The organism is Salinicola endophyticus (genome assembly GCF_040536835.1).
GTDB lineage: Bacteria > Pseudomonadota > Gammaproteobacteria > Pseudomonadales > Halomonadaceae > Salinicola > Salinicola endophyticus_A.
The window spans coordinates 281,811-339,481 of sequence record NZ_CP159578.1 but is presented as its reverse complement, the minus strand read 5'-3'; the positions used below and the strand labels follow the sequence as shown (position 1 = coordinate 339,481).

Annotated in this window: 47 protein-coding genes, 4 tRNA genes and 2 rRNA genes (2 of these 53 cut by a window edge); 23 read left to right on the top strand and 30 right to left on the bottom strand. The window is 65.6% G+C overall.

What is annotated here, in order from left to right:
- The 7 genes from ABV408_RS01550 to ABV408_RS01520 form a co-directional block, all read right to left on the bottom strand.
- Window positions 1–1,470: ribosomal RNA gene (locus ABV408_RS01550) — 23S ribosomal RNA — on the bottom strand (it extends 1,419 nt beyond the left edge of the window).
- A gap of 229 nt (window positions 1,471–1,699) precedes the next feature.
- Window positions 1,700–1,775, bottom strand: a tRNA-Ala gene (locus ABV408_RS01545).
- 103 nt (window positions 1,776–1,878) lie between these two features.
- Window positions 1,879–1,955 (bottom strand) — tRNA-Ile (locus ABV408_RS01540).
- A 69-nt stretch (window positions 1,956–2,024) separates the two neighbouring features.
- A 16S ribosomal RNA gene (locus ABV408_RS01535) occupies window positions 2,025–3,564 on the bottom strand.
- The 16S and 23S rRNA genes sit together here with 2 tRNA genes alongside, the layout of an rRNA operon.
- A 621-nt stretch (window positions 3,565–4,185) precedes the next feature.
- Window positions 4,186–5,385 carry a tyrosine--tRNA ligase gene (tyrS, locus tag ABV408_RS01530; protein WP_353980789.1) on the bottom strand — a complete coding sequence of 400 codons (1,200 nt, stop codon included), beginning with the start codon at window positions 5,383–5,385 and terminating at the stop codon, window positions 4,186–4,188.
- A gap of 92 nt (window positions 5,386–5,477) precedes the next feature.
- A complete protein-coding gene (locus ABV408_RS01525; RefSeq protein ID WP_353980788.1) occupies window positions 5,478–6,617 on the bottom strand; it encodes a PilT/PilU family type 4a pilus ATPase in 1,140 nt (379 codons plus the stop codon).
- 93 nt (window positions 6,618–6,710) lie between these two features.
- On the bottom strand, window positions 6,711–7,751 hold the full coding sequence (locus tag ABV408_RS01520; RefSeq protein ID WP_353980787.1) for a type IV pilus twitching motility protein PilT: 1,041 nt from the start codon (window positions 7,749–7,751) through the stop codon (window positions 6,711–6,713).
- A 40-nt stretch (window positions 7,752–7,791) separates the two neighbouring features.
- On the opposite strand from ABV408_RS01520, the gene ABV408_RS01515 reads away from it, so the two are divergent.
- From ABV408_RS01515 to metW, 5 genes are all read left to right on the top strand, one after another.
- A complete protein-coding gene (locus ABV408_RS01515) occupies window positions 7,792–8,508 on the top strand; it encodes a YggS family pyridoxal phosphate-dependent enzyme (protein ID WP_353980786.1) in 717 nt (238 codons plus the stop codon).
- Window positions 8,509–8,545: 37 nt separating this feature from the next.
- Complete coding sequence (gene proC / locus ABV408_RS01510; RefSeq protein WP_353980785.1) at window positions 8,546–9,385, top strand: pyrroline-5-carboxylate reductase; 840 nt, start codon at window positions 8,546–8,548, stop codon at window positions 9,383–9,385.
- 28 nt (window positions 9,386–9,413) lie between these two features.
- Entirely contained in the window at window positions 9,414–10,004 is a 591-nt protein-coding gene (locus ABV408_RS01505) for a YggT family protein (protein WP_207036164.1), read from the top strand.
- A gap of 80 nt (window positions 10,005–10,084) precedes the next feature.
- Window positions 10,085–11,242, top strand: a complete 1,158-nt coding sequence (locus ABV408_RS01500; protein ID WP_353980784.1) for a homoserine O-acetyltransferase — start codon at window positions 10,085–10,087, stop codon at window positions 11,240–11,242.
- Window positions 11,242–11,838 carry a methionine biosynthesis protein MetW gene (metW, locus tag ABV408_RS01495; RefSeq protein WP_353980783.1) on the top strand — a complete coding sequence of 199 codons (597 nt, stop codon included), beginning with the start codon at window positions 11,242–11,244 and terminating at the stop codon, window positions 11,836–11,838. The genes ABV408_RS01500 and metW overlap by 1 nt, the downstream gene beginning before the upstream one ends.
- A gap of 7 nt (window positions 11,839–11,845) precedes the next feature.
- Here metW and sfsA read toward each other — a convergent pair whose 3' ends face one another.
- Together sfsA and ABV408_RS01485 are read right to left on the bottom strand one after the other, a co-directional pair.
- The gene (gene sfsA, locus ABV408_RS01490; RefSeq protein ID WP_353980782.1) at window positions 11,846–12,616 is read right to left on the bottom strand and encodes a DNA/RNA nuclease SfsA; all 771 of its coding nucleotides are present in this window, start codon (window positions 12,614–12,616) and stop codon (window positions 11,846–11,848) included.
- A complete protein-coding gene (locus ABV408_RS01485; RefSeq protein WP_353980781.1) occupies window positions 12,613–13,782 on the bottom strand; it encodes an aminotransferase class I/II-fold pyridoxal phosphate-dependent enzyme in 1,170 nt (389 codons plus the stop codon). The genes sfsA and ABV408_RS01485 overlap by 4 nt, the downstream gene beginning before the upstream one ends.
- 274 nt (window positions 13,783–14,056) lie before the next feature.
- On the opposite strand from ABV408_RS01485, the gene dksA reads away from it, so the two are divergent.
- The 9 genes from dksA to ABV408_RS01440 all read left to right on the top strand — a co-directional run bounded on the left by dksA (window position 14,057) and on the right by ABV408_RS01440 (window position 22,894).
- The gene (dksA, locus tag ABV408_RS01480) at window positions 14,057–14,494 is read left to right on the top strand and encodes an RNA polymerase-binding protein DksA (protein ID WP_035476187.1); all 438 of its coding nucleotides are present in this window, start codon (window positions 14,057–14,059) and stop codon (window positions 14,492–14,494) included.
- Between the two features lie 138 nt (window positions 14,495–14,632).
- On the top strand, window positions 14,633–15,511 hold the full coding sequence (gluQRS, locus tag ABV408_RS01475; protein ID WP_353980780.1) for a tRNA glutamyl-Q(34) synthetase GluQRS: 879 nt from the start codon (window positions 14,633–14,635) through the stop codon (window positions 15,509–15,511).
- Window positions 15,512–16,538: 1,027 nt separating this feature from the next.
- The gene (gene pcnB / locus ABV408_RS01470; protein WP_353980779.1) at window positions 16,539–17,972 is read left to right on the top strand and encodes a polynucleotide adenylyltransferase PcnB; all 1,434 of its coding nucleotides are present in this window, start codon (window positions 16,539–16,541) and stop codon (window positions 17,970–17,972) included.
- Entirely contained in the window at window positions 17,965–18,459 is a 495-nt protein-coding gene (gene folK / locus ABV408_RS01465; protein ID WP_353980778.1) for a 2-amino-4-hydroxy-6-hydroxymethyldihydropteridine diphosphokinase, read from the top strand. The genes pcnB and folK overlap by 8 nt, the downstream gene beginning before the upstream one ends.
- Window positions 18,460–18,570: 111 nt before the next feature.
- Window positions 18,571–19,362, top strand: a complete 792-nt coding sequence (gene panB / locus ABV408_RS01460) for a 3-methyl-2-oxobutanoate hydroxymethyltransferase (protein ID WP_353982190.1) — start codon at window positions 18,571–18,573, stop codon at window positions 19,360–19,362.
- Window positions 19,362–20,225: a pantoate--beta-alanine ligase gene (gene panC, locus ABV408_RS01455; protein WP_353980776.1), complete on the top strand. Its 864-nt coding sequence runs from the start codon at window positions 19,362–19,364 to the stop codon at window positions 20,223–20,225. Before panB ends, panC begins: the two co-directional genes overlap by 1 nt.
- Window positions 20,218–20,724, top strand: a complete 507-nt coding sequence (locus tag ABV408_RS01450) for a GNAT family N-acetyltransferase (RefSeq protein WP_353980774.1) — start codon at window positions 20,218–20,220, stop codon at window positions 20,722–20,724. Before panC ends, ABV408_RS01450 begins: the two co-directional genes overlap by 8 nt.
- Window positions 20,725–20,765: 41 nt before the next feature.
- Window positions 20,766–21,722: a type I pantothenate kinase gene (gene coaA, locus ABV408_RS01445; protein WP_353980773.1), complete on the top strand. Its 957-nt coding sequence runs from the start codon at window positions 20,766–20,768 to the stop codon at window positions 21,720–21,722.
- Between the two features lie 146 nt (window positions 21,723–21,868).
- Window positions 21,869–22,894 (top strand): acyltransferase, encoded by a 1,026-nt coding sequence (locus tag ABV408_RS01440; RefSeq protein WP_353980772.1) that lies wholly within the window; start codon window positions 21,869–21,871, stop codon window positions 22,892–22,894.
- A gap of 174 nt (window positions 22,895–23,068) precedes the next feature.
- On the opposite strand, the gene pnp is transcribed toward ABV408_RS01440, so the two are convergent.
- The 15 genes from pnp to rlmE all read right to left on the bottom strand — a co-directional run bounded on the left by pnp (window position 23,069) and on the right by rlmE (window position 39,223).
- Window positions 23,069–25,198, bottom strand: a complete 2,130-nt coding sequence (gene pnp, locus ABV408_RS01435; RefSeq protein ID WP_353980771.1) for a polyribonucleotide nucleotidyltransferase — start codon at window positions 25,196–25,198, stop codon at window positions 23,069–23,071.
- A 460-nt stretch (window positions 25,199–25,658) separates the two neighbouring features.
- A complete protein-coding gene (gene rpsO / locus ABV408_RS01430; protein ID WP_035476178.1) occupies window positions 25,659–25,928 on the bottom strand; it encodes a 30S ribosomal protein S15 in 270 nt (89 codons plus the stop codon).
- A gap of 141 nt (window positions 25,929–26,069) precedes the next feature.
- A complete protein-coding gene (gene truB, locus ABV408_RS01425; RefSeq protein WP_353980770.1) occupies window positions 26,070–26,996 on the bottom strand; it encodes a tRNA pseudouridine(55) synthase TruB in 927 nt (308 codons plus the stop codon).
- Window positions 26,996–27,448, bottom strand: a complete 453-nt coding sequence (gene rbfA / locus ABV408_RS01420; RefSeq protein ID WP_353980769.1) for a 30S ribosome-binding factor RbfA — start codon at window positions 27,446–27,448, stop codon at window positions 26,996–26,998. The genes truB and rbfA overlap by 1 nt, the downstream gene beginning before the upstream one ends.
- Before the next feature lie 45 nt (window positions 27,449–27,493).
- Window positions 27,494–30,016 carry a translation initiation factor IF-2 gene (gene infB / locus ABV408_RS01415; protein WP_353980768.1) on the bottom strand — a complete coding sequence of 841 codons (2,523 nt, stop codon included), beginning with the start codon at window positions 30,014–30,016 and terminating at the stop codon, window positions 27,494–27,496.
- A gap of 27 nt (window positions 30,017–30,043) precedes the next feature.
- Complete coding sequence (gene nusA, locus ABV408_RS01410; protein WP_353980767.1) at window positions 30,044–31,537, bottom strand: transcription termination factor NusA; 1,494 nt, start codon at window positions 31,535–31,537, stop codon at window positions 30,044–30,046.
- A gap of 142 nt (window positions 31,538–31,679) precedes the next feature.
- Window positions 31,680–32,141: a ribosome maturation factor RimP gene (gene rimP, locus ABV408_RS01405; protein WP_106418827.1), complete on the bottom strand. Its 462-nt coding sequence runs from the start codon at window positions 32,139–32,141 to the stop codon at window positions 31,680–31,682.
- 159 nt (window positions 32,142–32,300) lie between these two features.
- Window positions 32,301–32,377 (bottom strand) — tRNA-Met (locus ABV408_RS01400).
- A 118-nt stretch (window positions 32,378–32,495) separates the two neighbouring features.
- A tRNA-Leu gene (locus ABV408_RS01395) sits at window positions 32,496–32,582 on the bottom strand.
- Between the two features lie 79 nt (window positions 32,583–32,661).
- Window positions 32,662–33,042, bottom strand: coding sequence for a preprotein translocase subunit SecG (secG, locus tag ABV408_RS01390; protein ID WP_353980766.1), 381 nt, complete (start codon window positions 33,040–33,042; stop codon window positions 32,662–32,664).
- A 4-nt stretch (window positions 33,043–33,046) separates the two neighbouring features.
- Window positions 33,047–33,796 (bottom strand): triose-phosphate isomerase, encoded by a 750-nt coding sequence (gene tpiA, locus ABV408_RS01385; protein ID WP_353980765.1) that lies wholly within the window; start codon window positions 33,794–33,796, stop codon window positions 33,047–33,049.
- 85 nt (window positions 33,797–33,881) lie between these two features.
- Window positions 33,882–35,267, bottom strand: coding sequence for a phosphoglucosamine mutase (gene glmM / locus ABV408_RS01380; RefSeq protein ID WP_353980764.1), 1,386 nt, complete (start codon window positions 35,265–35,267; stop codon window positions 33,882–33,884).
- Window positions 35,260–36,129 (bottom strand): dihydropteroate synthase, encoded by an 870-nt coding sequence (gene folP / locus ABV408_RS01375; RefSeq protein WP_353980763.1) that lies wholly within the window; start codon window positions 36,127–36,129, stop codon window positions 35,260–35,262. Before folP ends, glmM begins: the two co-directional genes overlap by 8 nt.
- 202 nt (window positions 36,130–36,331) lie before the next feature.
- Window positions 36,332–38,299: an ATP-dependent zinc metalloprotease FtsH gene (ftsH, locus tag ABV408_RS01370; RefSeq protein ID WP_353980762.1), complete on the bottom strand. Its 1,968-nt coding sequence runs from the start codon at window positions 38,297–38,299 to the stop codon at window positions 36,332–36,334.
- Window positions 38,300–38,563: 264 nt separating this feature from the next.
- Window positions 38,564–39,223, bottom strand: a complete 660-nt coding sequence (rlmE, locus tag ABV408_RS01365; protein WP_353980761.1) for a 23S rRNA (uridine(2552)-2'-O)-methyltransferase RlmE — start codon at window positions 39,221–39,223, stop codon at window positions 38,564–38,566.
- A gap of 277 nt (window positions 39,224–39,500) precedes the next feature.
- Between rlmE and ABV408_RS01360 the strand changes: the two genes are divergently transcribed.
- Window positions 39,501–39,827, top strand: coding sequence for a YhbY family RNA-binding protein (locus ABV408_RS01360; protein ID WP_207036204.1), 327 nt, complete (start codon window positions 39,501–39,503; stop codon window positions 39,825–39,827).
- 119 nt (window positions 39,828–39,946) lie between these two features.
- Here the strand turns inward: ABV408_RS01360 and greA are convergent, their stop codons facing one another.
- The 4 genes from greA to dapB all read right to left on the bottom strand — a co-directional run bounded on the left by greA (window position 39,947) and on the right by dapB (window position 46,075).
- Window positions 39,947–40,423: a transcription elongation factor GreA gene (gene greA / locus ABV408_RS01355; protein ID WP_353980760.1), complete on the bottom strand. Its 477-nt coding sequence runs from the start codon at window positions 40,421–40,423 to the stop codon at window positions 39,947–39,949.
- On the bottom strand, window positions 40,416–43,649 hold the full coding sequence (gene carB / locus ABV408_RS01350; protein WP_353980759.1) for a carbamoyl-phosphate synthase large subunit: 3,234 nt from the start codon (window positions 43,647–43,649) through the stop codon (window positions 40,416–40,418). The genes greA and carB overlap by 8 nt, the downstream gene beginning before the upstream one ends.
- Before the next feature lie 103 nt (window positions 43,650–43,752).
- Window positions 43,753–44,910 (bottom strand): glutamine-hydrolyzing carbamoyl-phosphate synthase small subunit, encoded by a 1,158-nt coding sequence (gene carA / locus ABV408_RS01345; protein WP_353980758.1) that lies wholly within the window; start codon window positions 44,908–44,910, stop codon window positions 43,753–43,755.
- A gap of 343 nt (window positions 44,911–45,253) precedes the next feature.
- Window positions 45,254–46,075: a 4-hydroxy-tetrahydrodipicolinate reductase gene (gene dapB, locus ABV408_RS01340; protein ID WP_353980757.1), complete on the bottom strand. Its 822-nt coding sequence runs from the start codon at window positions 46,073–46,075 to the stop codon at window positions 45,254–45,256.
- Between the two features lie 244 nt (window positions 46,076–46,319).
- Between dapB and ABV408_RS01335 the strand changes: the two genes are divergently transcribed.
- The 3 genes from ABV408_RS01335 to ABV408_RS01325 are packed head-to-tail and all read left to right on the top strand — an operon-like array spanning window position 46,320 to window position 49,253.
- Window positions 46,320–47,417 (top strand): ABC transporter substrate-binding protein, encoded by a 1,098-nt coding sequence (locus ABV408_RS01335; protein WP_405049935.1) that lies wholly within the window; start codon window positions 46,320–46,322, stop codon window positions 47,415–47,417.
- A complete protein-coding gene (locus ABV408_RS01330; RefSeq protein ID WP_353980755.1) occupies window positions 47,407–48,510 on the top strand; it encodes an iron ABC transporter permease in 1,104 nt (367 codons plus the stop codon). Before ABV408_RS01335 ends, ABV408_RS01330 begins: the two co-directional genes overlap by 11 nt.
- Complete coding sequence (locus ABV408_RS01325; RefSeq protein WP_353980754.1) at window positions 48,504–49,253, top strand: ABC transporter ATP-binding protein; 750 nt, start codon at window positions 48,504–48,506, stop codon at window positions 49,251–49,253. The genes ABV408_RS01330 and ABV408_RS01325 overlap by 7 nt, the downstream gene beginning before the upstream one ends.
- 46 nt (window positions 49,254–49,299) lie before the next feature.
- Here the strand turns inward: ABV408_RS01325 and ABV408_RS01320 are convergent, their stop codons facing one another.
- Window positions 49,300–50,229 carry a DMT family transporter gene (locus ABV408_RS01320; RefSeq protein ID WP_353980753.1) on the bottom strand — a complete coding sequence of 310 codons (930 nt, stop codon included), beginning with the start codon at window positions 50,227–50,229 and terminating at the stop codon, window positions 49,300–49,302.
- Between the two features lie 143 nt (window positions 50,230–50,372).
- On the opposite strand from ABV408_RS01320, the gene ABV408_RS01315 reads away from it, so the two are divergent.
- Window positions 50,373–51,407 (top strand): esterase-like activity of phytase family protein, encoded by a 1,035-nt coding sequence (locus tag ABV408_RS01315; RefSeq protein ID WP_353980752.1) that lies wholly within the window; start codon window positions 50,373–50,375, stop codon window positions 51,405–51,407.
- Between the two features lie 246 nt (window positions 51,408–51,653).
- The gene (locus ABV408_RS01310) at window positions 51,654–53,309 is read left to right on the top strand and encodes an OFA family MFS transporter (protein ID WP_353980751.1); all 1,656 of its coding nucleotides are present in this window, start codon (window positions 51,654–51,656) and stop codon (window positions 53,307–53,309) included.
- 287 nt (window positions 53,310–53,596) lie between these two features.
- Here the strand turns inward: ABV408_RS01310 and ABV408_RS01305 are convergent, their stop codons facing one another.
- Window positions 53,597–54,685, bottom strand: coding sequence for a substrate-binding domain-containing protein (locus tag ABV408_RS01305; RefSeq protein ID WP_353980750.1), 1,089 nt, complete (start codon window positions 54,683–54,685; stop codon window positions 53,597–53,599).
- A 338-nt stretch (window positions 54,686–55,023) separates the two neighbouring features.
- On the opposite strand from ABV408_RS01305, the gene ABV408_RS01300 reads away from it, so the two are divergent.
- The 3 genes in view from ABV408_RS01300 to fdhF are tightly spaced (at most 2 nt apart) and all read left to right on the top strand, a layout consistent with a single transcriptional unit that may run on beyond the window.
- A complete protein-coding gene (locus ABV408_RS01300; RefSeq protein WP_353980749.1) occupies window positions 55,024–55,530 on the top strand; it encodes a formate dehydrogenase subunit gamma in 507 nt (168 codons plus the stop codon).
- Window positions 55,530–57,086 carry an NADH-ubiquinone oxidoreductase-F iron-sulfur binding region domain-containing protein gene (locus ABV408_RS01295; protein ID WP_353980748.1) on the top strand — a complete coding sequence of 519 codons (1,557 nt, stop codon included), beginning with the start codon at window positions 55,530–55,532 and terminating at the stop codon, window positions 57,084–57,086. Before ABV408_RS01300 ends, ABV408_RS01295 begins: the two co-directional genes overlap by 1 nt.
- A 2-nt stretch (window positions 57,087–57,088) precedes the next feature.
- Window positions 57,089–57,671, top strand: the 5' end (the start) of a protein-coding gene (gene fdhF, locus ABV408_RS01290; RefSeq protein WP_353980747.1) for a formate dehydrogenase subunit alpha. 2,306 nt of this gene lie beyond the right edge of the window; 583 of the gene's 2,889 nt are visible here — the first part of the coding sequence; the start codon lies at window positions 57,089–57,091; its stop codon lies off the right edge, out of view.

Here is a 57,671-nt window from a genome sequence, read left to right as displayed (position 1 = left end):
CTCAGCCTACTGACTTTCACCAGGACAACCAACGCCTGGCTCACCTAGCCTTCTTCGTCCCCCCATCGCAATCACATCCGGTACGGGAATATTGACCCGTTTCCCATCGACTACGCTTTTCAGCCTCGCCTTAGGGGCCGACTCACTCTGCTCCGATTGACGTAGAACAGAAACCCTTGGTCTTCCGGCGGGGGAGGTTTTCACTCCCCTTGTCGTTACTCATGTCAGCATTCGCACTCGTGATACCTCCAGCATGCTTCTCAACACACCTTCGCAGGCTTACACGACGCTCCTCTACCGCTCATCCTGAGGATGAACCCGTAGCTTCGGCATCTGGTTTGAGCCCCGTTACATCTTCCGCGCAGGCCGACTCGACTAGTGAGCTATTACGCTTTCTTTAAAGGATGGCTGCTTCTAAGCCAACCTCCTAGCTGTCTATGCCTTCCCACATCGTTTCCCACTTAACCAGAATTTGGGGGCCTTAGCTGACGGTCTGGGTTGTTTCCCTTTTCACGACGGACGTTAGCACCCGCCGTGTGTCTCCCACGCTCTACTCACCGGTATTCGGAGTTTGCCTCGGGTTGGTAACCCGGGATGGGCCCCTAGCCGAAACAGTGCTCTACCCCCGGCGGTAATACGTGAGGCGCTACCTAAATAGCTTTCGAGGAGAACCAGCTATCTCCGAGCTTGATTAGCCTTTCACTCCGATCCACAGCTCATCCGAATCTTTTTCAACAGATCCCGGTTCGGGCCTCCAGTCAGTGTTACCTGACCTTCACCCTGGCCATGGATAGATCGCCCGGTTTCGGGTCTATATCCAGCGACTGGTCGCCCAGTTAAGACTCGATTTCTCTACGCCTCCCCTATACGGTTAAGCTCGCCACTGAATATAAGTCGCTGACCCATTATACAAAAGGTACGCGGTCACAGAACGTGTCTGCTCCCACTGCTTGTACGCACACGGTTTCAGGATCTATTTCACTCCCCTCTCCGGGGTTCTTTTCGCCTTTCCCTCACGGTACTGGTTCACTATCGGTCAGCCAGGAGTATTTAGCCTTGGAGGATGGTCCCCCCATGTTCAGTCAAGGTTTCACGTGCCCCGACCTACTCGATTTCACAGGATCAGGTTTTCGACTACGGGGCTATCACCCGCTATGGCCGGACTTTCCAGACCGTTCGTCTAACCAGTCACCTGCTTAAGGGCTACTCCCCGTTCGCTCGCCGCTACTGGGGGAATCTCGGTTGATTTCTTTTCCTCGGGGTACTTAGATGTTTCAGTTCCCCCGGTTCGCTTCCCAACACCTATGGATTCAGTGTGGGATACCCAGCTTATGCTGGGTGGGTTTCCCCATTCGGACATGCCCGGGTCACAGGTTGTTTGCCACCTCACCGAGCCTTTTCGCAGGCTACAACGTCCTTCATCGCCTCTGGCTGCCAAGGCATCCACCGTGTGCGCTTAATCGCTTGACCATATAACCCGAAGGAGTCTGGTCGCGCGATCACAACGACAATTGCCGGATACGCTTGAGACGTATCACTTTTCGTTCCTCTCTTGCGAGAAGAACTGTCAGCATGATCCACATTGTTAAAGAGCGTTTAGAGCAGAAGCTCTAAGCGATCGACTCGGTCGCAGTGTTAGCGACGAAGCGGATGGCTTAGAACTTGGTGACTGTGTGGCGTGTGCCAACGGGGAAAGATTTGGTGGAGCCAAGCGGGATCGAACCGCTGACCTCCTGCGTGCAAGGCAGGCGCTCTCCCAGCTGAGCTATGGCCCCAGATAATCCAGCTATCTGGATAATTTTCGTCATGACAAGGCGTTTCACGGTGACGCATAGCCTGCTATGCGAGCCGGGAAACAACGCGGTCATGGCGTAAATTTGGTGGGTCTGGGCCGATTTGAACGGCCGACCTCACCCTTATCAGGGGTGCGCTCTAACCAACTGAGCTACAGACCCAAACAGTCATTGCTCTTGGTCGATCAGGTAATTGATTGTGAGCGCTTATCTCGCGATCCGCTAATCGTTTAAGGAGGTGATCCAGCCGCAGGTTCCCCTACGGCTACCTTGTTACGACTTCACCCCAGTCATGAACCACACCGTGGTGATCGCTCCCCCGAAGGTTAAGCTAACCACTTCTGGTGCAGTCCACTCCCATGGTGTGACGGGCGGTGTGTACAAGGCCCGGGAACGTATTCACCGTGACATTCTGATTCACGATTACTAGCGATTCCGACTTCACGGAGTCGAGTTGCAGACTCCGATCCGGACTGAGGCCGGCTTTCTGGGATTCGCTCCACCTCGCGGTCTCGCAACCCTTTGTACCGGCCATTGTAGCACGTGTGTAGCCCTACCCGTAAGGGCCATGATGACTTGACGTCGTCCCCACCTTCCTCCGGTTTGTCACCGGCAGTCTCCCTAGAGTTCCCGACCGAATCGCTGGCAAATAGGGACAAGGGTTGCGCTCGTTACGGGACTTAACCCAACATTTCACAACACGAGCTGACGACAGCCATGCAGCACCTGTCTCAGAGTTCCCGAAGGCACCAAGGCATCTCTGCCAAGTTCTCTGGATGTCAAGGGTAGGTAAGGTTCTTCGCGTTGCATCGAATTAAACCACATGCTCCACCGCTTGTGCGGGCCCCCGTCAATTCATTTGAGTTTTAACCTTGCGGCCGTACTCCCCAGGCGGTCGACTTATCGCGTTAACTGCGCCACTAAGTCCTTAAAGGTCCCAACGGCTAGTCGACATCGTTTACGGCGTGGACTACCAGGGTATCTAATCCTGTTTGCTACCCACGCTTTCGCACCTCAGTGTCAGTGTCAGGCCAGAAGGCCGCCTTCGCCACTGGTATTCCTCCCGATCTCTACGCATTTCACCGCTACACCGGGAATTCTACCTTCCTCTCCTGCACTCTAGTCTGGCCGTTCCGGATGCCGTTCCCAGGTTGAGCCCGGGGCTTTCACAACCGGCGTGCCAAACCACCTACGCGCGCTTTACGCCCAGTAATTCCGATTAACGCTCGCACCCTCCGTATTACCGCGGCTGCTGGCACGGAGTTAGCCGGTGCTTCTTCTGCGAGTGATGTCCTTCTTGACGGGTATTAGCCGTCAAGCCTTCTTCCTCGCTGAAAGTGCTTTACAACCCGAGGGCCTTCTTCACACACGCGGCATGGCTGGATCAGGCTTGCGCCCATTGTCCAATATTCCCCACTGCTGCCTCCCGTAGGAGTCTGGGCCGTGTCTCAGTCCCAGTGTGGCTGATCATCCTCTCAGACCAGCTACGGATCGTCGCCTTGGTGAGCCATTACCTCACCAACCAGCTAATCCGACATAGGCTCATCCGATAGCGCAAGGTCCGAAGAGCCCCTGCTTTCTCCCGTAGGACGTATGCGGTATTAGCCTGGGTTTCCCCAGGTTATCCCCCACTACCGGGCAGATTCCTATGCATTACTCACCCGTCCGCCGCTCGCCACCAGGGAGCAAGCTCCCCGTGCTGCCGCTCGACTTGCATGTGTTAGGCCTGCCGCCAGCGTTCAATCTGAGCCATGATCAAACTCTTCAGTTAAAAGTCTGATAGTCCTTACCTCTTCTCTGCCCGAAGACAGAAGAAGCGAAGCGGACCAAACTTGGTTCAAGGTCAAACGAATCTTAGACGAGTCGCTTGCCTTGATATGCTGTGACTGGCGTCACGCAAGACAAGCGCCCACATCAATTACCTGATCGATTGTTAAAGAGCGTCCTTACTTGAAGTCTCGTCTCACGCAGAGTGTCGAGCCTTCTGCCGTGACCCGAAAGTGACTCAAGTGCTTGTCAGCGCTTGCTTTCTGGGTCGCCGTAAGGAGAGGCGTATTTTAAGGATCTTGGCGAAGATGTCAACGTCTTTCTTGTCGACCCTTGCCCGGTTCACGTTGCCGCCTGAGAACCGATCCTGGAAAAGCGAGGCGCGTATTCTGCTACCTCCGCGGCTAAGTGTCAATCGATTTTTTTCAATCTTTTCAACAGCTTAGCTAGCTTTTCCACCAACCCCGAGAACCTGTCTCGGCGTCAGCGGATGCGTACTTTACGGATCTACCCCGGACTTGGCAAGGGGGAATGTCGAAAAAGTTGACCGAGCGGTCCAGCACGCTCCTCCCGAAACGCATAACGCCCGCGCAGGGCGGGCGTTATCGGGATTCAGCGAAGACGCTCAGCCGAGCGTGACGCGGGCGTAGCGCTTCTTGCCGGCCTGAATGATGTAACTCTTGCCGGTGGCCAGCAGGGCACTCGGCGCAACCACCTCGCCATCGACCTTCACCCGACCGTTCTTGAGCATATCCTTGGCCTGGGCGCTGTTGGTGGCCAGGTCGGCGCGGTTGAGCACGGCGGCGATCGGGGCCTCGGCTACGCCGTCGAAGCTCACCTCGACCTCGGGCAGGTCTTCGGGCAGCTCGCCGTCCGCCAGCTGGTTGCCGGCGGACCGGTGGGCATTGGCCGCTGCCTCGTCGCCGTGGTAGCGCGCGATCAGTTCACGCGCCAGGGTCATCTTGATGTCGCGCGGATTGGCCCCCTGCTCGATGTCGCGGCGAATCGCCTCGATCTCGTCGTTGGACTTCAGCGACAGCAGTTCGAAGTAGCGCCACATCAGGCTGTCGGGCATCGACACCAGCTTGTTGAACATCACCCCGGGTGCGTCGTCCACGCCGACATAGTTGTTGAGCGACTTGGACATCTTGTTGACGCCATCCAGCCCTTCGAGCAGCGGCATGGTGATGACCACCTGCGGCTCGCGACCGAAGTGCTTCTGGATCTCGCGTCCCATCAGCAGATTGAACTTCTGATCGGTGCCGCCGAGCTCGACGTCCGCCTCGAGAGCGACCGAATCGTAGCCCTGGACCAGAGGATAGAGAAACTCGTGGATCGAGATCGACTGCCCTGCGCGGTAGCGCTTCTCGAAGTCGTCGCGCTCGAGCATGCGCGCCACGGTGCTCTGGGCGGCGAGTTCGATCATGTCCGCCGCCGACATCTGGCCGAACCACTCGGCGTTGAAGCGCACCTCGGTCTTGGCCGGATCGAGGATCTTGAACACCTGCTCACGGTAGGTCTGAGCGTTGGCCTTGACCTCCTCTTCGGTGAGCGGCTTGCGGGTGACGTTCTTGCCGGTGGGGTCGCCGATACGTCCGGTGAAGTCACCGATGAGGAAGATCACTTCATGACCCAGGTCCTGGAACTGGCGCATCTTGGTCAGCAGCACGCTGTGCCCCAGGTGCAGGTCGGGTGCCGTGGGGTCGAATCCGGCCTTGATACGCAGCTTGCGGCCCGACTCAAGCTTCTTGACCAGCTCCTCCTCGACCAGGATTTCCTGCGTGCCCCGCTTGATCAGTGCCAGCGCCTCGGCGACCTCGCTCATCGTATCCGTCTCCACTCCAAACGCTATCGGTCTTGAAAGGCGGCAATAGTAGCATGACTCCTAGGCGCCGTTGAGCCGCGGCCGGCGGTGGTTCAGTCGTCATCGGCCAGAGTGAACTGGCCTTCTCCAGCCTCGCCGCCGACCTCACCCGATGCGCCGGCCTCGCCATACTTGATCAGCATGCGCAGATCGTTGGCGGAGTCGGCGTGCGACAGCGCAACGTGCTCGCCGATCAGGCCCTGGCTATAGAGAGCGTAGAGCGACTGGTCGAAGGTCTGCATGCCCAGCTCCCGCGAGCGCCGAATCAGCGGCTTGAGTTCACTGATCTCGCCACGCCGGATCAGCTCACTGATCAGCGGCGACTGCAGCATCACTTCGGTGGCCAGACAGCGCCCCTCGCCATCGCGCCGCGGCAGCAGCTGCTGGGCCACGACCGCGCGCAGGTTGAGCGACAGATCCATCCATATCTGGTCATGGCGCTCGGCCGGGAACAGATTGAGGATCCGCTCCACCGCCTGGTCGGCATTGTTGGCGTGGAGCGTGGCGAGACACAGATGCCCGGTCTCGGCGAAGGCGAGCGCCAGCTCCATGGTGTCGCGGCTGCGGATCTCACCGATCACGATCACGTCCGGCGCCTGACGCAGCGCATTCCTGAGTCCGATCTCGTAGGACTCGGTGTCGATGCCCACCTCGCGCTGATTGATAATCCCGCGCTGATGCGGATGCATGTACTCGATCGGGTCTTCGATGCAGATGATATGTCCGCCGCTGGTGCGGTTGCGGTGCTGGATCATCGACGCCAGGGTGGTCGACTTGCCGCTGCCGGTTCCCCCGACCACCAGTACCAAACCGCGTCGGATGGTCGGCAGCGAGGCCACCGCCTCGGGTAGCCCCAGACTCTCGAGTGCCGGGATGTCATAGGCGATGCGGCGCACCACCATCGCCTGCTGGCTGCGCTGGAAGAAGGCGCTGACCCGGAACCGCCCCTTGCCGCTCAGGCTGAGCGCAAAGTTGGCCTCGCGCTCGCGCTCGAAATCCTCGCGCCCTCCCTGGGGCAGCGTGGTCGCCACCAGCTCACGCACCTGTTCGGGTCGCAGCGGCACATCACCCAGCGCGACCAGCTTGCCGTCGAGCTTGAGACAAGGCGGCGCGCCGGTGGAAATCAGCAGGTCAGAGGCCTGCTTGGCAATCATGATATCGAGAAGCTGTTCAAACCATTGGTGCGGCGTCATGACGAGTCCTGAACGAAAAAACGGCTGCGACAGGCCCGGGGCCCCGTCGCGCTCGGCCCGCTCACCGGGCAGCGATAGCGGTGACCTACGGCATTAGCCCTCGAATCCCCCTCGGGATTTGGCCTGTGCCTCCTGACGCGACACCACGCCATCGGCGATCAGTCGGGCGAGCGCCGTATCCAGGGTCTGCATGCCCAGATTGCCGCCGGTCTGCATCGCCGAGTACATCTGTGCCACCTTGCCTTCGCGGATCAGATTGCGGATCGCCGAGTTGGCGACGAGGATCTCGTGCGCCGCGACACGCCCCCCACCCTCACCTGCACGCTTGAGCAGCGTCTGCGAGATCACGCCCTGCAGTGACTCAGACAGCATCGACCGCACCATACCCTTCTCCTCTCCGGGGAAGACATCGATGATGCGATCGATGGTCTTGGCCGCCGAGGTCGTGTGCAGGGTGGCGAAGACCAGATGCCCGGTCTCGGCGGCGGTCAGCGCCAGACGCACCGTCTCCAGGTCACGCAGCTCTCCGACCAGGATCACATCGGGGTCCTCGCGCAGCGCCGAGCGTAGCGCTGGCGCGAAACCCTTGGTGTCACGATGCACCTCACGCTGGTTGATCAGACAGCGCTTGCTCTGGTGGACGAACTCGATCGGGTCCTCGATGGTGAGAATATGCTCCTGGCGGTGACTGTTGATGTAGTCGATCATCGCCGCCAGCGTGGTGCTCTTGCCCGAACCGGTCGGGCCGGTGACCAGCACCAGGCCCCGCGGCAGCATCGCCAGGCGGCGGAACACCTCGCCCAGATCGAGCTCCTCGAGCGAGCGCACGAGGCTGGGAATGACTCGGAACACCGCGCCGGCACCGCGCCCCTGGGTGAAGACATTGACCCGGAAGCGAGCGACCCCGTTCACCTCGAACGAGAAATCGGCTTCCAGATCGGCCTCGAAGTCGCGCCGCTGACGATCGTTCATCACATCGTAGATAAGCCGCCGAACCTGGCTATCGTCGAGCGCTGGCACATTGAGGCGCCGCATGTCGCCATCGACGCGAATCATCGGCGGCAGACCCGCCGAGAGGTGCAGGTCCGAGGCGTCTTGCTTTGCCGAGAACGCCAGCAGTTCGGTAATATCCATGGGCTTTTATACGATCCCCTGCATAAGGTCGCTGTCTAGTATGCCAGAAGCGTCGGTGCCCCAGTCCCTTCACGCGGCCAACCAGCGTCTGCAGACCGCCCTGCAGGCCGCAGGACGCCCCGCGCAGGCGGCCCGTATCCTGGCCGTCAGCAAGACCAAGCCTGCTGTCATGCTGCGTCAGGCATATGACGCCGGTCAACGCGCGTTCGGCGAGAACTACCTGCAGGAGGCGCTGGAGAAGCAGGCCCAACTGGCCGCGCTCGACGATATCGAGTGGCATTTCATCGGCGCCCTGCAGTCGAACAAGACCCGTGACGTCGCCGAGCACTTCGCCTGGGTCCACAGCGTCGAGCGCGAGAAGATCGCGCGCCGGCTGTCGGACCAGCGCCCGCCGACGCTCGCCCCGCTCAATGTCTGTCTGCAGCTCAATGTCAGCGGCGAGGCGAGCAAGGCCGGCGTCGACGTCGAGGCGCTGCCGGCCCTGGCCGAGGCGCTGCTGGCGCTGCCCAATCTGCGCCTGCGTGGATTGATGGCGCTGCCGGCGCCGAGCGACGACCCGGCCCGTCAGCGCGAGGCCTTCCGCGCCGTGCGCGAGGCCTTCGAGGCGCTGCGCAGCCGCTTCCCCGAGGCGCCGCTGGACACCCTGTCGATGGGCATGAGCGGTGACCTCGAGGCTGCCGTCGCCGAAGGCGCCACGCTGGTACGCCTGGGTACCGCCCTCTTCGGCAGCCGCCCTCCCGCCGGCGCCCGGCCGTGAGGCCACCCTTTTCTTCGCTGCGATACAGGATTTCGTCATGACCGACTCATCCCAGGCCAGCCACATCACCTTCATCGGTGCCGGCAACATGGCCAGCGCCATCTTCGGCGGCATGCTCGACAGCGGCTATCCGGCCGCCGCCATCACCGCCACCTCGCGCAGCCAGGAGCGCCTCGACGCCATCGCCGCGCAGTACCCGGTCCACACCACCCGTGACAACCTCGCCGCCGTCGCCACGGCCGACGTGGTGGTGCTCGCGGTCAAGCCGCAGATGATGCGCGAGCTGTGTCTATCCCTGCGTGACGCGGTGCAAGCGCGCCGCCCGCTGATCGTATCGGTGGCCGCCGGGCTCGAGGCGGCCACGCTGGAGCAGTGGCTGGGCGGCGAGCTGGCCGTGATACGCTGCATGCCCAACACCCCGTCACTGGTCGGCGCCGGCGCCAGCGGCCTCTACGCCAACGCCCGCGTCGACGCCGCCCAGCGCAGTCTGGCGAGCGAACTGCTGGGGGCGGTGGGACTGGTCGAGTGGGTCGAGGAGGAGGCGCAGATCGATGCCGTGACCGCCGTCTCCGGCAGCGGCCCGGCCTACTGCTTCCTGTTCATGGAGTCGCTGGAAGCCGCCGGCACCGCGCTGGGGCTGGCGCCGGAGAGCGCGCGCCGGCTGGCCCTGCAGACAGTCTATGGCGCGGCCAAGATGGCGCGCGAAAGCGAGTTCGAACCGGCCGAGCTGCGCCGCCGCGTCACCTCGCCCAATGGCACCACCGAGCGCGCCATCCAGAGCTTCCAGGATGCCGAGCTCGCACGCATCGTGGCCACCGCCGCCGAGGCCGCCGCAGAGCGCGCCCGCGAGCTGTCACGCGAACTGAGCCAGAACTGAAGTTGCCGAATCACTAGGAGATCATTCGATGGGCAGTCATCTCGGAAGCGCCGGTCTGATGCTGGTCAACAGCCTCGCCAGCATCTACCTCTTCGTCCTCATGCTGCGCTTCTTGCTGCAGTTCTCGCAGGCGGACTACTACAACCCCATGAGCCAGGGGATCGTCAAGGCGACCCAGCCGGTGGTGGCGCCGCTGCAGAAGTTCCTGCGCCCGCTCGGGCGTATCGACATCGCCACCCTGTTCGCCGGTTTTCTGCTCAAGGCGATCGTGATCATCGCCATCTTCCAGTTCGCCGGCTTCGGCATGCCGCCACTGCAGGGCATCCTGCTCGCGTCCATCGCCGGGGTGCTCAACGCCATTCTGAAGATCTACTTCTTCGCCCTGATCATCATGATCATCCTGAGCTGGGTGGCCCCGCGCGCGAGCCATCCCGGCGCGCTGCTGGTGATGCAGATCGTCGAGCCGATCATGGCACCGGTGCGCCGGGTCATCCCGCCGCTGGGCATGATCGATCTGTCGCCTATCGTGGTCTTCATCGCCATCAACCTGCTCGACAGCCTGCTGGTCGGCGCGCTCGCTCGCGCCGCCGGTCTGCCGGGCGCCCTGGTCGGATTCTGAACGCCGCCACCGCCCCCGGTCGCACGCTGCGTCCGGGCGGCGGTCGTCTGCCCTGCTGATTCTGGAGACCTCCGCGTTTCATGTCCGCTTCCTTCCCGCCCGACTCGGTCGGCCTGGTCACGCCCCAGACCGCGACCTTCGAAACGCCGCTGCCGCTCGCCTGCGGCAAGACGCTGGCGCGCTTCGAGCTGGTCTACGAGACCTACGGCACGCTCAACGCCGAGCGCAGCAACGCCGTGCTCATCTGCCATGCGCTCTCCGGCCACCACCACGCCGCCGGCTACCATGGCGCCGACGAGCGCAAGCCCGGCTGGTGGGATGCCTATATCGGCCCCGGCAAGGTGATCGACACCGACCGCTTCTTCGTCGTCTCGCTCAACAACCTCGGCGGCTGCCACGGCAGCACCGGGCCGGGCAGCGTCAATCCCGAGACCGGACGGCTGTGGGGGCCGACCTTTCCGGTACTCACCGTGGCCGACTGGGTGCATAGCCAGGCGCGCCTGGCCGACCATCTCGGCATCAACCGCTTCGCCGCAGTGGTCGGCGGCAGCCTCGGCGGCATGCAGGCGCTGCAGTGGACGATCGCCTACCCTGAGCGGGTCGCCAACGCGGTGGTGATCGCCGCCACGCCGCGCCTCTCGGCCCAGAACATCGCCTTCAACGAGGTCGCGCGCCAGGCGATCCGTTCCGACCCCGACTTCTTCGACGGCTGGTACGCCGAACGCGAGGCGATCCCCAAGCTGGGGCTGAAGCTGGCACGCATGATCGGCCACATCACCTATCTCTCGGAACACTCGATGGGCTCGCGCTTCGGCCGCGACCTGCGCAGCGACCAGCTCAACTTCGGCTATGACGTCGAGTTCCAGGTCGAGTCCTATCTGCGCCATCAGGGCGACACCTTCTCGACCCGCTTCGACGCCAACACCTACCTGCTGATGACCAAGGCGCTGGACTACTTCGACCCCGCCGGCCAGCACGACGGCAATCTCGCCGCGGCGCTGGCCCCGGTCGCCTGCCCCTATCTGGTGATCAGCTTCACCACCGACTGGCGCTTCGCCCCGGCGCGCTCGCGCGAGCTGGTCGACGCCCTGCTGCGCGCGGGCAAGGCGGTGAGCTACGTCAACGTCGACTCGCCCCACGGGCACGACGCCTTCCTGCTGCCCAACGACCACTACCAGGCGGTGTTCGGTAGCTTCATGCAGCGGGTTTATGCCGATATTTGCGGGGAGAGTCGCTGATGCGCGCCGATCTCGAACTGATCTACGACTGGGTGCCCGCCGGCGCCCACATTCTCGACCTCGGCTGCGGCGACGGCACCCTGCTGGACACCCTGGGCCAGCGCAAGGGGGTCACCGGCTACGGGCTGGAGATCGACCCGGCGGGGCTCGCCGCCTGTCTGCGCCGCGGGGTCAACGTGATCGAGCAGAACCTCGACGACGGCCTCGGCAACTTCGACGACGACGCCTTCGACGTGGTGGTGATGACCCAGGCGCTGCAGGCCCTGCGGCGACCGGACAGCATGCTCGTCGAGATGCTGCGAGTGGCCCCGGAGTGCATCATCGCCTTTCCCAACTTCGCCTTCTGGAAGCACCGCCTGCACCTGAGCCTGCGCGGTCGCATGCCGGTGTCGCGTTCGCTGCCCCACGCCTGGTACGACACCCCCAACATCCACCTGTCGACCTTCCGCGACTTCGCCAACCTGTGCCGTGAAAAGGGTGTGCGCATCGCCGACGAAGCGGTGGGCAGCGCCGACCACCAGCCTCACTGGACCTCGCGGCGCTGGCCCAATCTGTTTGGCGAGACGGCGATCTTCCGGGTCTGCCGAGGGCGCTAGCTCGGCCTCAGCCTGCCGACGGCGGCAGTCGACGTTCGAGATCCACCGCCAGCCGGCGCACGAGGCGCATGCCCAGCGGCCGCCCCTGGGCCTGGAGCAGATCGCAGCCATAGGCCAGCACCTCCACCCCCTGCGCGGCCACCTCGCGCAGCCGCGCGGCGTAGGCGGGATCGAGATGCGCCGCCGGCGCCACGTCTTTTATGCCGGTATGCGCCACGCAGAACAGCAGCACACTGCGCTGGCCCGCGCCAGCGAGTGTCGCCAGCGCATCCAGATGGCGCCGCCCGCGCTCACTCACCGCATCGGGAAAGTAACCGTGGCCGTCGCGCTCCTTCAGCGTCACCTGCTTGACCTCGACGTAGCAGGCGTCACCGGAGGCCAGGTCGAGGCGGAAGTCGAGCCGCGCCCCCTCGACCTTGACCTCCGGCGTCAAACGCACGAAGTCGGCCAGCGGCGCCACGCGTCCGGCCCGCAGTGCCGCCGCCACCAGCGCATTGGCGCGCCCGGTATGCACCGACACCCAGTCGACCCCACCCTGGCCGTCCGGCAGCTCGATCAGCTCCCAGGTCCAGGCCAGCTTGCGTGCCGGATTGGTGCTCGGAGACAGCCACACCCGGCAACCCGGCACGTTCACCGCGCGCATCGAACCGGTATTGGGGCAGTGCGCCACCACCTCGCGCCCATCATCGAGACGCACATCGGCCAGAAAGCGCTTGTAGCGGCGCAGCAGCGTGCCGGGCACCAGCTCGATCCGGGGCGGGTCCTTGGGCAGGCTCATCCGCGCCCCCGCCGGGCCAGAAAGCGCTCGAGACGCGCGACCGCCTCCTCCAGCCGCGCCACCCCGGTGGTGAAGGCGATCCGCACATGGTGGCCCCCACCGCGCACGGCGAAATCGGTGCCCGGGGTGATCGCCACGTTCTCCTCGTCGAGCAGCGCGCGGCAGAACGCCTCGCTGTCATCGGTGTGGGCAGAGACGTCGAGCCAGACATAGAACGCGCCCTGGGGCGGCTGCGCCGGCGCCAGGCCGAGCCGAGCCAACCCTGCGAGCAGCGCATCGCGGCGCACCTGCAGCTCGGCGCGGCGCGCTTCCAGCTGCGCCAGGCACTCGGACGAGAAGGCCGCCAGGGCGGCGTGCTGGGAGAGCGTCGGCGGCGCCAGGAAGACGTTCTGGGCCAGCCGCGACAGCGGCTCCACTGCGGCCTCGGGGGCCACCAGCCAGCCCAGCCGCCAGCCGGTCATGCCGAAGAACTTGGAGAAGCTGTTGACCACGAACGCCTCCGGCGCCGCACTCACCGCGGAGACCGGCGCGACGTCGTAGCACAGCCCCTGATAGATCTCGTCGACCAGCAGCGCCGCATCGCGTGCCGCCACCGTCTGCGCCACGGCCGCCAGCTGCGACGCCGACAGCATGTGGCCGGTGGGGTTGGAAGGAGTGGCCAGCATCGCCAGCCGCGTGTCGGGCTGCCAGTGCTGCGCGAGCAGCGCCGCATCGAGCTGCCAGCCGCTCTCCGGACCGACCGGTACACAGTCCACCGCGGCCTCGGCCAGCGCCATGAAGTGGCGGTTGCAGGGATAGGTGGGGTCGGCCATCAGCACCCGGTCACCGCGCTGCACCAGCAGCTGACTCGCCAGCAGCAGCGCCCCGGAAGCCCCGGGCGTGACGATCACCCGACGCGGGTCGAGTGCCACCCCGTGGCAGCGCTGGTAGTGGGCGGCGATCGCCTCGCGCAGCGCCGGTAAACCGCACGCCGGGGTATAGCGGGTGTGCCCCGCCGCCAGCGCCTGCTGGCCCGCCGCGACCACCGCCGCGGGGGAGGGAAAATCGGGCTCACCGATCTCCAGATGAATGACGTCGTGACCGGCGGCCTCGCGGGCCTGGGCCGCTTCCAGCAGACGCATGACGCGAAACGGCGCCACCGCCGCCAGGCGATCGCTCCAGGACATCTCGTATCGACTCCTCGTCACCGGGGCACTCGGCGCTCCGGACGCCGACAGCAGGGCCGGCGCCCCGCATCACCCCATTTGGATGGAGCCACCGCAGCGCGCGGCGACATACCGGTCGCAGCGTTGCGGTAGCCAAAAATAAAGCGCGGCTTTGGTTGCAATGCGGTAACTTTTTCGCTAAACAAGCATGGCTTCGGGCGGCGGCTGATGCTGCCCATGGTCGATTCTCGACCGAATCACACGCGTCACGACACTTGTGTAACGAGGCAGCCCCATGCCAGTAGCAGAAAAGAAAACGGAAGCGCCCAAGGCATTCACCCCGTACCAGCCGGCACCGGGTGAAGAGTACATGAACGAAAAGCAGCTTGCGCACTTCCGTGAGATCCTGCTGGGCTGGAAACAGGATCTTATGGAAGAGGTCGATCGCACGGTGCGCCACCTGCAGGAAGAGGCGAACAACTTCGCCGATCCCGCCGACCGGGCGACGCAGGAAGAGGGCTTCAGCCTCGAGCTGAGAACGCGTGACCGCGAGCGTAAACTGCTCAAGAAGATCAACGAAACGATCGACAAGATCGACGAAGACGATTACGGCTTCTGTGAAGCGTGTGGCGTCGAGATCGGCATCCGCCGCCTCGAGGCACGCCCCACCGCCACCCTGTGCGTCGACTGCAAGACGCTGGCGGAGCTGAAAGAGAAACAGCTCGGCGGCTGATCGCGCCAGGTAGTAGCTCGGCGATCCACGGATCGCCGGAGCCAGCAGCAGACGGGCACCGAGGGGTGCCCGTTTTGTTTTCCCGTACTGCAGGCGCTTCCCGTCACGCTGGCTTTCCCAGACCACCATGGAGAGACGATGCCCTACATCGGTCGTTTCGCCCCCACGCCCTCCGGCCCGCTGCACCTGGGGTCGCTGGTCGCCGCCCTGGGCAGCTGGCTCGATGCGCGCGCCGCCGGCGGGCGCTGGCTGCTGCGCATCGAGGACATCGACCCGCCGCGCTGCCCGCCCCAGGCCGCGGCGACCATTCAACGCCAGCTGGCGGCCTTCGGCCTTACCTGGGACGGCGAGATCTGCTTCCAGCACCGGCGCGACGACGCCTACCACACCGCGCTCGAACGCCTGGCCGCCGCCGGCCGGGTCTACCCCTGCGGCTGCTCGCGCAAGGAGTGGCAGCATCTCGGCCACTACCCCGGCTGGTGCCGCGAGCATCCGCGTCATCCCCAGCGCCCCCAGGCGTGGCGGCTACGTACCGACCTCGGCCCCAACCCGGTGATCTGGCAGGACCGGCTGTTCGGAACCCAGCGGCTCGACCCGACCACCCAGGGCGATGTGGTGATCAAGCGCAAGGATGGCCTGTGGGCCTATCAGCTGGCGGTGGTGGTCGACGACGCCGCCCAGGGTATTACCGACGTGGTGCGCGGCTTTGACCTGCTCGATAACACCCCGTGGCAGCGCCAGCTGCAACAGGCGCTGGGCTACCCTGAGCCGCGCTATCTGCATCTGCCACTGATTCGCGGCGACGACGGACAGAAACTCTCCAAGCAGAATCTGGCGCCACCGCTGCCACTGGATGACGCCGCCGTGCGCCCGCTGCTCCACCAAGCGCTGGCGCTGCTCGACCAGCGCCCTCCCTCGGAGTTACATCAGGCCCCGGTCGCCACCCAACTGGCATGGGCGGTGGACGCCTGGTCCCCACAGGCACTGACACCCCGTGCCTACCGCGATCTGACGTGATCACAGAGGGGATGCACGTCTACCCCCTTCGACTGACGACCATGGTCTAAGCGCAATTCATGTCATTTTGCGTCACCCTTGTCGCCATTGCAGGAGGGGTTCTGCACCAAGAACAAGCATCAAGGGTATTTTCTGCCCCGTTTTGAACCACCCCTCTCAGGCATACGGGCCGACAAGATCAAGACCTGGCCGCGAGAAAAAAGCCAACCCATTGATCAAAAAGAAAAAACCAGGGGATGGCACGCCCAGTGCACTCACATTGGACAAGAAGAACAAACGACATTCTCTAGTCGCACCAACAATAACAATCGCGACAGGAAGACAGCACTGACGCCAACAACGACAACTCAGGCGTCGACTCGAACGACTCGCTGCCGCCGGGGCGATAACAACGACAACGCCCTCGAGTCATGCATGCAACCAGGACGCGACGTTCTTCGGTAGGCCGGGCAACAACAACAACGCGCCCCGTAACCCGAAGACTTCCCGATATAACAACAAGACTCGGGAAAAGGCATTGCCTGTCGTGGTTGGATTATTGTTTTGAATACGAGGTGGTCGCCACCCGCGGTATTGCGATGCCCCGCCCGGTGACTGTGTTGCGTATTCAAGGCGATGCGCCATCACGAACAAAAAGAAGCGGCATGGACGTTGCAGAAAATGCTTAAGAGGGGAGGCCGATGGCCTCCCCTTTTTGCTGTGCGCCAGTATTGCCGTGCGCGACCCTACCAGCACGCAGCCGCAGGAACATTCCCGCCGATCATCGAGGCCACCGAGCGCTCACCGCCCGCCAGGGTGCATTCCCCCACACGATTTACCCTCGGGCCAGCGGCACTCGTCCCTCACGCCTAGCCACCGGCCCCGATGCCCCACCACGGCAATCCGCACCGGCAGTCCGTCCCGACAATACGCCCCGACAGGCCAGAAGACGGATATGAGGCTGGACAGATGGCCAGGGCTTCGCTATGCAAGCCTGCGGGGCTCCGCTACACTGGGGCTTTGCTATCTCGCGAGTCGACTTCGCCGCATGTTCAAAGGATTTTCCCGCTTTCTACAACGTCCCGGTGAACGTTTGAAGAGTCTCTTCGGCCCCGAGTCCGCCCGCGCCGACGCCGCCGAACCGGTCCTGCAACAGATCGTGCTCCCCCGCGACGAGCACAGCGTATCGCGCAAGAATCTGAGCGAAAGCGCCCTCAAGGTGCTCTACCGGCTCAACGGCGCCGGCTACGACGCCTATCTGGTGGGCGGCTGTATCCGTGACTCCCTGCTCGGCCGGCAGCCCAAGGATTTCGACGTTGCCACCAGCGCCACCCCCGATGAAGTGCGCCAGCTGTTTCGCAACTCGCGCATCATCGGCCGGCGTTTCCGTATCGTCCACGTGCGCTTCGGCCGCGAGATCATCGAGGTCACTACCTTCCGCGGCAGCCACGGCGACGGCGATGACGGCAATGTCAGCCAGCAGTCCGACGAGGGGCTGCTGCTGCGTGACAACGTCTGGGGCAGCGTGGAAGAGGACGCCATCCGTCGCGACTTCACCGTCAACGCCCTCTACTACAGCGTCAGCGACTTCAGCATCTATGACTGGACCGGCGGCATCGCCGATCTCGAGCGGCGCCTGCTGCGCCTGATCGGCGACCCCGAGACGCGCTATCGCGAGGACCCGGTACGCATGCTGCGTGCCGCCCGCTTCGCCGCCAAGCTCGATTTCGCCATCGAAGCCGGCACCGAGGCGCCGATCCGCGAACTCGCCCCGCTGCTGCTGCAGATTCCGCCGGCACGTCTGTTCGAAGAGGTGCTCAAGCTGTTCCTCTCCGGTCACGCGGTGCAGAGCTTCCGCTGCCTGCGCGAACTCGGTCTCTACGCCATGCTGTTCCCGGAGAGCGACGAGGCGCTGGCAGAGCTGCCCTGGGCAGAAGCCCTGGTCGAGCAGGCGCTGGCCAACACCGACGCCCGTCTGGCCGAGGATCGCCCGGTCACGCCGGCCTTCCTCTTCGCCGCGCTGCTGTGGCCCTGCGTGGTACAGCGTACCGCCCAGTTGGCCCACGAGCAGGAGCTGCCCGATGTCCCCGCCCAGCAGGCGGCGGCACAGCAGGTCATCAGCCGCCAGCTCAAGCACACCTCGATTCCCAAGCGTTTCAGCATCCCCATGCGCGAGATCTGGGATCTCCAGCAGCACCTGCCGCGCCGACGCGGGCGCAAGGTGTTCCAGACGCTCGAACACCCGCGCTTCCGTGCCGCCTACGACTTCCTGCTGCTGCGCGAGCAGGCCGGCGAACTCGCGCCTGAGCTGGGCGAGTGGTGGACCGAGTTCCAGCACGCCGACGAGAGCCGCCAGCACGAGCTGATGAAGCAGGTCGATGGTGGCCACCCGGCCTCCACCAACGGCAAGCCCAAGCGCCGCCGCCCGCGCAAGCGCCGTCGCCCCAGCAACCGCGCCGCACCGCCGACCCTGGATGAGTGATCCCACCGGCGCGCTGGCCTATATCGGCCTCGGCAGCAATCTCGAGGCACCGCGCGATCAGCTCGAGCGCGCCCTCGAGGCGCTCGCGGTCCTGCCGCTGAGCACGCTGGTGGCGCGCTCCTCGCTCTATGCGAGCGCCCCAGTGGGCCCCCAGGACCAGCCCGATTTCGTCAATGCGGTAGTGGCACTGCGCACCCGCCTCTCGCCGCTGGCGCTGCTCGATCAGCTGCAGGCGCTGGAACAGCGCCACCGTCGTGTCCGCCTGCGCCACTGGGGGCCGCGCACGCTGGACCTCGACCTGCTCAGCTACGCCGACCTGAGCCTGCACACCCCGCGCCTGACGCTGCCGCATCCGCAGCGGCTGGCGCGGCGCTTCGTGCTCGAACCCCTGGCCGAGATCGACCCCACGCTGGTGCTCGACGGCACCCCGGTGGGCGAACGCGCCGCCGCCCTGGCGCACCAGCCGCTGCACCGCCTGCCGGCGTGAGCGCCGGCGCACCGACGGCAGCCTAATGTCGTGTTGCGTCCCCCGAACAACGCTTTACACTCGGCCCCGCGCCCAAGGTACCCGGCGTTCGATACCTGCGAGAGAACCGTGATGAAGCCCGTTACCCTGAATACGCTGCGCGAGCTCAAGACGCGCGGCGATACCTTCAGTTGCCTGACCGCCTATGATGCGACCTTCGCCCGCTGCGCCGACGAAGCCGGCATCGAAGTGCTGCTGGTGGGAGACTCCCTCGGCATGGTGCTGCAGGGTCACGCCAGCACGCTGCCGGTCACCCTCGATGACCTCTGCTACCACACCGCCTGCGTGGCCCGCGCCAAGCGCCAGAGCCTGCTGATGGTCGACCTGCCGTTCATGAGCAACGTCGACACCGCGCAGCTGCTGCGCGACGCCGGCACCCTGATGCGCGCAGGGGCCGAGATGATCAAGATCGAGGGCGAGGCGTGGATGGCCGAGGGCGTCAACGAGCTTCACCGCCGCGGCGTGCCGGTGTGCGCGCATCTCGGCCTGACCCCGCAGAGCGTGCACCGTTTCGGCGGCTTCAAGGTCCAGGGCCGCGAGCGCGATCAGGCCCAGCGCATCATCCATGACGCTCAGTGTCTGGTCGATGCGGGTGCGGCGGTGATCCTGCTGGAGTGCGTGCCGGCGGATCTGGGCAAGGCGGTGCGCGACGCCGTCGCCGCACCGGTGATCGGCATTGGCGCCGGCGCCGAGGTCGACGGCCAGATCCTGGTGATGCACGACGTGCTGGGGCTCAACAGCGGCTACGTACCGCGCTTCGTCAAGAACTTCCTGAGTGGCCGTGACAGCATCCTCGACGCCTTCCGCGCCTACCACGAGGCGGTCAAGGCGCGCACCTTCCCGGCCGAGGAGCATACGTTCTGATGCACACCCTGCACGCCATTGCGCCGCTGCGCGAGTGGCTCGACGGCGAGCGCCGCCGCGGCCGGCGCATCGCGCTGGTACCCACCATGGGCAACCTGCATGCGGGCCATCTGGCGCTGGTCGACCGGGCCCGGGAGCTGGCCGACGTGGTGGTGGCGACGCTGTTCGTCAATCCCCTGCAGTTCGGCCCGGGCGAGGACTTCGCACGCTACCCGCGCACCCTGGCGGCCGACAGTGAGCAACTCGAACGCCACGGCTGTGACCTGCTGTTCGCCCCCAGCGTGGAGACCCTCTACCCGCAGGGGCTCGATGGTCTGACCCGGGTGCGGGTACCCGGCGTCTCGGAGGGGCTCTGCGGCGGCAGCCGCCCCGGCCACTTCGACGGCGTCGCCACCGTGGTCTCGCTGCTGTTCCATCTGACCCAGCCGGACGTCGCCTGTTTTGGCGAGAAGGATTTCCAGCAGTTGGCGGTGATTCGCAAGCTGGTGGCCGATCTGCACTTCCCGATCCAGATCGAGGGCGTGGCCACGGCGCGGGCCGAGGATGGCCTGGCGCTCTCCTCACGCAATGGCTATCTCTCCGCCGAGGAGCGCCAGCGCGCCGCTGCGCTCTATCACAGCCTGCGCGAGTGCGCCGCCGCGCTGGCCGAGGGTGCCGCTATCGATACCAGCCTGGCCCGGGCGCGCCAGGCCCTGGCGAATGCGGGCCTGCAGCTGGACTATCTGGAACTGCGTGACGCCGGCCTGGCACCGCTGGCGCCCCAGGCCAGCGGCGCGGCGCGGCTGCTGGGCGCCGTCTATCTGGGCCGCACGCGGCTGATCGACAATATCGCGGTCACCCTGCCAGAGCCTGCGCATGCCTGAACGCCGCTGGCGCGCGGCGCTGCCGAGCGATCTGCGCGTGATCGCCGGCTGGATCGACTCGCCGCAGGCACTCGAACGCTGGGCTGGCCCGGGGCTCTCCTGGCCGCCGGAGCCCGCCACGCTGTGGCGCGAGTTCGGCGGCGGCGCCACGCCCGCCTTCACCCTGCGTGAGGGAAAGCATCCCGTCGCCTTCGGCCAGCTCGTGCCCAAGGCGACCGACCACTGGCACCTGGCCCGGCTCATCGTCGCCCCCGAGCGCCGCGGTCAGGGGCTGGGGCGCAGCCTGTGCCAACACCTGCTGGCGCAGGCTCGGCAGCGCCAGGCCCGCTGCGTCACGCTCAACGTGTTTCGCGACAACCTTGCGGCACTTGCCCTCTATCAGGCGCTGGGCTTCGTCGACCGAGGCACGACGGACGCCCGCGGCATACAACCGATGTGGCTGCCACGGTTTGCCGATTCCGGCCACACCACAGACAATGAGTGCCCGGAAGACGGCTGAGCGCCGCCTGCCGACTCGACGATCATGGTCAGAGACAGCCAATGAACCAACTGAGACCGGACCCGTTCTCACCCTACCAGTTCTATTCGGCGCAGCAGTGGGCTGCCTTTCGTGCCGACACGCCACTGACGCTCGCCTCCGAGGAGGTGCAGCGGCTGCGCTCGCTCAACGACCCGATCGATCTCGACGAGGTGCGGCGCATCTATCTGTCGCTGTCGCGGCTGCTCTCCTCCTACGTCGAGGCCAGCCAGCAGCTCTACGCCCAGCGCAAGCGCTTCCTCGACATCGACGATACCCAGAAGACGCCGTTCATCATCGGCCTCGCCGGGTCGGTCGCGGTGGGCAAGTCGACCACTGCAAGGATTCTCAAGGAGCTGCTGGCGCGCTGGCCGTCGAGCCCCAAGGTCGACCTGGTCACCACCGACGGTTTCCTCTATCCCAACGCGGTGCTCAAGGACAAGGCTCTGATGACCCGCAAGGGCTTCCCCGAGAGCTACGACATCGGTGCGCTGCTACGCTTTCTCTCCTGGATCAAGGCGGGGGTGCGCAACGTCCAGGCACCGCTCTACTCGCACCTCACCTACGATGTGCGTGAGCACGAATTCCAGACCATCGACCGCCCCGACATCCTGATCGTCGAGGGCATCAACGTGCTGCATGTGCGCGATCTGCCCGAAGACGGCAAGATGGTGCCGTTCGTCTCCGACTTCTTCGACTTCTCGATCTACATCGATGCCGAGGAGCAGCATATCCACGACTGGTACCTGGAGCGCTTCAAGCTGCTGCGCCAGACCGCCTTCCAGAACCCCGACTCCTTCTTCCACCGCTATGCCCAGATCAGCGAAACCGAGGCGCTGGAGATCGCCGAGGGGCTGTGGCGCGACATCAACCGCCGCAACCTGCGCGAGAATATCCTGCCCACCCGCCCGCGCGCCGATCTGATCCTGCGCAAGGGGCACGATCACCTGGTCGAACAAGTGGCACTGCGCAAGGTGTGAGCCACGCCGGGCTCGCCGTTTCTGCAAACTTGCCGCACAGAGCTTGTCCAGACATAGCGTTTTGTCAGCCTGTGTGACGGCGGCGAACTTTCGCCGCCATTTTCCCTCGGATAGCTGTCAACTTTGGTCGAAGACAGGAAGACGGGATGCTGGTTTCGGTACAGGCGCTGCGCGCCCTGGCGGCGTGGATCGTCGTCTTTCACCACTTCATGCAGGTGTTCTTCGGCTTCCAGGCCGATAACTGGGTCGAGTACCTGCTCTCCACCCGCGGCCAGGTAGGGGTGGATATCTTCTTCGTCATCAGCGGCTTCGTGATCACCGTCTCGACCCGCGGCAAGCGCCTCTCGATGCCCCAGTTCCTGCTTCAGCGCTGCGCCCGTATCGTCCCCGCCTACTGGCTGTATACCGCGATCACCGCGCTGGTGATCGTGTTCACCAGCGACGTGATGCCGGAGTACGGCTTCAGTGTCATCGGGCTGGTCAAATCGCTGCTGTTCATCCCCGCCGAGAACCCGGCCGGCTACGGCTATTATCCGATCCTGCCGGTGGGCTGGACGCTCAACTTCGAGATGCTGTTCTATCTGGTGTTCGCCGCCTCGCTGCTGCTGGCGCGGCCGTGGCGGCTGTGGGGGCTGGTGATCGCGATCGTGGCGATCAATACGCTGTTTGCCCCCCAGCCGTTCATCAGCAGCTTCTATAGCGACCCGATCATCTTCGAATTTCTGCTCGGCGTGGGTATCGGCGTCTACTACGCCCGCCACGGGCTACCCACCGGGCGGCTATGGCCGCTGCTGCTGATCGGGCTCAGCGTGGCGACGCTACTCGCCTTCGACGACCCTTCCGGCGCGCTACGCTTCTTCGCCTGGGGCCTGCCCAGCGCACTGCTGGTGATCGCCTGCATCGCACTGGAGCCCTATATCGGCGACAACCGGGTGTTCAAGCGCATGGGCGACTGGTCCTACTCGACCTATCTGCTCCATGTCATCGTGCTGTGGTGCGGCAACTACCTGCTCACTCAACGCCTCGGACTCGGTCCCTATCTCACCCTGGCGATCTGCTTGCCGATCATCGCGCTGCTCTCCTGGATCAGCTTCGAGCTGGTGGAGAAGCGCCTGTCGCGACGGATCAAGCGCTGGCTGCCGGCACCCCGAACTGCCGCCGTCAGCGCCTGAGAGACCATCACCGAGCGTCGGCGGCGCTACAGAGACCCCGCCAGACCCAGCGCTGATCTCGACACCCGTCACCGAAGTGTTCCTCATGAAAAAGTGCTCGTCACAAAAAACGCCCGGCCCGCACGAGGCGGACCGGGCGTGGTCGAGCGAGCAGCGGGCGCAGTGCCCGCGGGCTTACTCGGGGGTGACGAGAGAGGCTTCGAAGGCGGCCTGCTCTTCCGGGGTGATCTCCTTGATCGACAGCTTCACGCGGTTGCGGTTGTCGATGTCGAGCACCTTGACCGTCACTTCCTGGCCTTCGCTCAGGTAATCCTTCACGTCGTTGACGCGCTCCGGCACGATCTGCGAGATGTGCACCAGGCCGTCGGTCCCCGGCATGAAGTTGACGAAGGCGCCAAAGTCGGCCAGACGCACCACCTTGCCGCGGTAGAGCTTGCCGATCTCGGCTTCGGCGGTGATCGCTTCGACGCTGTCGATGGCGCGCTTGGCCGCGGCACGATCTTCGGCGTAGATACGCACGGTGCCGTCGTCGTCGATATCGATGGAGGCGCCGGTCTCTTCGCAGATACCGCGGATGGTGGCGCCACCCTTGCCGATGACGTCACGGATCTTGTCCGGATCGATCTTGATCGTCTGCATCGCCGGCGCATAGTCGGAGACTTCGTTACGGCTCTCGGCGATGACCGCGTTCATCTTGTCGAGGATCTCGAGACGCGCCTGATGCGCCTGGGAGAGCGCGGTCTCCATGATCTCTTCGTTGATGCCCTCGATCTTGATGTCCATCTGCAGCGCGGTCACGCCCTGGGCGGAACCGGCCACCTTGAAGTCCATGTCGCCGAGGTGGTCCTCGTCACCCAGGATATCGGTCAGCACGGCGAAGCCGTCATCGTCCTTGACCAGGCCCATGGCGATACCCGCCACCGGCGCCTTGATCGGCACGCCGGCATCCATCAGCGCCAGCGAAGTGCCGCAGACGGAAGCCATCGAGCTGGAGCCGTTGGACTCGGTGATCTCGGAGACCACGCGGATGGTGTAGGGGAAGTCATCCTCGCTGGGCAGCATCGCCTGCACGCCGCGGCGCGCCAGCCGGCCGTGGCCGATCTCGCGGCGCTTGGGGCCACCCATGAAGCCGGCTTCGCCGACGCTGTAGGGGGGGAAGTTGTAGTGCAGCAGGAAACGATCCTTGCGCTCGCCTTCCAGCGACTCGATCAACTGAGCGTCACGCAGCGTGCCCAGGGTGGCGATGACCACGGCCTGGGTCTCGCCGCGGGTGAACAGCGCCGAGCCGTGGGTGCGCGGCAGCACGCCGACCTTGACGTCGAGCGGACGCACGGTCTTGTGGTCGCGGCCGTCGATACGCGGCTCGCCGGCGATGACACGACGCCGTACGGTGTGCTTCTCGAGGCTGGCCAGGGCACCGCTCACCTCGTCGGCGCTGAACTGCGGGCTGTCGCCGGCGGCGAACTGGGCCAGCGCGTCGCTGCGGATAGCGGCCAGAGCATCCTGACGCGCCATCTTGTCGGTGATGCGGTAGGCCTCGCCGATCTTGGCTTCGAAGGCGCCGGCGATGGCGCTCTTGAGCGCGGCGTTGTCGGCCGCCGGCTGCCAGTCCCACTTGGGCTTGCCTGCTTCCTGGGCGAATGCCTTGATCGCGTCCACCGCGACCTGCATCTCCTGGTGGGCGTAGAGCACGCCGCCGAGCATCTCGTCTTCGCTCAACTCCTGGGCTTCGGACTCGACCATCAGCACGGCCTTGTCGGTACCGGCGACGACCATGTTGAGCTCGGTGGTGGCGAGCTCGTCCACCTTGGGATTGAGGAAGTAGCCACGCGACTCGGTGAAACCGACGCGGGCGGCGCCGATCGGGCCGTTGAACGGCAGCCCGGAGATCGCCAGCGCGGCCGAGGTACCGAGCATCGCGGCGATGTCCGGGTCCTGGTTACGATCGGCGGAGAGTACGGTACAGATGACCTGGACTTCGTTCATGAAGCCCTTGGGAAACAGCGGGCGGATCGGGCGGTCGATCAGACGCGAGGTCAGCGTCTCTTTCTCGGTGGGGCGCCCTTCACGCTTGAAGAAGCCGCCGGGGATCTTGCCGACCGAGTAAGTCTTCTCCTGGTAGTGCACGGAGAGCGGGAAAAAGTCCTGGCCGGGCTTGAGATCCTTGCGGCCGACGACGGTACACAGCACCACGGTGTCGTCCATGGTGACCAGCACGGCGCCGGTAGCCTGACGGGCGACGCGCCCAGTTTCGAGAGTGACGGTGCTGGCACCGTACTGGAAGGTGGTTTCGACCGGATTCACGGGTATTCCTTCAACTTGTCGGATTCATGTGGGTCTTTTGACTCGGCGACCATTCTAGGCGTTCGCGCGGGCGAGAGCTACCGACGTCGCCCGCATGGCACACGCCGCACAGACGCGAAAAACCGCCGTGGAAAGCGCGCGAAGCGCTCATTGCCACACCCTCTGATAATGGGCGCCCTGCGCCTTACCCGGGCCAGTGCTTCGCCCCTTTCCTACGCTGTTGACTTGAAACACCGCTCACAACAGGCTGCATGGGCTTTCCCGGGGGCAGGGCTTCGCGAGGGCGCTGTAAACACATCCCTGTGCGCTACCTTTGCCTTCCATGGCAAAGGACCCTCGCTTCACCCTGCCCCCGGCGCCCGTGCGGGAATAAAAAGTGCGGACATAAAAAAACAGGCAATCCCGAATGGGATTGCCTGTCTCGAACACGCGCTGCCGGCAAGCGTGCCGGCAGACGGTATCAGCGACGCAGACCGAGCTTCTTGATCAGCGACTGATAGCGGTCGAAGTCTTTACCCTTGAGGTAGTCCAGCAGCTTGCGGCGCTGGTTGACCATGCGGATCAGACCACGACGGGAGTGGTGATCCTGCTTGTGATCCTTGAAGTGGCTCTGCAGGCCATCGATGTTGGCGCTCAGCAGGGCAACCTGCACTTCAGGGGAACCGGTGTCGTTCTCGCCCTGACCGAACTCTTTGACGATTTCGGCTTTCTTTTCGGCAGTCAGTGCCATGAAACACTCTCCTAAGCAATATGCTTGAGTGATGAATGTCGGAGACCACGCATATTTGCAGTCTCCCGATGATTGCCGAAGCGCGCTTCGGCGTGTGGCGTCGAGCCAGGCTCGCCGCCGTCACTACCCTGGCGTCGGGGCTCAGCCCGACGCCAGGGCCGCGGTATCGACCAGGCGCTTGGGCGCAATCTCCGTCGCCCCGGTCGCCTCGACCAGCCCCAGAAAGGCGTGGTCGAGATAGAGTCTTGCCGTGCTGCCAGATGCCAACGTACCGGCGGCCACCGCGGCGCGCTGCCCGTGAAGCAGGCGGTCGGCGGTCTCGGCGTCCACCGCGAGCGGTGGCAGATGGTCGAGCATCGCATCGGCCGGCAGCAGCTGCGCCAGCCGGGCGTCGTCGTCCATCGCCTCGAGCGCTTCGAGTGTCACCCGGTTGGCGCTGTCGAAAGGCCCTGTCTGCAGCCGTTCCAGCGCCGTGATATGCGCGCCGAAACCGGCTTCGCGGCCGATATCCTCGGCCAGCGTGCGGATATAGGTGCCCTTGCTACAGCGCACCTCAAGCCAGAAGCCATCGGGCTCCCAGCCGAGCGGGCGCACATCATACACCGTCACACGGCGCGGCGCACGTGCCACCGTCTTGCCCTCCCGCGCCAGCTCGTAGAGCTTGCGCCCCTGATGCTTGAGCGCGGAGTACATCGGCGGCACCTGCTCGATCTCGCCGTGAAAGCGCGTCAGCAGTGCCTCGATGGCCTCGCGATCCAGCCGCTCGGGGAGCGCCTGGCGTGCGATCACTTCGCCTTCGGCATCTCCGGTGTCGGTGATCTCACCCAGCTTGACCCGGGTACGGTAGACCTTGTCGGCCTCCAACAGGTGCGCGGAGAACTTGGTCGCCTCGCCGAGACAGATCGGCAGCAGCCCGGTCGCCATCGGATCCAGCGTACCGGTGTGCCCCGCCTTGCGCGCCTGATACAGACGTCGGACCCGCTGCAGCGCGTGGTTGCTGGAGATGCCCTGGGGCTTGTCCAGCAGCAGCACGCCATCGATCGCCAGGCCCTTGCGACGCCTGGCCATCAGCGCGGCTCTCCATCACCCCGCTGCGGCGCTCCATCACCCCGCTGCGGCGCGTCATCATCAGACGCCGCGTCGTCGGCAGGCTCGTCGTGACGCTTGTCGCTGGCCACCGCTTCGTCGATCAGCGCCGAGAGGTGATGGCCCCGCAGCACGCTTTCGTCGTAGTGAAAGCGCAGCTCCGGCACGTGACGCAGCTTGATGCGACGCGCGATCTGCGAGCGCAGGAAACCGGCTGCGCGCTTGAGCACGCCCAGGTTCTCACGCACCCGCTCGGCATCGTTTTCGCCCAGCAGGGTCACGAAGATATCGGCATAGCCGAGATCCCGGCTGACCTTCACCGAGCTGACGGTGACCATGCCCAGCCGCGGATCCTTGATCTCGCGCTGGATCAGCACGGCCAGCTCCTGCTGGAGCTGGTCGGCGACCCGGTCGGTTCGTTTGAATTCGCGCATCGTTAGCTCCGTGGCCCCGGAGGCCGTGCCCCCGGGGATCGCCGCTTACAGCGAGCGTTCGACCTTGACCTGATCGAAGACCTCGATCTTGTCGCCGACCTGAACGTCGTTGTAGTTCTTGACGCCGATACCGCACTCCATGCCGTTGCGCACTTCGTTGACGTCATCCTTGAAGCGACGCAGGGACTCCAGATCGCCTTCGTAGATGACCACGTTGTCGCGCAGTACACGGATCTTCTTGTTGCGGTGGACGGTGCCCTCGATGACCATACAGCCAGCGATCGCGCCGATCTTCGGCGCCTTGAACACGTCGCGCACTTCGGCGATACCGACGATCTCTTCCTTCCACTCCGGTGCCAGCATGCCGCTCATGGCCTGCTTGACCTCGTCGATCAGCTGGTAGATGACGCTGTAGTAGCGCAGATCCAGCCCTTCACGCTCGACGATCTCCCGTGCGGAGGCATCGGCACGCACGTTGAAGCCGACCAGAATCGCCTCGCTGGCGAGCGCCAGGTTGGCGTCGGTGCCGGTGATACCACCGACCCCGGAGGAGACCACGGCGACCTGGACTTCGTCGGTGGAGAGCTCTTCCAGTGCACCACGGATCGCTTCCAGCGAGCCCTGGACGTCGGCCTTGAGCACGACGTTGACCTTGGCCACTTCGTCCTGGCCCATCTGGCTGAACATGTTCTCCAGCTTGGCCTTCTGCTGCCGCGCCAGACGCACTTCGCGGTATTTGCCCTGACGGAAGTTGGCGATCTCGCGCGCCTTCTTCTCGTCGGCCAGCACCATGAAGTCTTCGCCCGCTTCCGGCGTACCGTCGAGCCCCTGGATCTCCACTGGCATCGACGGGCCCACCGACTCGACCTGCTGGCCGAGTTCGTTGGTCAGCGCGCGCACGCGGCCGTAGTGCAGGCCGGCGAGTACGATATCGCCACGGCTCAGGGTACCGTTCTGGACCAGCACGGTGGCGACCGGACCGCGGCCGCGATCGAGCCGCGACTCGACCACCACACCCTTGCCGGGCGCTTCGGGAACGGCCTTGAGCTCGAGGACTTCAGAGACCAGCAGCACGGATTCGAGCAGCTGATCGATACCATCACCGGTCTTGGCCGAGACGGGCACGAACTGGGTGTCGCCGCCCCACTCTTCCGAGATCACGCCGTGCTGGGAGAGCTCGTTACGAATGCGGTCGAGGTCGGCACCTTCTTTGTCGATCTTGTTGATCGCCACCACCAGCGGCACGCCGGCCGCCTTGGCGTGCTCGACCGCCTCGATCGTCTGCGGCATCACGCCGTCGTCGGCAGCCACCACCAGGATGACCACGTCGGTGGCCTGGGCACCGCGGGCACGCATGGCGGTAAAGGCCGCGTGTCCGGGGGTGTCGAGGAAGGTCACGCCGCCGTGCTCGCCTTCGACGTGGTAGGCGCCGATGTGCTGGGTGATCCCGCCGGCTTCACCGGTCGCCACCTTGGTGCGACGGATGAAGTCGAGCAGCGAGGTCTTGCCGTGGTCGACGTGGCCCATCACCGTCACCACCGGCGAGCGGGTGATCTCGTCGCCCTCGTAGGAGATGTTCTCGAGCACTTCGGTCTCGAGCGCATCTTCCTTGACCAGACGCGGCTTGTGGCCCATCTCCTCGACCACGATCGCAGCCGTATCCTGGTCGATGGTCTGGTTGATGGTCACCGCCGCGCCCATGCTGAACATGGCCTTGATCACTTCGTTGGCCTTGATCGACATCTTGTCGGCGAGGTCGGCCACGCTGATCGACTCGGGGATCGCCACTTCACGCACGATCGGCTGGGTCGGCTTCTGGAACCCGTGCTGATTGTCGCCACGCCCACGGCGGGTGCCACGACGCTCGGCACGCTTGACCTTCTTGCCGCCGCGACGCCGCTCACCGCGATCGTCGTCGTCGTCACGCCGACCACGCCGGCCGCCGCTGTCGCGCTCCTTCTCCTTCTTGGGGTGCGCGCGACGGTTGTCGGTACGCTGCTCCTTGGGCGGCGGCTCGACGAACGGCTGGCTGTTGGAGACCGGCTCGTCATCCTCGACCTGCGGTTCCTGGGGAATGTCGTCGCCCGGGGCTGCAGGGGCCGGCGACGGCGCCGCGGCCTTGTTGGAGCTCTCCTGACCGGCGCTCTCGGCGGCAGCCTTCGCGGCCGCGTCGGCCTGCGCCTGCTGCTCGGCCTGCTGCGCCTGATGATCGGCCATGTCGCCGACCAGCTGACGCGGACCGGACTCCTCGACCGGCGCCTCTTCGGCCGGCTCGGCGTCGCGCTTGACGTAGGTGCGCTTCTTACGCACCTGCACCTCGATGGTCTTGCCACGCTCGCCCGAGCGAATCTTGCTGCGGGTGTTGCGCGTCAGCGTGATCCGATTGCGCGGACCCCGGCCCCCACCATGACTCTTGGTCAGATGGTCGAGCAGGCGCTGCTTGTCTTCTTCGGATACGGCGTCACTCTCCTGCTTGTGCGGGAGGCCTGCATCTTTCATCTGTTCTAGCAAGCGGGAGACATCGCGTCCCACCTTGCCGGCAAACTCTTTTACGGTCATGTCTGACATTACGACCCTCCTGAACCCGTGACCACGTTACTCTTCGCTCTGAAACCAAGGCGCACGGGCAGTCATGATCAGTGCCGCTGCGCGCTCCTCGTCCACGTCGTCGATATCCTTCAGATCCTCGATGGACTGTTCCGCAAGGTCCTCCATGGTGACGATGCCACGGCTGGCGAGAATGAATGCCAGGTGGCGGTCCATGCCGTCCATCGAGAGAAGGTCTTCGGCGGGCTGAGCGCCGTCCAGTTCCTCTTCCGAGGCGATAGCCAGGTTGAGCAGCTCATCCTTGGCCCTTGCTCGCAGTTCCTCGATCAGATCCTCATCGAACTCTTCGATCTCCAGCATCTCCTCGAGCGGCACGTAGGCCAGCTCCTCGATCGTCGTGAACCCTTCCTCGACCAGGATGCGGGCGACGTCTTCGTCGATCTCGAGATGGTTGATGAAATATTCGATCAGGCTGTCGACTTCCTGCTCGCGTTTACCCTCGGCCTCGTCCACGGTCATGACGTTGAGCGTCCAGCCCGTCAGCTCGCTGGCGAGCCGCACGTTCTGACCGCTGCGGCCGATGGCCTGAGCGAGGTTGTCCTCGGCGACGGCGACGTCCATCGAATGGGCGTCTTCATCGACGAGAATGGAAGCGACTTCCGCCGGCGCCATGGCGTTGATCACCAGCTGGGCGGGGTTGTCGTCCCATAGAATGATGTCCACGCGCTCGTTGCGCAGTTCGTTGGACACCGCTTGCACACGCGAACCGCGCATACCGACGCAGGCACCGACCGGATCGATGCGCTTGTCGTTGGTCTTGACCGCGATCTTGGCGCGTGCGCCCGGATCGCGTGCCGCGCCCTTGATCTCGATCAGCTGCTCGGCGATCTCGGGCACCTCGATCTTGAACAGCTCGACCAGCATGCCGGGCTTGGTCCGCGACAGGATCAGCTGGGAGCCGCGGGCTTCCGGATCGACCTTCCACAGCAGCGCGCGCACACGCTCGTTCATGCGATAGCGCTCGCCGGGGATCATCTCGCCGCGCGGCAGGAAGCCTTCGGCATTCTCGCCCAGATCGATGATGAGGCCATCGCGTGTCGTCTTCTTGACGATACCGGCGACCAGCTCACCCTCGCGCTCGGCATACTGCTTGACGATCTGCGCCCGCTCGGCCTCGCGCACCTTCTGCACGATGACCTGCTTGGCGGTCTGCGCCGCGATGCGGCCGAAGGCCACCGACTCGATCTGCTCTTCGACGACGTCGCCGAGGGCCAGCGGCGGATCGCGCTGCTCGGCTTCGGACAGCGGAATCTCGCGCTCTTCGCTGAGATACTCTTCGTCTTCGACCACGGTCCAGCGGCGGAAGGTGTCGTACTCACCGGTGCGCCGGTCGATCTCGACCCGAACGCTCACGTCCTGACCTTCGAAACGCTTGCGCGAGGCGCTCGCGAGCGCCGCCTCGACGGCTTCGAAGATCACGTCTCGGGGAACGCTCTTCTCGTTGGAGATGGCGTCAACGACCAGCAGTATCTCTTTGCTCATGCCTATGCCTCGCCGAAAAACCGGTTCTGTGGAAACGCCTTGCTCGCATCGAAGCGTGGATCCGGCGCCTCTTCTTGTGATCGATGGGTGGTGTCGACAGCGCGATCGGCGGCTACCGATCCACCGACAGTGATGTTCGGCGTCAGTCGTCGAACTGCGGCACGACGCGCGCTTGATCGATGCTCTCGATGGGGAAGCAGTACTCTTCGCCATCGATCTGCAGCAGCACATCGTCGTCCTCGACGCCGGCCAGCAGCCCCTGGAACTTGCGCCGGCCATCGAACGCCGTGCGCAGCTTCAGCTGCACGACGTGGCCACGAAAACGCGAGAAGTGATCCAGGGTATAGAGCGGGCGGTCTAGCCCGGGAGAAGAGACTTCCAGGCTGTAATGGCTCGTGATCGGATCCTCGACATCGAGCACACCGCTCACCTGGCGGCTGACATCGGCGCAGTCGTCCACCGAGATACCGTTGGGGCTATCGATGAAGATCATCAACTTGGAGTGCTTGCCCTGAGCCAGATACTCCAGGCCCCACAGCTCGAAACCCATGGCGGTGACCACGGGTTCGATGATCGCATATAGTGCTGCGTCCTTGGTGACCACAGACGACTCCTACAGCAGTTGCATCAGGCACCTGACCGGGAGTTGAGAGAAATGCAAGGTGCTAGGTGGCTGACTGACGTTGGCGTCAGCAGGCTAAGTTGAGAACGACAAAGCCGCTAACAAAAAGCCCCTTCTCTTGAAGGGGCCTTTCAAAAAACTTGGTAGCGGGGGCCGGATTTGAACCGACGACCTTCGGGTTATGAGCCCGACGAGCTACCAGACTGCTCCACCCCGCAACATCAGGTTGGCGATTATAGGAACGGCCCCGCGATGGGTCAAGGAACGCCGCTATTCACGCAATCAACCGGTTTCGTTCAGAGGTCTGGAATCCAGTTCGATTCTCAGGCTTGACGATGGTGCCGAAGGCGGGACTTGAACCCGCACGACCGTAAGGTCACTACCCCCTCAAGATAGCGTGTCTACCAATTCCACCACTTCGGCATCAGGGGAGTGTCACGCCCTAGAGCGTTGACACAGACTCACGAACCCAAACTTGGCGCTCGTGAGTTTTCCTTCTCACTCAAGGATTTGACGATTCTTGCTGCGTCCCTTCCTCGAGTGCTGGCGCAGCATTATTCCCGGTTTGATCGCCGTCGTCAAGGGTCGGCGCACCATTATGTTGCTGCTCGATCACTTGGGCATCGGGAATGCCGCTCTGCGGCGCGCTGCTGGCGTTGGACGCGAAGTAAGCCAGCGCCAGCGAGGTGACGAAGAACAGCGCGGCCAGGCCACCGGTCAGCTTGGACAGGAAGCCGCCGCTGCCGCGGGAGCCGAATACCGTCTGCGAGGAACCACCGCCGAATGCCGCACCGGCCTCGGCGCCCTTGCCCTGCTGCAGCAGGACGAGCACCACCAGTGCGATGGCGATGAGTACGTGGATCATCAAAACTGCTATCTGCATGAAATCAACCTGCTGACTGACAAATCGCTATGAAATCGTCGACCTTGAGCGACGCACCGCCGATCAGGCCGCCGTCGATATCCTGCTGTGCGAGCAGCTCGGCGGCATTGCTCGCATTCATGCTCCCGCCGTAGAGCAGACGCAGCTCCGCGGCGAGTTCGCGGTCGAACCCCGCCTGATAGGCTCGGATCTTCGCCATGACTTCCTGGGCCTGCGCCGGGGTCGCCGTGCGCCCGGTACCGATCGCCCATACCGGCTCGTAGGCGATCGTCAGCTGACGTCGCTGCGCCGGCTCGAGCCGCGACATGACATAGCCCACCTGGCGCAGCACCACCTCTTCGGTGCGCCCGGCATCGCGCTCCTCGAGCGTCTCACCGACGCACAGGATCGGACGCATGCCGACACCCAGCGCCGCGATCACCCGATCGAACACCGCCTCGTCGTCTTCGCGATAGAGCTGACGCCGCTCGGAGTGGCCGACGAGCACCGACTCGACGCCGAACTCCTTGAGCATCTGACCGCTCACCTCACCGGTACGCGCGCCCGCATGCAGCGGGTTGAGAGTCTGCGCGCCGAGCCCGATCGGCGTGGCGGCGAAGGCTTCCGACGCGGCCTGCAGATAGGGGAAGGGAGGGTGGATCAGCACCTCGACCGACGCCGGCAGCGTCGTCTCGGCAAACGCCCGCGCGAAGGTCTCGACCAGTTCCGCCGAGCCATTCATCTTCCAGTTACCCGCGATCAGCGGCTTGCGCATGCTACCTCCCGTCGGTGGTGCGACATGGTATAAAAGCCTTGACAGCAAGACAACAAGAGAACTCGCGCCTCTCGCCCCTGCCGACTTACGTGATCAGATTCTCGACGCTCGCCGCGATCCGCCCAGCCATCGCCGCGACGTCGAAGCGCGGACGCCCTTCCACCATGACCCGAATCAGTGGCTCGGTGCCCGAGGGGCGCAGCAGCACCCGGCCGCCATCGCCGAGCTCCTGCTCCACCGCCGCCACGCTCTGGTGCAGCTCGGGACTCTCCAGCAGCGCCTTGGCATCGCTGCCGCTGGGCAGGCGCACGTTGACCAGTGCCTGAGGCGCCTTCTCGAAACCCTCCAGCAGCTGCGACAGGGTAGCACTTTCGCGCACCATCACCGCGAGTACCTGCAGCGCCGAGACGATGCCATCGCCGGTGGTCTGCACATGGCGGCAGAGGATGTGTCCGGACGACTCGCCCCCCAGCAGCCAGTCATTGGCCAGCAGGCGCTCGGTGACGTAGCGGTCTCCGACCTTGGCGCGCTCGAACGGAATCCCCTGACGCTCGAAGGCCGCGGCCAGGCCGAAGTTGCTCATCAGCGTCCCCACCACGCCGCCGCGCAGCTTGTCGCGGGCGTGCAGATCGCGGGCGATGATATAGAGGATCTCGTCGCCGTCGACCAGGGTACCGTCGGCACCGACCAGCAGCACACGATCGCCGTCGCCATCGAAAGCAATGCCGAGGTCCGCCTCGCGCTCGCGTACTGCCGCCTGCAGACGTTCGGGGTGGGTCGAGCCGACGCCGTTGTTGATGTTGAGGCCATCCGGCTCGGCGCCGATCACGCTGACATCGGCCCCCAGCTCACGGAAGACGTTGGGCGCAATGTGATAGGTGGCACCGTGGGCGCAGTCGAGCACGATGCGCAGGCCGTGCAGCTCGAGCCGGTTGGGCACCGTCGACTTGCAGAACTCGATGTAGCGTCCGGCGGCATCGTTGATACGCACCGCACGCCCCAGGCGATGGGGGGCCATGGTCTCGAGTGGCTGGTCGAGCTCCGCCTCGATCTCCAGCTCGACCGCATCGGCGAGCTTGAGCCCCTCGGCGGAGAAGAACTTGATGCCGTTGTCCTGATAGGGATTGTGCGAGGCCGAGATGACGATACCGGCGTCGGCGCGGAAGGTCCGCGTCAGATAGGCGATCCCCGGCGTAGGCATCGGCCCCAGCAGCGAGACATCCGCCCCCGCCGCCGACAGCCCGGCCTCCAGCGCCGACTCGAACATATAGCCCGAGATGCGCGTGTCCTTGCCGATCACCACCTTGGGCCGCGGCGCCTGGTGGGACTTCTGGCGCGTCTGCTGGTCGGCGAGCCGACGCGCCAGCACCCGACCCATGGCCCAGCCCAGCTTGAGAATGAAATCGGCGGTGATCGGCGGCTCGCCGACCGTGCCACGAATACCATCGGTACCGAAATAGCGTCTACTCATGCTCTCCTCGCTCCTGCAGCACTGCCCAAGCCATGTCGATCGCGTCACGCGTGGGGGCGACGTCGTGCACGCGCAGGATGCGCGCGCCACGCTCGAGCGCCATCACCGCCAGCGCCAGCCCACCGGGGAGGCGCTGATTGACCTCACGCCCCAGCGTTTCGCCGATCATGCGTTTGCGCGACACCCCCACCAGCAGCGGCAGGTCGAGCGCATCGAGCGCGCCCAGACGGTTGAGCAGTTGAAGATTGTGTTCCAGTGTCTTGGCGAACCCGAAGCCCGGGTCGATCAGCAGCCGCTCCCGCGGGATGCCCACCTGCTCGCAGGCGGCGACGCGCTGGCGCAGGAAGTCGATCACCGCCACCTCGATCGGCTCGGCATAGTGCGGCGCCTGCTGCATGGTCTGGGGCTCGCCCTGCATGTGCATCAGACAGATCGGCAGCGCGCTCTGCGCCGCCGCGACCAGGGCGCCGTCACGGGTCAGCGCGCGCACGTCGTTGATCAATCCTGCCCCCGCCTGCGCCGCCTCGGTGATGATCTGCGGCGCGCTGGTATCTACCGACACCAGGGCATCGAACTCGCGCGTCAGCACCTCGACCACCGGCAGCACCCGCTCACGCTCGGCGTCGAGCGTCACCGGCTGCGCCCCGGGACGGGTCGACTCGCCACCGACATCGATGATATCGGCGCCCTCGGCCAGCATGCGCTCGGCATGGCGCCGGGCATCGTCGAGGCGCTGATGCCGACCGCCGTCGGAGAACGAATCCGGGGTGACGTTGAGAATCCCCATCACGCGGGGACGGGTGAGGTCTAAGAGGTGCTTGCCGCAGCGCAGCATCGATCCGGCGTGGGGCGTTTCCGTCATGGGCCTCGGCTCGCCAAGAAGCGGGAAAACAGGGGAATGGCTCAAAAAAGAGAGTCACTCTAAGCAGCGCCGCCGCTCGACGCAAGCGCTACGCTGCGGGACACAAGCACCACGGCGCCGGCACATTCACGCCACCAATAACGCAACAGGGCGCCCTGTCGGCGCCCTGTTGCGAGGGGAGCGGGTGTGAGCGGCAGCCGGTTCAGGAACCGGCGGGCCCGCCCAGCGGATCGGAGGGGCGTCGACCGCCCGGCTCCTCGTCCTTGGGCTCGTCCTCGTCCGGCTGCGCTTCGCTGCCGCCGACCGGCTCGCCGGTACCGGCGCTCGGACCCTGATCGTCCCAGTCCTTCGGCGGGCGCGGCTTGCGCCCCTCCATGATGTCCTTGAGCTGATCGGCATCGATGGTCTCGTACTGCATCAGCGCTTCGGCCATCAGGTCGAGCTTGTCGCGGTTCTCTTCGAGGATCTTCTCCGCCGTGGTGTAGCACTCGTCGATGATGCGGCGGATCTCCTTGTCGAGACGCGTCGAGGTCTCGCCGGAGTTGAGCTTGCCACCGCCCTGACCCGGGCCACCGAGGAACTGGTGCGACTCGTCCTCGTCGTACATCAGCGGCCCCATCTCGTCGGAGAGGCCCCACTTGGCGACCATGCTGTGGGCCAGCTCGGTGGCGCGCTTGATGTCGTTGGAGGCGCCGGTGGTGACACCATTGGGCCCCAGCGTCATCTCCTCGGCGATACGGCCGCCGAACAGCGAGCAGATCTGGCTGATGATCTGCTGGCGCGAGTAGCTGTAGCGATCCTCCAGCGGCAGGAACATGGTCACCCCTAGCGCACGGCCGCGCGGAATGATGGTGACCTTGTAGACCGGGTCATGCTCCGGCATCAGCAGGCCGATGATGGCGTGTCCGGACTCGTGATAGGCGGTGTTGAGCTTCTCCTTCTCGGACATCACCATCGAACGCCGCTCGGCGCCCATCATGATCTTGTCCTTGGCCAGCTCGAGCTCCTCCATGCTCACGGTGCGGCGATTGCGCCGCGCCGCGAACAGCGCCGCCTCGTTGACCAGGTTGGCCAGATCGGCACCCGAGAAGCCGGGCGTGCCACGAGCGATGATACTGGCCTTGACGCCGTCACCCATCGGCACCTTGCGCAGGTGCACATTGAGAATGTGCTCGCGCCCACGAATGTCGGGCAGCGGCACGGTGACCTGGCGGTCGAAGCGGCCCGGACGCAGCAGCGCCGGGTCGAGCACGTCGGGACGGTTGGTGGCGGCGATCACGATGATGCCGTCGTTGGCCTCGAAGCCGTCCATCTCGACCAGCAGCTGGTTGAGCGTCTGCTCGCGCTCGTCGTGGCCGCCCCCCATGCCGGAGCCGCGATGGCGGCCGACGGCATCGATCTCGTCGATGAAGATGATGCACGGCGCCTGCTTCTTGGCCTGCTCGAACATGTCACGTACGCGCGAGGCGCCGACACCCACGAACATCTCGACGAAATCGGAGCCGGAGATGGAGAAGAACGGCACCTTGGCCTCGCCGGCGATCGCCTTGGCCAGCAGCGTCTTGCCCGTCCCCGGCGGCCCCACCATCAGCACGCCGCGGGGAATCTGTCCGCCCAGACGCTGGAACTTGGAGGGGTCCTTGAGGAAGTCGACCAGCTCGACCACTTCCTCCTTGGCCTCGTCGCACCCGGCGACGTCGGCGAAGGTGCTCTTGATCTGATCCTGGCTGAGCAGCTTGGCCTTGGACTTGCCGAAGCTCATGGGGCCGCCGCGACCGCTGCCGCCGCCCTGCATCTGGCGCATGAAGAAGAAGAAGATCCCCAGGATCAGCAGGATCGGGAAGCTGGCGATCAGCAGCCGTGTCCACAGGCTCTGCTCTTCCGGCTTCTTGCCGACCACGGTGACCTTGTGCGACAGCAGGTCATCCATCAGCTTGGGATCCTGCGCCGCCGGGCGGATGGTCTGGAACTGGGTGCCGTCGCTGCGCTCGCCACTGATGGTATAGCCATCGATGGTCACGCTGCGCACCTGGTCGTTCTGCACCTGCTGCACGAATTGGGAGTAGCTCATCGTCTGCGGCGAGCTATCCACGCTGAAATTGTTGAACACCGTCAGCAGCACGGCTGCGATGACCAACCAGAGAATTAGATTCTTCGCCATGTCGTTCAAGACACCACCCTCATAGTACGAATCTCGCCGCCTGCGTCTGCCATGCTCTCGACCCTACCTCAGATGGGGGCTCGCGGCCATGCTTGCAAGCCGTGTCCGCGCGAAAGTCGACCAGTTAGACACTACATATCGGCCTGCCGAGGTGTTGAATGCCGCCTCGAACCGGCCCTGAAATCTGCTGTACCCCGATACCGCCCTGTCTTTGCTCTCGATCGGCGCGCTGTCGAAGCCCAACCCTAGCTCGACGCCCAGCCCAGGTGCTGCCTAACCCTTGAACCCCTGGGCCAGCAGATAGACCTCACGCGAACGGGCGCGGGACGCCTCCGGCTTGCGCGTCACCACCTTGGTGAAGCTGGCGCGCAGCTCGCGCAGATAGTCATCGAAACCCTCACCCTGGAACACCTTGGCCAGGAAGTTGCCCCCCGGCGAGAGCGTCTGCCGGGCCAGGTCGAGCGCCAGCTCGACCAGATACATCGCCTGCGGCTGATCGATCGCCGCCATGCCGCTCATGTTGGGCGCCATGTCCGACAGCACCAGATCGACAGGGCGCTCACAGAGCTCGGCCAGAATCGCCTCGAGCACGCTCTCCTCGGTGAAATCGCCCTGAATGAAGCTGACCCCGGCCAGCGCATCCATCTCGAGGATGTCGGAGGCAATCACCACCCCTTCGGAGCCAACCCTCTCCGCCGCCACCTGGCTCCAGCCACCTGGCGCCGCGCCCAGATCGATCACGCCCATCCCCGGGCGCAGCAGCGCGTCGCGCTGATCGAGCTCGAGCAGCTTGTAGCTGGCTCGCGAACGGTAGCCATCCTTCCACGACTGCTGCACGTAGCGGTCGTCGAAGTGCTCTTTGAGCCAGCCGGCGCTGCTCTTGCTCTGCCGCGTCGCGGCGCCGGTCTTGCCTGGTGTCGAGGAGCGGGTCACGGATGGCCACCTGCGGATACGGAAAAATGATGGAACGAAACGGGAATCGGCCGCTGAAACGGGCCGCTGGGTGCTGCCGGACCACGCAACCAAGGGGGAGAAGTCGGGTGCAGCGGCCAGACACACGCCGGAATCGGCCGTGTCACAAGGGGCTTTGACGCCTGCCGCCTTTCCTGGCGCTGCCGAAACCCGTACCATGCGCGTTTCGACAGTGCGGTGGTGGGACCGATTGCAGCACCGCTAAATCTTATTAGTGAAGTCCAACGGTCAGGTTACCATGAGCTTGTCATCGGCACAAAAGAAAGCCTTCCGCAGCATCGGCCACCATCTCCAGCCGGTCGTCACCGTGAGCGAGAACGGTCTCGGCGAAGGCGCCCAGCAGGAGCTCGAGCGTGCGCTGCGCGACCACGAGCTGATCAAGGTCAAGCTGGCGATCCCCGAGCGCGAGGATCGCCAGGCGATGATCGAAGAGCTGATCGCGGTCTCAGGCGCGGAGCTGGTCCAGAGCCTGGGCAAGGTGGCGCTGCTCTACCGCCACAACCCCAAGGCCAACCCCAAACTCTCCAACATCGCCCGCGCCGAGAACCACCACGGCCGCCACTGAGTCCGAGGCCCGCGAGCCGCAGACATCAAAAGGCGCCTGAATGAAAAGAAGCCGCGACAGTGTCGCGGCTTCTTTTGCTTTCAATGCCGTTTGACCGACGCGCAGCTGTGCGCGTGCGATCAAATATGCTCGACGCCCGAGATCTCATACTCCACGTCGCCACCCGGCGTACGCACGTTGACCACATCGCCTTCGCTCTTGCCGATCAGGGCCCGGGCGATCGGCGAGGTGACCGAGATCTTGCCCGCCTTGATGTTGGCCTCGTCCTCGCCGACGATGCGGTAACGCACCTCTTCGTCGGTTTCCAGGTTCACGAGCTCCACGGTGACCCCGAAGATCACCTTGCCGGTACGCGGCATCTTGGCCACGTCGATCACCTGGGCGTTGGAGAGCTTGCCCTCGATCTCCTGGATGCGCCCTTCGATGAAGCCCTGCTGCTCGCGCGCGGCATGGTACTCGGCGTTCTCCTTGAGATCGCCATGCTCGCGCGCCTCGGCGATCGCCGCGATCACACGCGGACGCTCCTCGCCCTTGAGGTGATTGAGCTCTTCGCGCAGCGCCTGCTCGCCGTGGACGGTCATCGGGACCTTATTCATTGACTGCTCCTGCATGCTGTTCCTGAAGCCGCCGCACCGTGATCTCGTTGCCATACTCCAGCGCCATGCAAACGGCACGCGCCCCAGCCAACGTCGTGGCATAGGGAACCTTGCGTGCCAGCGCGGTACGCCGGATGACCGAGGAATCATTAATCGCCTGACGGCCTTCCGTGGTGTTCACGATATAGGCGATCTCGTCGTTCTTGAGCAGATCGACGATATGCGGGCGGCCCTCATAAACCTTGTTGACGACGGCGACCGTCAGCCCGGCCTGCTCCAGAGCTTGGGCCGTGCCACGGGTCGCCACGAGATCGAAGCCCAAGGCTAGCAGAGATTGAGCGACCTCGATAACACCCTGCTTGTCCGGCTCGCGCACCGACAAAAACGCCTTGCGCTCGCCGCTGAGCTTGGGAATCGCTTCCCCCGCGCCCAGCTGTGCCTTGTAGAAGGCCTCGGCGAAGGTGGTACCGCTGCCCATCACCTCACCGGTGGACTTCATCTCCGGCGACAGGATCGGATCGACGCCGGGGAACTTGTTGAACGGGAAGACCGCTTCCTTGACGCTGTAGTAGCCCGGGATGATCTCGCGGGTGAAGTTCTGCGCCGCCAGCGTCTTGCCGGCCATGCAGCGCGCCGCGATCTGGGCCAGCGAGGTGCCGATGCACTTGGAGACGAACGGCACCGTGCGCGAGGCGCGCGGGTTGACCTCGATGACGTAGATCTCGCCATCCTGCCACGCCAGCTGCACGTTCATCAGGCCGACCACGTTGAGTTCGACCGCCATCTGCTTGACCTGCTCGCGCATCGCGTCCTGGACGTCGGCGGGCAGCGAGTAGGGCGGCAGCGAACAGGCGGAGTCACCGGAATGCACGCCGGCCTGTTCGATGTGCTGCATGATGCCGCCGATCACCACCTGCTCGCCGTCGGAGACGGCGTCGATGTCGATCTCCACCGCGGCCTTGAGGAAGTGGTCGAGCAGCACCGGCGAGTCGTTGGAGACCTTGACCGCGTGGGTCATGTAGCGCTCCAGCTCCTCGGCCGAGTAGACGATCTCCATCGCCCGGCCGCCGAGCACGTAGCTGGGGCGCACCACCAGCGGGTAGCCGATCTTCTCGGCCTTGACGAAGGCGTCCTCGAAGCTGCGCGCGGTGGCGTTGGGCGGCTGCTTGAGCCCCAACTTGTCGATCATCTGCTGGAAGCGCTCGCGATCCTCGGCGCGGTCGATCGCATCGGGGGTGGTGCCGATGATCGGCACGCCGGCGGCCTCCAAGGCGCGGGCCAGCTTCAGCGGGGTCTGGCCGCCGAACTGCACGATCACCCCGACCGGCTTTTCCTTGTCGGCGATCTCGAGCACGTCCTCCAGGGTCACCGGCTCGAAGTAGAGCCGGTCCGAGGTGTCGTAGTCGGTGGAGACGGTCTCCGGGTTGCAGTTGACCATGATCGTCTCGTAGCCATCTTCGCGCATGGCGAGCGCGGCGTGGACGCAGCAGTAGTCGAACTCGATGCCCTGGCCGATCCGGTTGGGACCACCGCCGAGCACCATGATCTTCTGACGATTGGAGGGCTCGGCCTCGCACTCCTCTTCATAGGTGGAGTACATGTAGGCGGTGCTCGAAGCGAACTCGGCGGCACAGGTGTCGACACGCTTGTAGACCGGGCGGATATCGAGCTGGTGGCGGCGTGCGCGCACCTCGCTCTCGGCCACGCCCAGCAGCGCCGCGAGACGCGCGTCGGAGAAGCCCTTGCGCTTGAGTCGGAACAGCTCGTCGGCAGCGAAGTCGTGCAGCGTACGCTTGGCCACTTCGCTTTCCAGACGCACCAGCTCCTCGAGCTGGACCAGGAACCAGCGGTCGATATTGGTCAGCGCGAACACCTCTTCCACGCTCATGCCGCTGCGCATGGCGTCGGCGACGTAGAAGATGCGATCGGCGCCGGCGGCCTGCAGCTCACCCTGGATCAGCGCCATATTCTCGGGGCCGAAGTCGGTGACCTTGGGATCGAGCCCGTCGACACCGATCTCCAGGCCGCGCAGCGCTTTCTGCATCGACTCCTGGAAGGTCCGGCCGATCGCCATCACCTCACCCACCGACTTCATCTGGGTGGTCAGGCGGTCGTTGGCCTGGGGGAACTTCTCGAAGGTGAAACGCGGAATCTTGGTGACCACGTAGTCGATCGAGGGCTCGAAGGAAGCCGGCGTGGCACCGCCGGTGATGTCGTTCTGCAGCTCGTCGAGGGTGTAGCCCACCGCCAGCTTGGCGGCGATCTTGGCGATCGGGAAGCCGGTGGCCTTGGACGCCAGCGCCGAGGAGCGCGACACCCGCGGGTTCATCTCGATCACTACCATGCGCCCGGTGTTCGGATCGACGCCGAACTGGACGTTGGAGCCGCCGGTCTCGACGCCGATCTCGCGCAGCACCGCAAGCGATGCGTTGCGCATGATCTGGTACTCCTTGTCGGTCAGCGTCTGCGCCGGCGCCACGGTGATGGAGTCGCCGGTGTGCACGCCCATGGGGTCGAAGTTCTCGATCGCGCAGACGATGATGCAGTTGTCGTTCTTGTCACGAACGACCTCCATCTCGTACTCCTTCCACCCCAGCAAGGATTCGTCGATCAGCAGCTCGTGGTTGTTGGAGAGCTCGAATCCGCGACCGCAGATCTCCTCGAACTCCTCCTTGTTGTAGGCCACGCCGCCACCGGAGCCGCCCATGGTGTAGGAGGGGCGGATGATCACCGGGAAGCCCAGCTCGCCCTGGATCTCCCACGCCTCGTCCATGGTGTGGGCGACCTTGGCCTTGGGGCACTCCAGGCCGATGTTCTTCATCGCCTTGTCGAATAGGTCGCGATCTTCGGCCTTGTTGATGGCGTCGGCGTTGGCACCGATCATCTCGACGCCGTGCTTGGCCAGCACGCCGTGCTTGTCCAGATCCAGAGCGCAGTTGAGCGCGGTCTGCCCGCCCATGGTCGGCAGGATCGCCGAGGGGCGCTCGCGCTCGATGATCTTCTCCACCGCTTGCCAGGTGATCGGCTCGATGTAGGTGGCGTCGGCCATCACCGGGTCGGTCATGATGGTGGCCGGGTTGGAGTTGACCAGGATGACGCGATAGCCCTCCTCGCGCAGCGCCTTACAGGCCTGGGCCCCGGAGTAGTCGAATTCGCACGCCTGCCCGATGACGATGGGGCCGGCGCCGATGATCAGAATGCTGTCGAGATCCGTACGTTTTGGCATGCGCTAACACTCGTCGAATAAGGTGGTGCCGGCGGCGACCGCCGGCCCTGAAAGAGTCAAATCCCGCTGCTGGCTGTTCGCGTCAGCCACCGCTGCCGGCGCCTCAGGCGGCGCTTTGCTGATGCCGCTGCATCATCGACACGAAGCGATCGAACAGCGGCGCCACGTCCTGCGGCCCGGGGCTCGCTTCCGGGTGACCCTGGAAGCTGAAGGCCGGGCGGTCGCGGAGCTCGATGCCCTGCAGGGTGCCATCGAACAGCGAGCGATGGATCGCCCGCACGTTGTCCGGCAGGCTCGACTCGTCCACCGCGAAACCGTGGTTCTGGCTGGTGATCATGACGTGACCGCTGTCGAGATCCTGCACCGGATGGTTGGCACCGTGGTGGCCGTGGTTCATCTTGAGCGTGCGCGCACCGGCGGCCAGCGCCAGCAGCTGGTGGCCGAGACAGATACCGAACACCGGAATGCCGCTCTCCAGGATCTCGCGGATGGCCGCGATGGCGTAGTCGCACGGCTCCGGGTCACCGGGGCCATTGGCCAGGAACACGCCGTCCGGATTCATCGCCAGCACCTCGCTGGCCGGGGTCTGCGCCGGCACCACGGTCAGACGGCAGCCGCGCGAGGCGAGCATGCGCAGGATGTTGCGCTTGACGCCGTAGTCGTAGGCCACCACATGGTAAGCCCGCTCGCCCTGGGCGGTGTCGGCGTAGCCCTGACCCAGCGCCCATTCGCCTTCGTGCCATTCGTAGGTCTCGCGGCACGACACCACCTTGGCCAGATCCATGCCCTTGAGCCCGGGGAAGGCGCGCGCCGCTTCCAGCGCGCGCGCCACCGCGTCGTCGCCGCTGGCCTCCGCGCCCGCCAGAATGGCGCCGTTGAGCGAGCCCTTGCTGCGCAGCAGCCGGGTCAGACGACGGGTGTCGATATCGGCGATACCGAGCACGCCGTTGGCGGCGAGATAGTCGGACAGGGTCTGCTCACTGCGGAAGCTGCTGGCCAGCAGCGGCAGATCGCGGATCACCAGCCCGGCCGCGGCGATCGCGCCGGACTCGACGTCCTCGCGATTGATGCCGGTATTGCCGATGTGCGGGTAGGTCAGCGTGACGATCTGGCGGGTATAGGAGGGGTCGGTGAGGATTTCCTGATAGCCGGTCATGGCGGTGTTGAACACCACCTCGCCGCTGGTCTGCCCATCGGCACCCAGCGCAGTGCCATGAAATACACTGCCATCTTCGAGCGCCAGTATCGCAGGTCTATTCAAGGCCTCATCCTCCTCAGCGGGTCACCAACGAATGGCAAGGGAACGACACCCCCTGCCCTAGGGTCTGCCGGCCGTCGCCAAGCGCGAGATCATGAGGTGCACAGTCGGGGCGTCGGGCTAAGCCAGGTCGTAAAAAAGCGGGACGAAATCCGGAAGACCGGTTCCATCCCGCTGTGTTGTCCTGATCGACACGATCCTGGTCGACGTGCTCATCGACTGCATTGCCTGCGGCTACTCTCTCGCGGTGGCGTTCGCCCGGCCAAATTGGCGCGATGATACCGGAAAGTGGCCGCCGGCTCTACCCCGAAGTCAATCCCACCTTGGCGGTAGCCGGCGGCGTGACTCAGGCTTTCAGACCGAGCACATCCTGCATGTCGTAACGCCCGGCCTCGCGCGTGGCGAGCCAGCGTGCCGCGCGTACCGCGCCCTTGGCGAAGGTCATGCGGCTGGAAGCCTTGTGAGTGATTTCGATGCGCTCGCCCTCGGTGGCGAACATCACCGTGTGCTCACCGACGATATCGCCCGCCCGGACGGTGGCGAAGCCGATCTCTTTCTCGCTACGCGGACCGCACTGCCCGACCCGCTCGAAGACGCCGTACTCCTTGAGCGGACGCGCCAGAGCATCGGCCATCACCTCGCCCATCTTCAGCGCGGTGCCAGAGGGCGCATCGACCTTGTGGCGGTGGTGGGCCTCGATCACCTCGATGTCGTAGCCCTCGTCGCCCAGCGCCCGTGCGGCGGTGGCGAGCAGATTGAGGGTGAGATTGACCCCGACGCTCATGTTGGGCGCGAAGACCATCGCCACGCGCTTGCGATAGCCGTCGAGCTCGGCCAGCTGGGCCTCGTCGAGGCCGGTAGTGCCGATCACGATCGCCTTGCCGTGATCGGCGCAGAAGGCGAGGTTGGCCAGAGTGGTGGCGGGCGAGGTGAAATCGATCAGCACATCGAAGTCGTCGGCGATGGCGGCCAGGTCGTCCGTGGCGGCCACACCCAGGCGCCCGAGGCCGGCGAGTTCGCCCAGGTCGGCACCGACCAGCGAGCTGCCGGTGGAGACGCTGCCGCCGGCCAGGCTGACGCCGTCATCCTGCTGTACGGCACTGACCAGGGTGCGGCCCATACGGCCGGCGGCGCCGACGATGGCGATACGGGGGGCGTGAGAAGGCATGCGATCTCCAGCGGTAGGGTAAGCGTCGCGGCAGTATAACAACTGCCGCCAGCGCCCGCGCGGCGCCGGCTGGCGCATCCGATGAGGCGCTGGACGACCCGGCGTCGCTGCGACATACTGGCGGCCTACCGCAAATAAGAATCATGCGTAACAAATCCATCTGCCCCACTGCCCGGATCTCATCGTGACTCAGCCACGCTCTCTCTTCGCCGGATATGCCGCGAGGCTCGCCCGTCTCGCCCTCATCAGCCTCGCCCTCGGCGGTGCCGCCAGCGCCTGGGCCGATCCGATCACGGTGACCGATATCGCCGGCCGCCAGGTGAGCGTCGAAGCGCCGGTGAAGCGCGTCATCCTCGGTGAGGGGCGCCAGATCTACCTGCTCGCCGCGCTCGAGCCCGACAACCCGTTCGCCCATGTGGTGGGCTGGCGCCACGACCTCGCCGAGGCCGACCCGGACAACTACGCCGCCTACGCCGCCAAGTTTCCCGAGATGAAGCAGATCCCCACCTTCGGCGGCTTCAAGGATGGCACCTTCGATGTCGAACAGGCCGCCAGCCTGCATCCGGACGTGGTGCTGATGAACCTGGAGGCCAAGGCCGCCACCGAGGATGCCGGTTACGACACCAAGCTGGCCGCGCTGGGCATCCCGATCGTCTACGTCGACTTCCGCGAGAAGCCGCTCGAGCACACCATTCCCTCGATGCGCCTGATGGGCCGACTGCTCGGCGACAGCCAGCGCGCCGAGGCCTTCATCGACTTCTCCCAGGCGCAGATGGCCCGGGTCACCGACAAGATCGCCGCCGCCGACCCGGCGCGACCCAAGGTGTTCATCGATCGCGCCGGCGGCTACTCCGACGACTGCTGCATGAGCTTCGGTCCCGGCAACTTCGGCGAATACGTCGAGCTGGCCGGCGGGCACAACATCGCCGACGGCATCATCCCCGCCACCTTCGGCACCCTCAACCCGGAGCAGATCATCGCCGCCAACCCCGATCAGGTGGTGGTCACCGGCGGCAACTGGGGCGCCTACGTGCCCGGCGGCAACTGGGTCGGCGTGGGGCCGGGCGCGGACATGCAGAAGGCGCGGGCCAAGCTCGAGAACCTGACCCATCGCACCGCCATGAGCGGCATCGCGGCAGTGAAGGACGGCCAGGTCCACGCCATCTGGCATCAGTTCTACAACAGCCCCTACTACTTCGTCGCCGTGCAGCGCCTGGCCAAGTGGTTCCATCCGGAACTCTTCGCCGATCTCGATCCCGAAGCCACCCTGCGCGAGCTGCACCAGCGCTTCCTGCCGGTGGACTACGCCCCCGGTTACTGGGTATCCCTGCATGACGACTGAGAGTTCCCGCGTGGCCGCCGCGCCGTCGCGTGCGGCGGCCTTCACCCCGGCCGCGGCCGAAGACGCCAACCTCTATCGCCGGCTGGTGCTGCGGCGCCAGCTGATCCTGGCCGCGCTGACCCTGGCGCTGTTCGCCAGCCTGTGCGTCGACCTCGCCCTAGGGCCGGCGCGTTTCGGTCTCGACCAGGTGATCGCGGCGCTGTTCACCCCGGGCTCGGTCGAGGATTCGCTGCGCGTGATCCTGTGGCAGATCCGCATGCCGGTGGCGCTGATGGCGCTGGTGGTGGGCGCCAGCCTGTCGATCGCCGGCGCGCAGATGCAGACCATCCTCAGCAATCCGCTGGCCAGCCCCTTCACCCTCGGCATCTCCGCCGGCGCCAGCTTCGGCGCCGCGCTGGCGCTGGCCTTCGGGGTGACCCTGGTGCCAGCGCTGGTCGACTACGCGATCCCGCTCAACGCCTTCATCATGGCGATGCTGACCGCGCTGGCGATCCACTTCCTGAGCATGCGCCGCGGGGTGACGATCGAGACCATCGTGCTGCTGGGCATCGCCATGGTGTTCATCTTCAACTCGCTGATGGCGCTGATCCAGTTCTTCGCCAGCCAGCAGGCGGTCTCCGCGGTGGTGTTCTGGACCATGGGCAGCCTGACCAAGGCGACCTGGCCCAAGCTCGGCATCGCCTTCGCCGTGCTCGCAGTGGTGGTACCGCTGCTGGCCCGCCACGGCTGGGCGCTGACCGCCATGCGCCTGGGCGACGCCAAGGCCGAGAGCCTGGGCGTCAAGCCGCGGGCGCTGCGCCTGGAGGTGCTGATCATGGTCTCGCTGCTGGCGGCGATCGCGGTCTCCTTCGTCGGCACCATCGGCTTCGTCGGGCTGGTCGGGCCGCACATCGCGCGCCTGCTGCTGGGTGAGGATCAGCGCTTCTTCCTGCCCGGCTCGGCGCTGTGCGGAGCACTGATGCTCTCGGTGGGCTCGGTGCTGTCGAAGGTGATCATCCCCGGCACCATCATTCCGATCGGCATCATCACCTCGCTGGTGGGGATTCCGTTTTTCCTGTTCTTGATCCTCAACCACAAGAAGAACGCATGGTAACGCTGACGCTCGACCGCCTCTCGGCGCGCTACGGCCGCCGCCAGATCCTCGCCGACATCTCCACGCCGACGCTGCACGGCGGCCAGGTGGTGGCCCTGCTCGGCCCCAACGCGGCGGGCAAGTCGACCCTGTTCCGGCGCATCCTGGGACTGCTCGAGGGGGATGGCGAGGTGCGCATCACCGGCACCCGCAGCGAGCGTCCGATCGCCTACATGCCCCAGGACAACGGCGCCACCGCGGTGCTGACGGTCTACGAAGCGGTCCTGCTGGCGCGCATGCAGGGGCGTCGTCTCAAGGTGGCGGATGCCGATCTCGCCGAGGTCGACAAGGCGCTGGCGGCGCTCGGCATCGATACCCTGGCCGGGCGCGACATCGGCAACCTGAGCGGCGGCCAGCGGCAGCTGGTGGGCGCGGCCCAGGCGCTGGTGCAGTCTCCCGATATCCTGCTGCTGGACGAGCCCACCTCGGCGCTCGACCTCCACCGCCAGATCAGCCTGCTCAGCATCCTGCGCCGGCTGGCCCAGGAGCGGAACATGCTGATCATCGCCGCGCTCCACGATCTCGGCCACGCCATGCGCTTCGCCGATCAGGCGCTGGTGATCGAAAGTGGGCGGCTGGTCGACTGCGGCCCCTGCGAACAGGTGGTGACACCACCGATGCTGCGCCGCACCTTCCAGGTCGAGGCGCGCATCGAGCCCTGCTCCCAGGGAAGACCGCAGTTGATCGTCGAAGCCGCCATCTAGCTACTGCCCGGAAACTGCCTACCCGCGGCGACTTCTCGTACACGACCTAGTCGCCCGCGCCCTGCTCACTGGTGCCCAGGCGGCGCCGCGGCCACCCCAGCCGCCGCCCCTCCAGCGCCGCCAGCATGGCACCTCCCAGCACCAGCGGCAGCGCCAGCACGAAACCGCTCGAGAGCGGCTGCCCGAACAGCCACAGATCCGCCAGTATCGGCCAGATCAGCGCCACGTACTCGAACGGCGCCAGCTTTGATACCTCGGTCATACGCAGCGCCAGCGTCATGCAGATATGCGCCGCGCCGCCGAACAGCCCCGCGAGCACCAACAGCGCCAGCGTCGGCCAGGCGACCGAGACCCAACCCAGGGTGGCGGTGGCGAGCCCCGCCAGCGTGGTCACCAGCACGAAGTAGAACGCGATCGAGGCGGGCGTCTCGGTGCGCGAGATACGCCGCACCGTGAGCAGCGCCCCGGCGGTGAGCAGCGCGGCGGCGATACCCAGGGCGTAACCGGTGATCCGCGCCGGCGCCGGGCCGCCGCGCAGTTCGGGCAGGATCAGCACCCCCACCCCGACGAGCACCAGCGTCAGTGCCACCAGTCGATGGCGCGTGAGGCGTTCGCCCAGCAGCAAGATGCCGCCCAGCGCCAGTGCCACCGGCGCCAACTGGGCCAGCAGGGTCGCCTCGGCCACCGGCAGCCGTGCCACCGCGGCGAAGGAGGCGAACATCGCCGCCGCCCCCAGGCCCGAGCGCAGCAGATGGCCCAGCGGGCGCCGGGTAGCCAGGGCGCGCGGGAACTCGCGCCGCCACAGCATGAAGACGACGATCGGCAGCAGCGCGAAGGCAGAGCGGAAGAACACGGTCTGCCCCAGCGGCACCTCGTCGCTGACCGCCTTGACGCAGACCAGCATGCCGGCGAACAGCAGCCCCGAGAGCAGACGCAGCAGAATGCCGGCCAGCGGCCGGTCGGTGGTGTCATGCATGGTAAAGGCGTCTCCTCGGGGACGGGATGATTCGGCTTCAGCGAGCGCGACATTATACCCGGGTGCGCCGCGTCGCGCCGAAGGTCAACGGTGTGGATTGCCATGGACTAGAGTAGGAAAGTCCCCTGATCACCGGAGCCGTCATGTCCGCGCGTTCCCGCTCTCGCTCCCCGCTGGCATCCGCCGCCCTGCTGGCCCTGACCACGCTGGGGCTGGCCGGCTGCAGCGCCACGCCGCAGCACACTGCCCTGGCCCCCGATGCGCTGCTCGCCAGCACGCCGAACATCCGTTGGTGCGGCACCCTGGCACTGCCCGGTAAGTGGCAGGATGGTACCCCGGTCGGCGGGCTCTCCGACCTCGGCTGGGATGCCGACGAATCGCTGCTGTTCCTGATCTCGGACCGCGGCTGGCTGCACCGTGCCCGGCTCAGCTTCAGCGGCAGCGGCGAACTGCGCGGCTACGAACCGCTCGACACCTACCCGCTGCGCGACGTCAACGGCGCGATTCTCAAGAGCCGCCGCAGCGACGCCGAGGCGCTGGCACTCGAACACGCCAACGATGGCATTCGCGGCAACACCCAACTGGTCATCGGCTTCGAAGGCGCCCCGGCGGCGGATGGCAAAGGCGACGCCCGCTGGCAGCGCTTCTACCCGTCGGGGCTGGCCAGCGAACCGCCCCACCGCCCCGCGGCACTGTCCGACGTCGCGGCCAACGGTGGCCTGGAGGCGCTGACCGATACCCCCGATCACGGGCTGATCGGAGGTATCGAGCAACCGCCCGCGGGTTGGCCGCCCAAGCTCACCCGGCTGTTCACCCTCGACGGCCAGCACAGCTGGCGCTATCCGCTCAGCGACGACCCCCATGCCGCGCTGACCGCCCTGGAAACCCTCGACGGCGATCTGCTCGCCCTCGAACGCGCCTTCACCCCGCCGGCCTCACTGGTGATACGGCTGCGCCGCGCCCATCTCGCCAGCGACGGCAGCGTAGCGGTCACCGATCTGGCCCGGCTGGCCAACGGTGACGGCTGGTCGGTGGACAACTTCGAGGGTCTGACCCGCCTCGGCGGCCGGCGCTATCTGATGGTGAGCGACGACAACTTCAGCCTGATGCAGCGCACCCTGCTGACCTGCTTTGCCGTGGTCGAACCCGCCGTGGTCGAACCGGACGCTGCACCCTGAGCACATCGGCCGCGCCCACTCCTATGCATATCCATGCATAATGATTTTCGCTAGTTGCCAGCCACCCCGGTGAGATTCGATCCTGCGCACGACGTCTTCCGTGACTGTCTGCGACCTGATAGGCACAGCTTTTCATAGGCAACGACTTCCTCAAGACGGCCCGCCTGCGGCCGATGTAGTGCACGCGGCTGCCATCCGGCCACCGCGTCAGCGCCGACAATACGAAAAATGCAAAGAGGAACGAGCATGAGTGGGATCAACCAAGCCGCCCAGGGCGCCAGCGGCAGCGCCGGTGCGGGGTTCTTCTCCCGCGAGCGCACCATCGCGGGCCCCAATTTCAATCGCTGGCTGGTGCCGACCGCGGCACTGGCCATTCACCTGTGTATCGGCATGGCCTATGGCTTCTCGGTGTTCTGGCTGCCGATGAGCCAGCAGATCGCCGACGCCCCGGCCAGCTGCAGCAATCTCGGCCTACTGCAGGCACTGACCACCACCAGCTGTAACTGGAGCGTGGCCCAGGTCACCTATGTTTTCGGTATCTTCATCGCCATGCTCGGCGTCTCCGCGGCGATCTGGGGCGCCTGGCTCGAGCACGCCGGCCCGCGCAAGGCCGGCTGTATCGCCGCGCTGTGCTGGGGCGGCGGCCTGATCGTCGGCGGCATCGGGGTCATGCAGCATCAGCTGTGGCTGGTCTATCTCGGCTGTGGCGTGCTCGGCGGTATCGGCCAGGGGCTGGGCTACATCACCCCGGTCTCGACCCTGATCAAGTGGTTCCCGGACCGCCGCGGCATGGCCACCGGCTTCGCCATCATGGGCTATGGCGGCGGCGCCATGGTCGGCGCACCGCTGGCGGTGGTGCTGATGAAGCACTACGCCGCCGACGGCGGCACCGGCGTGGCCATGACCCTGATCACCATGGGGGTGATCTACGCCATCGTCATGGCCTGCGGCGCCATCGGCTTCCGCGTCCCGCCCAACGGCTGGAAGCCGGCCGGCTGGGTACCGCCGAAGAAAGCCAGTGCCAACGCCATGATCGCCCACGGCCACGTGCACCTGAACACCGCCTGGAAGACCAAGCAGTTCTGGCTGATCTGGGGCGTACTGTTCCTCAACGTGACCGCCGGTATCGCGGTGATCTCGATGGCGAGCCCGATGCTGCAGGATGTCTTCGGCGGCGCCCTGGTAGGTCTGGATGACCGCGAGGCGGTGCTCAGCGCCGCGCAGAAAGCCGCCGTGGTGGCCGCAGCGGCCGGTCTGGTGGGGCTGATCAGTCTGTTCAACAGCGTCGGACGCCTGTTCTGGGCCTCGCTGTCGGACAAGATCGGGCGCAAGAACACCTACTACTGCTTCTTCGTCATCGGCATCGTGATGTACTGCCTGCTGCCGATGTGGGGCCACCTGGGCATGGCCGGGCTGTTCGTGATCTCGATCTGCGTCATTCTGAGCATGTACGGCGGCGGCTTCGCCACGGTGCCGGCCTACCTCGCCGATATCTTCGGCACCCAGATGGTCGGCGCCATCCACGGCCGCCTGCTCACCGCCTGGACCGCTGCTGGCCTGGTCGGCCCGCTGATCATCGCCGCGCTGCGCCAGGCCCAGCTGGATGCCGGCGTCGAACCCAGCCTGGTCTATGACCGCACGCTCTACATCATGGCCGGCCTGCTGTTCCTGGGCCTGATCTGCAACGCCCTGGTCAAGCCGGTCAAGCCGGAGCAGCAGATGAGCGACGAGGAGCTGGCCCGCGAGCGCGCGCTGCAGAAGGAAGACACCGTCGCGGCCAACGCCGAGACCGCTGCCCGCGGCAGCTTCGGTATCGGCGGCGTACTCGCCTGGCTGGGTGTCGGCGTGCCCTTCCTGATCGGGCTCTACATCGCCCTGGCCAAGGCTGCCGCACTGTTCTGAGGCAGCGCTTCGCCCACCCGTGCCGGCGCACCGAAGACGTGCCCGGCGCGGGTATCCTATGAGCCCATTTCCCAACCCTCTGACGATGGGCGCCGGGGGCGGGGCAAAGCGAGGGTCCTTTGCCAGGGACGGCAAAGGTAGCGCCCAGGGAGGGGTTCACAGCGCCCTCGTAACGGTCCGACGCTTCGGGCCCCGCCACCGGATAAGCCCACGTCGTCTAGCGGTTGTGCAAGACGCTCTACGCCAGAGGCGCCCCCCAGGGGCGCCTCTGGCGTTTCAGGTACCGCTCAAGGATCACACGCCAGCGCCCCGCCCTCCTCACCTCGATCTTCCGCCAGCAGCGCCTCGAAGGTCTGCACCTCGCCACAGCGATCCGGCGCATAGCCGGTGAGCGCCTCCAGCCGGGCGCGAAAGGGTGCCGAACTCATGAACGCCAACAGTTCCTGGACGTTGTGACGCCGCAGACGCTCTTCGGGACACACCAGCAGGTAGTGCTCTCTGGCCAGCCCCAGGAAATCGAGCCCGAACTGCGCCGCCGCGGCCTCCAGCCCGAAACCGACATCGGCCATGCCGGAGGCGACGTAGGCTGCCACCGCGGTGTGCGTGAACTCCTCCTGCTCGGCGCCCTGGATCTGCGCTTCGGCAATCCCTGCCTCGGCCAGCAGCAGCCGGAACAGCAACCGCGTGCCCGAGTGGATATCGCGGTTGATGAAGCGCTCCCCGGGGCGGGTCAGGTCGGCCAGCCCGGTGATGCGCGCGCGCTCGCCGCGGCGCAGGATCAGCCCCTGGCGCCGGGTGACGAAGCGGATCACCCGCAGCCGCTGCCGCGACAGTGCCGATTGGTAAGCCTGCATCATCTGCGCCGCCAGGCGCGGCGAGGTGGGCAGGTGAAAGCTGGCCAGATCGCAGTCACCGCGCTCCAGCGCGCTCAGCGCCTCTTCCGGCTGGCAGTAGCGCAGGTCGAGCTCGCCGGCGAAGCCCGGCAGCAGCGCCACGGCATAGCCATGGGTGGCGTGCAGGCGCAGCACCGGGTGGGCGCCTGCGACCAGCTGCTGCAGCTGATGGTTGAGCTCCGAGGCCATGCTGTCGATCTGCGGCCCCAGACGCGCCTTGACCCGCTGCTCGGACCACGACAGCGTCTCGCCCAGTGGCGACAGCCAGGTGCCGTGCCCCTTGCGCATGTCCACCAGCGCCATGCCGAAAAAGTTTTCAGCGCGATTGAGCAGATTCCAGGCGTGGCGGTAGGAGATCCCCGCGGCCTGGGCCGCATGGGTCAGCTTGCCGCTCTCGCGCAGATTCGCCAGCAGCGCGAACAGTACCGGATCGAGCAGCTCGCCCTCATCGCTGCGAAACAGCCACGCGGGGGTGATATTCAACTTTTTTCTAAGCATTGTCGTTCATATTTTGCGCGCTCGATGGGAGTGCTAGTTTGGGCTTCAGCGGCATCCACTTAAATCAGTTAAGAACAATATTTCATATAAGGGAAGCGCTGCATCAGTCGCCGAACGCGATGAAAGGCAAGGCGCACGGCACGCAGAGAACGAGACATAACAGGTTGTTAGGCGAGTTCTCGAGTACCGCGCAACGCAGCCCTTCGCGCGTGCAGGCATTGAGGCAGTGATTTCCAAGACGATGGACTGACGCGGGCTCCTGACAAACCCGATCGCGGCAGGCCATGTACACGACCAGCCACCGACTCGATGAGAAACAGGCCATGTCACACCCCACTCCGCAGCCCGCCGACACGGCGCTGGCGGCGCAGCTCCAGGCCGTGATCGACCAGCACGCCGCGCGCCCCGGGGCCATGCTGCCATTGTTGCACGCCATCCAGGCGCAGCACGGCTATATCCCCGACGCCGCCGTGCCGATGATCGCCGAGGCGCTGCGCCATACCCGCGCCGAAGTGCACGGCATCATCAGCTTCTACCACCACTTCCGCACCCATCCCCCGGGGCGCCACGTGATCCAGGTGTGCCGCGCCGAGGCGTGCCAGGCGGTGGGCGCGCGGGCGCTGGAAGCCCACGTCAAGTCCGCGCTGGGGGTCGACTATCATGAGACTACGGCGGATCGCGAGTTCACCCTGGAGCCGGTCTACTGCCTCGGCAACTGCGCCTGCGGGCCGTCGCTGCGGGTCGACGACGAGATCCACGGACGCATGGACGCCGCCGGCTTCGATCGGCTGGCGGCGCAGCTGAGCGCCACCGTGGTGGAGGTAAAGTGATGACGACCACGATCTATGTGCCCTGTGACACCACCGCCCGCTCGCTCGGCGCCGACGCCGTGGCGGCGCGCCTGACACGGGCGGCCGAGCGTCTGGGCGTGGCGATCCAGCTCAAGCGCAACGGCTCCCGCGGGCTGTTCTGGCTGGAGCCGCTGGTGGAGGTAGAGACCGCAACGGGCCGGGTGGCCTATGGTCCGGTCGCCCCCACCGACGTCGACGCTCTGGTCGACGCCGGCCTGTTCGAGGGCCGGCAGGAGCACGCGCTGGCCCTCGGCGACATCGAAGCCCACCCCTATCTGGCGCGCCAGCAGCGGCTGACCTTCTCGCGCATCGGTCTGACCGACCCGCTCGCGCTCGAGGATTACACCGCACGGCAGGGCTTCGCCGGCCTGAAACAGGCGCTGGCGCTGACGCCCCAGGCTATCGTCGACGAGGTCAAGGCCTCGGGGCTGCGCGGACGTGGCGGTGCGGCCTTCCCCACCGGCATCAAGTGGCAGACCGTGCACGACACCCCGGCGGCGCAGAAGTACATCGTGTGCAACGCCGACGAGGGTGACTCCGGCACCTTCGCCGACCGCCTGGTGATGGAGTGCGATCCCTTCATGCTGATCGAGGGCATGACCATCGCCGGGCTCGCCGTGGGTGCCACCCAGGGCTATATCTATCTGCGCTCGGAGTATCCGCTGGCCCAGGCGATGCTCGACGAGGCGATCGCCCGCGCCGAGGCCGCCGGCTATCTGGGTGAGAACATCCTCGACAGCGGCCACGCCTTCCACCTCGAAGTCCGCCTGGGCGCCGGGGCCTATATCTGCGGCGAGGAGACCTCGCTGCTGGAGAGCCTGGAGGGCAAGCGCGGGCTGGTACGCGCCAAGCCGCCGCTACCGGCGATCGAGGGTCTGTTCGGCCAGCCCACCGTGGTCAATAACGTGCTCTCGCTGGCCGCGGTGCCGTTCATCCTCGACCAGGGCGGCCAGGCCTACGCCGACTACGGCATGGGCAAGTCCCGCGGCACCCTGGCGCTGCAGCTGGCCGGCAACGTCGCTCGCGGCGGGCTGGTCGAGCTGGCGTTCGGCACCACCCTGCGCGAGCTGATGGAGAGCTTCGGCGGCGGCACGCGCAGCGGCCGCCCGCTCAAGGCGGTGCAGGTGGGCGGCCCGCTGGGCGCCTATCTGCCGGAGAGCCAGTGGGATACCCCGCTCGACTATGAGGCCTTCGCCGCCTTCGGTGGTGTGGTCGGCCACGGCGGCGTGGTGATGTTCGACGACAGCGTCGACATGGGCGCCCAGGCGCGCTTCGCCATGGAGTTCTGCGCGGTGGAGTCCTGCGGCAAGTGCACGCCGTGCCGGATTGGCGCCGTGCGCGGCGTCGAGGTGATCGACCGTATCCGTGCCGGCGACGCTGCCGACGAAAATCTGGTCCTGCTCGCCGACCTGTGCGAGACCATGGTGGACGGTTCGCTGTGTGCCATGGGGGGTATGACCCCCTTCCCGGTGCAGAGCGTGATGAAGCACTTTCCCGATGACCTGACCCGGCCCCAGGCCGAAGGCGGGAGGTAAGCATGTTGCAATATTTCGAACCCGACGCATCCCACGCCGCCCAGTTCGCCCGCGACCTGGGCACCCCGGCGCGTTTCTCCGAGACGCAGGTGGCGCTGACCATCGACGGCCACAGCATCAGCGTGCCCGAAGGCACCTCGGTGCTGCGCGCCGCGGCGCTCGCCGGCATCACCATTCCCAAGCTGTGCGCCTCGGACAACCTCGAAGCGTTCGGCTCGTGCCGCCTGTGCGCGGTGGAGATCGAGGGCCGCCGCGGCCTGCCGGCCTCCTGCACCACGCCGGTCAGCGAGGGCATGGCAGTCACCACCCAGAATGCTCGGCTGGCCAAGCTGCGTCGCAACGTGATGGAGCTCTACATCTCCGATCACCCGCTGGACTGCCTGACCTGCCCCGCCAACGGTGACTGCGAACTACAGGACATGGCCGGCGCGGTGGGCCTGCGCGAGGTGCGCTACGGTTTCGAGGGGGCCAATCATCTCGACGCCGAGACCGACGCCTCCAACCCCTACTTCAGCTTCGACCCCAGCAAGTGCATCGTCTGCTCGCGCTGCGTGCGCGCCTGCAACGAGGTCCAGGGCACCTTCG

Excerpts from the sequence above, each read along its gene's own strand:
- folP (WP_353980763.1), bottom strand. The coding sequence starts at position 36,129 with ATGACGGAAACGCCCCACGCCGGATCGATGCTGCGCTGCGGCAAGCAC.
- glmM (WP_353980764.1), bottom strand. The coding sequence starts at position 35,267 with ATGAGTAGACGCTATTTCGGTACCGATGGTATTCGTGGCACGGTCGGC.
- sfsA (WP_353980782.1), bottom strand. The coding sequence starts at position 12,616 with ATGAGCCTGCCCAAGGACCCGCCCCGGATCGAGCTGGTGCCCGGCACG.
- ABV408_RS01440 (WP_353980772.1), top strand. The coding sequence starts at position 21,869 with ATGCTGGTTTCGGTACAGGCGCTGCGCGCCCTGGCGGCGTGGATCGTC.
- ABV408_RS01315 (WP_353980752.1), top strand. The coding sequence starts at position 50,373 with ATGTCCGCGCGTTCCCGCTCTCGCTCCCCGCTGGCATCCGCCGCCCTG.
- pcnB (WP_353980779.1), top strand. The coding sequence starts at position 16,539 with ATGTTCAAAGGATTTTCCCGCTTTCTACAACGTCCCGGTGAACGTTTG.
- rbfA (WP_353980769.1), bottom strand. The coding sequence starts at position 27,448 with ATGCGCGAATTCAAACGAACCGACCGGGTCGCCGACCAGCTCCAGCAG.
- ABV408_RS01485 (WP_353980781.1), bottom strand. The coding sequence starts at position 13,782 with ATGTCCTGGAGCGATCGCCTGGCGGCGGTGGCGCCGTTTCGCGTCATG.
- ABV408_RS01360 (WP_207036204.1), top strand. The coding sequence starts at position 39,501 with ATGAGCTTGTCATCGGCACAAAAGAAAGCCTTCCGCAGCATCGGCCAC.
- ABV408_RS01520 (WP_353980787.1), bottom strand. The coding sequence starts at position 7,751 with ATGGATATTACCGAACTGCTGGCGTTCTCGGCAAAGCAAGACGCCTCG.
- tpiA (WP_353980765.1), bottom strand. The coding sequence starts at position 33,796 with ATGCGCAAGCCGCTGATCGCGGGTAACTGGAAGATGAATGGCTCGGCG.
- rpsO (WP_035476178.1), bottom strand. The coding sequence starts at position 25,928 with ATGGCACTGACTGCCGAAAAGAAAGCCGAAATCGTCAAAGAGTTCGGT.
- ABV408_RS01525 (WP_353980788.1), bottom strand. The coding sequence starts at position 6,617 with ATGACGCCGCACCAATGGTTTGAACAGCTTCTCGATATCATGATTGCC.
- truB (WP_353980770.1), bottom strand. The coding sequence starts at position 26,996 with ATGGCCAGGCGTCGCAAGGGCCTGGCGATCGATGGCGTGCTGCTGCTG.
- greA (WP_353980760.1), bottom strand. The coding sequence starts at position 40,423 with ATGAATAAGGTCCCGATGACCGTCCACGGCGAGCAGGCGCTGCGCGAA.
- ABV408_RS01500 (WP_353980784.1), top strand. The coding sequence starts at position 10,085 with ATGTCCGCTTCCTTCCCGCCCGACTCGGTCGGCCTGGTCACGCCCCAG.
- dksA (WP_035476187.1), top strand. The coding sequence starts at position 14,057 with ATGCCAGTAGCAGAAAAGAAAACGGAAGCGCCCAAGGCATTCACCCCG.
- ABV408_RS01505 (WP_207036164.1), top strand. The coding sequence starts at position 9,414 with ATGGGCAGTCATCTCGGAAGCGCCGGTCTGATGCTGGTCAACAGCCTC.
- ABV408_RS01515 (WP_353980786.1), top strand. The coding sequence starts at position 7,792 with ATGCCAGAAGCGTCGGTGCCCCAGTCCCTTCACGCGGCCAACCAGCGT.
- tyrS (WP_353980789.1), bottom strand. The coding sequence starts at position 5,385 with ATGAGCGAGGTCGCCGAGGCGCTGGCACTGATCAAGCGGGGCACGCAG.
- ABV408_RS01300 (WP_353980749.1), top strand. The coding sequence starts at position 55,024 with ATGTCACACCCCACTCCGCAGCCCGCCGACACGGCGCTGGCGGCGCAG.
- ABV408_RS01330 (WP_353980755.1), top strand. The coding sequence starts at position 47,407 with ATGACGACTGAGAGTTCCCGCGTGGCCGCCGCGCCGTCGCGTGCGGCG.
- folK (WP_353980778.1), top strand. The coding sequence starts at position 17,965 with ATGAGTGATCCCACCGGCGCGCTGGCCTATATCGGCCTCGGCAGCAAT.
- panC (WP_353980776.1), top strand. The coding sequence starts at position 19,362 with ATGCACACCCTGCACGCCATTGCGCCGCTGCGCGAGTGGCTCGACGGC.
- panB (WP_353982190.1), top strand. The coding sequence starts at position 18,571 with ATGAAGCCCGTTACCCTGAATACGCTGCGCGAGCTCAAGACGCGCGGC.
- nusA (WP_353980767.1), bottom strand. The coding sequence starts at position 31,537 with ATGAGCAAAGAGATACTGCTGGTCGTTGACGCCATCTCCAACGAGAAG.
- ABV408_RS01325 (WP_353980754.1), top strand. The coding sequence starts at position 48,504 with ATGGTAACGCTGACGCTCGACCGCCTCTCGGCGCGCTACGGCCGCCGC.
- secG (WP_353980766.1), bottom strand. The coding sequence starts at position 33,042 with ATGCAGATAGCAGTTTTGATGATCCACGTACTCATCGCCATCGCACTG.
- metW (WP_353980783.1), top strand. The coding sequence starts at position 11,242 with ATGCGCGCCGATCTCGAACTGATCTACGACTGGGTGCCCGCCGGCGCC.
- ABV408_RS01310 (WP_353980751.1), top strand. The coding sequence starts at position 51,654 with ATGAGTGGGATCAACCAAGCCGCCCAGGGCGCCAGCGGCAGCGCCGGT.
- carB (WP_353980759.1), bottom strand. The coding sequence starts at position 43,649 with ATGCCAAAACGTACGGATCTCGACAGCATTCTGATCATCGGCGCCGGC.
- infB (WP_353980768.1), bottom strand. The coding sequence starts at position 30,016 with ATGTCAGACATGACCGTAAAAGAGTTTGCCGGCAAGGTGGGACGCGAT.
- ABV408_RS01450 (WP_353980774.1), top strand. The coding sequence starts at position 20,218 with ATGCCTGAACGCCGCTGGCGCGCGGCGCTGCCGAGCGATCTGCGCGTG.
- gluQRS (WP_353980780.1), top strand. The coding sequence starts at position 14,633 with ATGCCCTACATCGGTCGTTTCGCCCCCACGCCCTCCGGCCCGCTGCAC.
- coaA (WP_353980773.1), top strand. The coding sequence starts at position 20,766 with ATGAACCAACTGAGACCGGACCCGTTCTCACCCTACCAGTTCTATTCG.
- ABV408_RS01320 (WP_353980753.1), bottom strand. The coding sequence starts at position 50,229 with ATGCATGACACCACCGACCGGCCGCTGGCCGGCATTCTGCTGCGTCTG.
- proC (WP_353980785.1), top strand. The coding sequence starts at position 8,546 with ATGACCGACTCATCCCAGGCCAGCCACATCACCTTCATCGGTGCCGGC.
- ABV408_RS01295 (WP_353980748.1), top strand. The coding sequence starts at position 55,530 with ATGACGACCACGATCTATGTGCCCTGTGACACCACCGCCCGCTCGCTC.
- dapB (WP_353980757.1), bottom strand. The coding sequence starts at position 46,075 with ATGCCTTCTCACGCCCCCCGTATCGCCATCGTCGGCGCCGCCGGCCGT.